The sequence below is a fragment of the Variovorax nivicola genome (assembly GCF_051216475.1).
Taxonomy (GTDB): domain Bacteria; phylum Pseudomonadota; class Gammaproteobacteria; order Burkholderiales; family Burkholderiaceae_C; genus Variovorax.
Genome location: NZ_JBPJZK010000013.1, coordinates 57,672 through 113,785, shown reverse-complemented (window position 1 = coordinate 113,785; position 56,114 = coordinate 57,672). Strand labels below are relative to the sequence as shown.

The 56,114-nt window shown below is 68.3% G+C and carries 49 protein-coding genes and 1 pseudogene (2 of these 50 cut by a window edge); 31 read left to right on the top strand and 19 right to left on the bottom strand.

Features of this window, described 5'->3' with window-relative positions; all coding sequences use genetic code 11:
• Nucleotides 1–590 carry the 5' portion of a PhaM family polyhydroxyalkanoate granule multifunctional regulatory protein gene (locus ACSFBF_RS32660; RefSeq protein ID WP_435474337.1) on the bottom strand. 166 nt of this gene lie to the left of the window's left edge, so 590 of the gene's 756 nt are visible here — the first part of the coding sequence; it begins with the start codon at nt 588–590; its stop codon lies off the left edge, out of view.
• 104 nt (nt 591–694) lie between these two features.
• Nucleotides 695–2,140: an aminotransferase-like domain-containing protein gene (locus ACSFBF_RS32655; RefSeq protein ID WP_435474335.1), complete on the bottom strand. Its 1,446-nt coding sequence runs from the start codon at nt 2,138–2,140 to the stop codon at nt 695–697.
• 113 nt (nt 2,141–2,253) lie between these two features.
• Here ACSFBF_RS32655 and ACSFBF_RS32650 point away from each other — a divergent pair, with 113 nt between their 5' ends.
• From ACSFBF_RS32650 to ACSFBF_RS32605, 10 genes are read left to right on the top strand one after another with little or no spacing between them, the layout of a single operon-like run.
• Entirely contained in the window at nt 2,254–2,853 is a 600-nt protein-coding gene (locus ACSFBF_RS32650; RefSeq protein WP_435474333.1) for a LysE family translocator, read from the top strand.
• An 8-nt stretch (nt 2,854–2,861) separates the two neighbouring features.
• Nucleotides 2,862–3,800: a DMT family transporter gene (locus tag ACSFBF_RS32645; protein ID WP_435474331.1), complete on the top strand. Its 939-nt coding sequence runs from the start codon at nt 2,862–2,864 to the stop codon at nt 3,798–3,800.
• A 60-nt stretch (nt 3,801–3,860) separates the two neighbouring features.
• Nucleotides 3,861–5,063 carry an aminotransferase-like domain-containing protein gene (locus tag ACSFBF_RS32640; RefSeq protein ID WP_435474329.1) on the top strand — a complete coding sequence of 401 codons (1,203 nt, stop codon included), beginning with the start codon at nt 3,861–3,863 and terminating at the stop codon, nt 5,061–5,063.
• Nucleotides 5,064–5,085: 22 nt separating this feature from the next.
• A complete protein-coding gene (locus ACSFBF_RS32635; protein WP_435474327.1) occupies nt 5,086–5,724 on the top strand; it encodes a LysE family translocator in 639 nt (212 codons plus the stop codon).
• Nucleotides 5,725–5,736: 12 nt separating this feature from the next.
• Nucleotides 5,737–6,582, top strand: coding sequence for a PhzF family phenazine biosynthesis protein (locus ACSFBF_RS32630; RefSeq protein ID WP_435474325.1), 846 nt, complete (start codon nt 5,737–5,739; stop codon nt 6,580–6,582).
• Between the two features lie 49 nt (nt 6,583–6,631).
• A complete protein-coding gene (locus ACSFBF_RS32625) occupies nt 6,632–7,273 on the top strand; it encodes a glutathione S-transferase (protein ID WP_435474323.1) in 642 nt (213 codons plus the stop codon).
• Between the two features lie 5 nt (nt 7,274–7,278).
• Complete coding sequence (locus ACSFBF_RS32620) at nt 7,279–8,202, top strand: PhzF family phenazine biosynthesis protein (RefSeq protein WP_435474321.1); 924 nt, start codon at nt 7,279–7,281, stop codon at nt 8,200–8,202.
• A 17-nt stretch (nt 8,203–8,219) separates the two neighbouring features.
• The gene (locus ACSFBF_RS32615) at nt 8,220–8,912 is read left to right on the top strand and encodes a VOC family protein (protein ID WP_435474319.1); all 693 of its coding nucleotides are present in this window, start codon (nt 8,220–8,222) and stop codon (nt 8,910–8,912) included.
• A 7-nt stretch (nt 8,913–8,919) separates the two neighbouring features.
• A complete protein-coding gene (locus ACSFBF_RS32610; RefSeq protein ID WP_097200245.1) occupies nt 8,920–9,552 on the top strand; it encodes a LysE family translocator in 633 nt (210 codons plus the stop codon).
• 9 nt (nt 9,553–9,561) lie between these two features.
• Complete coding sequence (locus ACSFBF_RS32605; protein WP_435474317.1) at nt 9,562–10,533, top strand: threonine dehydratase; 972 nt, start codon at nt 9,562–9,564, stop codon at nt 10,531–10,533.
• 11 nt (nt 10,534–10,544) lie between these two features.
• On the opposite strand, the gene ACSFBF_RS32600 is transcribed toward ACSFBF_RS32605, so the two are convergent.
• The 8 genes from ACSFBF_RS32600 to ACSFBF_RS32565 form a co-directional block, all read right to left on the bottom strand.
• A complete protein-coding gene (locus ACSFBF_RS32600) occupies nt 10,545–12,161 on the bottom strand; it encodes a phospholipase D family protein (RefSeq protein ID WP_435474315.1) in 1,617 nt (538 codons plus the stop codon).
• A gap of 31 nt (nt 12,162–12,192) precedes the next feature.
• Complete coding sequence (locus ACSFBF_RS32595) at nt 12,193–14,421, bottom strand: molybdopterin cofactor-binding domain-containing protein (RefSeq protein WP_435474313.1); 2,229 nt, start codon at nt 14,419–14,421, stop codon at nt 12,193–12,195.
• A gap of 14 nt (nt 14,422–14,435) precedes the next feature.
• The gene (locus tag ACSFBF_RS32590) at nt 14,436–15,422 is read right to left on the bottom strand and encodes an FAD binding domain-containing protein (RefSeq protein WP_435474311.1); all 987 of its coding nucleotides are present in this window, start codon (nt 15,420–15,422) and stop codon (nt 14,436–14,438) included.
• Nucleotides 15,419–16,081, bottom strand: coding sequence for an aldehyde dehydrogenase iron-sulfur subunit PaoA (gene paoA, locus ACSFBF_RS32585; protein WP_435474309.1), 663 nt, complete (start codon nt 16,079–16,081; stop codon nt 15,419–15,421). The genes ACSFBF_RS32590 and paoA overlap by 4 nt, the downstream gene beginning before the upstream one ends.
• Nucleotides 16,082–16,106: 25 nt before the next feature.
• A complete protein-coding gene (locus ACSFBF_RS32580; RefSeq protein WP_435474308.1) occupies nt 16,107–16,454 on the bottom strand; it encodes a DUF4148 domain-containing protein in 348 nt (115 codons plus the stop codon).
• Between the two features lie 112 nt (nt 16,455–16,566).
• Nucleotides 16,567–17,973: a sensor histidine kinase gene (locus ACSFBF_RS32575; RefSeq protein ID WP_435474306.1), complete on the bottom strand. Its 1,407-nt coding sequence runs from the start codon at nt 17,971–17,973 to the stop codon at nt 16,567–16,569.
• Between the two features lie 8 nt (nt 17,974–17,981).
• Entirely contained in the window at nt 17,982–18,641 is a 660-nt protein-coding gene (locus tag ACSFBF_RS32570) for a response regulator (RefSeq protein WP_093057238.1), read from the bottom strand.
• Nucleotides 18,642–18,749: 108 nt separating this feature from the next.
• Entirely contained in the window at nt 18,750–19,586 is an 837-nt protein-coding gene (locus ACSFBF_RS32565) for a creatininase family protein (protein WP_435474303.1), read from the bottom strand.
• A 291-nt stretch (nt 19,587–19,877) separates the two neighbouring features.
• Between ACSFBF_RS32565 and pgaA the strand changes: the two genes are divergently transcribed.
• From pgaA to ACSFBF_RS32540, 5 genes are all read left to right on the top strand, one after another.
• Nucleotides 19,878–22,460 (top strand): poly-beta-1,6 N-acetyl-D-glucosamine export porin PgaA, encoded by a 2,583-nt coding sequence (pgaA, locus tag ACSFBF_RS32560; RefSeq protein ID WP_435474301.1) that lies wholly within the window; start codon nt 19,878–19,880, stop codon nt 22,458–22,460.
• Nucleotides 22,460–24,544 (top strand): poly-beta-1,6-N-acetyl-D-glucosamine N-deacetylase PgaB, encoded by a 2,085-nt coding sequence (pgaB, locus tag ACSFBF_RS32555; RefSeq protein ID WP_435474299.1) that lies wholly within the window; start codon nt 22,460–22,462, stop codon nt 24,542–24,544. Before pgaA ends, pgaB begins: the two co-directional genes overlap by 1 nt.
• Nucleotides 24,541–25,818 (top strand): poly-beta-1,6-N-acetyl-D-glucosamine synthase, encoded by a 1,278-nt coding sequence (gene pgaC / locus ACSFBF_RS32550; protein WP_435474297.1) that lies wholly within the window; start codon nt 24,541–24,543, stop codon nt 25,816–25,818. Before pgaB ends, pgaC begins: the two co-directional genes overlap by 4 nt.
• On the top strand, nt 25,808–26,380 hold the full coding sequence (gene pgaD / locus ACSFBF_RS32545; protein WP_435474295.1) for a poly-beta-1,6-N-acetyl-D-glucosamine biosynthesis protein PgaD: 573 nt from the start codon (nt 25,808–25,810) through the stop codon (nt 26,378–26,380). Before pgaC ends, pgaD begins: the two co-directional genes overlap by 11 nt.
• 83 nt (nt 26,381–26,463) lie before the next feature.
• Nucleotides 26,464–27,261 carry an SDR family oxidoreductase gene (locus ACSFBF_RS32540; protein ID WP_435474293.1) on the top strand — a complete coding sequence of 266 codons (798 nt, stop codon included), beginning with the start codon at nt 26,464–26,466 and terminating at the stop codon, nt 27,259–27,261.
• A gap of 265 nt (nt 27,262–27,526) precedes the next feature.
• Here the strand turns inward: ACSFBF_RS32540 and ACSFBF_RS32535 are convergent, their stop codons facing one another.
• Nucleotides 27,527–28,435, bottom strand: coding sequence for a LysR family transcriptional regulator (locus ACSFBF_RS32535; protein ID WP_435474291.1), 909 nt, complete (start codon nt 28,433–28,435; stop codon nt 27,527–27,529).
• A gap of 85 nt (nt 28,436–28,520) precedes the next feature.
• Here ACSFBF_RS32535 and ACSFBF_RS32530 point away from each other — a divergent pair, with 85 nt between their 5' ends.
• Together ACSFBF_RS32530 and ACSFBF_RS32525 are read left to right on the top strand one after the other, a co-directional pair.
• Entirely contained in the window at nt 28,521–29,531 is a 1,011-nt protein-coding gene (locus ACSFBF_RS32530; protein ID WP_435474289.1) for a zinc-binding alcohol dehydrogenase family protein, read from the top strand.
• Nucleotides 29,532–29,608: 77 nt separating this feature from the next.
• Nucleotides 29,609–30,121, top strand: a complete 513-nt coding sequence (locus tag ACSFBF_RS32525; RefSeq protein WP_435474287.1) for a GNAT family N-acetyltransferase — start codon at nt 29,609–29,611, stop codon at nt 30,119–30,121.
• 6 nt (nt 30,122–30,127) lie between these two features.
• Here the strand turns inward: ACSFBF_RS32525 and ACSFBF_RS32520 are convergent, their stop codons facing one another.
• Nucleotides 30,128–31,501 (bottom strand): PQQ-dependent sugar dehydrogenase, encoded by a 1,374-nt coding sequence (locus tag ACSFBF_RS32520; protein ID WP_435474285.1) that lies wholly within the window; start codon nt 31,499–31,501, stop codon nt 30,128–30,130.
• A gap of 130 nt (nt 31,502–31,631) precedes the next feature.
• Between ACSFBF_RS32520 and ACSFBF_RS32515 the strand changes: the two genes are divergently transcribed.
• The 4 genes from ACSFBF_RS32515 (at nt 31,632) to tcuC (ending at nt 36,921) form a co-directional block, all read left to right on the top strand.
• Entirely contained in the window at nt 31,632–32,405 is a 774-nt protein-coding gene (locus tag ACSFBF_RS32515) for an alanyl-tRNA editing protein (RefSeq protein ID WP_435474283.1), read from the top strand.
• Nucleotides 32,406–32,448: 43 nt separating this feature from the next.
• Nucleotides 32,449–34,683 carry a protein-disulfide reductase DsbD family protein gene (locus ACSFBF_RS32510; RefSeq protein ID WP_435474281.1) on the top strand — a complete coding sequence of 745 codons (2,235 nt, stop codon included), beginning with the start codon at nt 32,449–32,451 and terminating at the stop codon, nt 34,681–34,683.
• Nucleotides 34,684–34,777: 94 nt separating this feature from the next.
• Entirely contained in the window at nt 34,778–35,470 is a 693-nt protein-coding gene (locus ACSFBF_RS32505; protein ID WP_435474278.1) for a thioredoxin family protein, read from the top strand.
• A 113-nt stretch (nt 35,471–35,583) separates the two neighbouring features.
• Nucleotides 35,584–36,921: an MFS transporter gene (tcuC, locus tag ACSFBF_RS32500; protein ID WP_435474276.1), complete on the top strand. Its 1,338-nt coding sequence runs from the start codon at nt 35,584–35,586 to the stop codon at nt 36,919–36,921.
• A 13-nt stretch (nt 36,922–36,934) separates the two neighbouring features.
• Here tcuC and ACSFBF_RS32495 read toward each other — a convergent pair whose 3' ends face one another.
• Entirely contained in the window at nt 36,935–37,654 is a 720-nt protein-coding gene (locus ACSFBF_RS32495) for an SDR family oxidoreductase (protein ID WP_435474274.1), read from the bottom strand.
• A gap of 80 nt (nt 37,655–37,734) precedes the next feature.
• Between ACSFBF_RS32495 and ACSFBF_RS32490 the strand changes: the two genes are divergently transcribed.
• The 3 genes from ACSFBF_RS32490 (at nt 37,735) to priA (ending at nt 42,378) form a co-directional block, all read left to right on the top strand.
• Nucleotides 37,735–38,670 (top strand): LysR family transcriptional regulator, encoded by a 936-nt coding sequence (locus ACSFBF_RS32490; protein WP_435474272.1) that lies wholly within the window; start codon nt 37,735–37,737, stop codon nt 38,668–38,670.
• 33 nt (nt 38,671–38,703) lie between these two features.
• Nucleotides 38,704–39,813: a uroporphyrinogen decarboxylase gene (hemE, locus tag ACSFBF_RS32485; RefSeq protein ID WP_435474270.1), complete on the top strand. Its 1,110-nt coding sequence runs from the start codon at nt 38,704–38,706 to the stop codon at nt 39,811–39,813.
• Nucleotides 39,814–40,266: 453 nt separating this feature from the next.
• Nucleotides 40,267–42,378, top strand: coding sequence for a replication restart helicase PriA (gene priA / locus ACSFBF_RS32480; protein ID WP_475544598.1), 2,112 nt, complete (start codon nt 40,267–40,269; stop codon nt 42,376–42,378).
• Between the two features lie 39 nt (nt 42,379–42,417).
• Here priA and ACSFBF_RS32475 read toward each other — a convergent pair whose 3' ends face one another.
• Entirely contained in the window at nt 42,418–42,627 is a 210-nt protein-coding gene (locus tag ACSFBF_RS32475) for a hypothetical protein (RefSeq protein WP_093079274.1), read from the bottom strand.
• 240 nt (nt 42,628–42,867) lie between these two features.
• On the opposite strand from ACSFBF_RS32475, the gene ACSFBF_RS32470 reads away from it, so the two are divergent.
• Nucleotides 42,868–43,548: a hypothetical protein gene (locus ACSFBF_RS32470; protein WP_435474265.1), complete on the top strand. Its 681-nt coding sequence runs from the start codon at nt 42,868–42,870 to the stop codon at nt 43,546–43,548.
• On the opposite strand, the gene ACSFBF_RS32465 is transcribed toward ACSFBF_RS32470, so the two are convergent.
• Nucleotides 43,537–44,562 (bottom strand): AEC family transporter, encoded by a 1,026-nt coding sequence (locus ACSFBF_RS32465; RefSeq protein ID WP_354337291.1) that lies wholly within the window; start codon nt 44,560–44,562, stop codon nt 43,537–43,539. The genes ACSFBF_RS32470 and ACSFBF_RS32465 overlap by 12 nt on opposite strands.
• A gap of 147 nt (nt 44,563–44,709) precedes the next feature.
• Between ACSFBF_RS32465 and ACSFBF_RS32460 the strand changes: the two genes are divergently transcribed.
• From ACSFBF_RS32460 to nadE (ACSFBF_RS32445), 4 genes are read left to right on the top strand one after another with little or no spacing between them, the layout of a single operon-like run.
• On the top strand, nt 44,710–46,815 hold the full coding sequence (locus tag ACSFBF_RS32460; protein ID WP_093057218.1) for an ATP-dependent helicase: 2,106 nt from the start codon (nt 44,710–44,712) through the stop codon (nt 46,813–46,815).
• A complete protein-coding gene (locus ACSFBF_RS32455) occupies nt 46,812–47,273 on the top strand; it encodes a hypothetical protein (protein WP_435474263.1) in 462 nt (153 codons plus the stop codon). The genes ACSFBF_RS32460 and ACSFBF_RS32455 overlap by 4 nt, the downstream gene beginning before the upstream one ends.
• The gene (locus ACSFBF_RS32450) at nt 47,270–48,445 is read left to right on the top strand and encodes a phospholipase A (protein ID WP_435474261.1); all 1,176 of its coding nucleotides are present in this window, start codon (nt 47,270–47,272) and stop codon (nt 48,443–48,445) included. Before ACSFBF_RS32455 ends, ACSFBF_RS32450 begins: the two co-directional genes overlap by 4 nt.
• A gap of 25 nt (nt 48,446–48,470) precedes the next feature.
• A complete protein-coding gene (gene nadE / locus ACSFBF_RS32445; RefSeq protein WP_435474259.1) occupies nt 48,471–49,310 on the top strand; it encodes an ammonia-dependent NAD(+) synthetase in 840 nt (279 codons plus the stop codon).
• A gap of 32 nt (nt 49,311–49,342) precedes the next feature.
• Here nadE (ACSFBF_RS32445) and ACSFBF_RS32440 read toward each other — a convergent pair whose 3' ends face one another.
• Nucleotides 49,343–51,313 carry an NACHT domain-containing protein gene (locus tag ACSFBF_RS32440; protein ID WP_435474257.1) on the bottom strand — a complete coding sequence of 657 codons (1,971 nt, stop codon included), beginning with the start codon at nt 51,311–51,313 and terminating at the stop codon, nt 49,343–49,345.
• Nucleotides 51,314–51,653: 340 nt separating this feature from the next.
• On the opposite strand from ACSFBF_RS32440, the pseudogene nadE (ACSFBF_RS32435) reads away from it, so the two are divergent.
• Nucleotides 51,654–51,974, top strand: a pseudogene (gene nadE / locus ACSFBF_RS32435) (NAD(+) synthase); the annotation flags it as partial.
• Nucleotides 51,975–52,253: 279 nt separating this feature from the next.
• Nucleotides 52,254–53,654, top strand: coding sequence for a coniferyl aldehyde dehydrogenase (locus tag ACSFBF_RS32430; protein ID WP_435474255.1), 1,401 nt, complete (start codon nt 52,254–52,256; stop codon nt 53,652–53,654).
• 17 nt (nt 53,655–53,671) lie between these two features.
• Here ACSFBF_RS32430 and ACSFBF_RS32425 read toward each other — a convergent pair whose 3' ends face one another.
• The 3 genes in view from ACSFBF_RS32425 to ACSFBF_RS32415 are tightly spaced (at most 10 nt apart) and all read right to left on the bottom strand, a layout consistent with a single transcriptional unit that may run on beyond the window.
• Nucleotides 53,672–53,905 (bottom strand): hypothetical protein, encoded by a 234-nt coding sequence (locus tag ACSFBF_RS32425; RefSeq protein WP_435474253.1) that lies wholly within the window; start codon nt 53,903–53,905, stop codon nt 53,672–53,674.
• The gene (locus ACSFBF_RS32420; RefSeq protein WP_435474251.1) at nt 53,902–54,927 is read right to left on the bottom strand and encodes a tetratricopeptide repeat protein; all 1,026 of its coding nucleotides are present in this window, start codon (nt 54,925–54,927) and stop codon (nt 53,902–53,904) included. The genes ACSFBF_RS32425 and ACSFBF_RS32420 overlap by 4 nt, the downstream gene beginning before the upstream one ends.
• Nucleotides 54,928–54,937: 10 nt before the next feature.
• Nucleotides 54,938–56,114, bottom strand: partial view of an HlyD family type I secretion periplasmic adaptor subunit gene (locus tag ACSFBF_RS32415; protein WP_435474249.1) — the 3' portion only. The gene runs 143 nt beyond the window's last position; only the last 1,177 of its 1,320 coding nucleotides appear in the window; its start codon lies beyond the right edge, outside the window; it ends in the stop codon at nt 54,938–54,940.

The following is a 56,114-nucleotide window of genomic DNA, read 5'->3' as shown; positions in this document are numbered from 1 at the left end:
AGCTGGGCCGCGTCCTGCAGCGCCGAACTGGCGATCTGCTGGAACTGTTCGGTGAGCGAGCCCCACCACTGCATGGGATCGACCACGCCGGCGCCATCGGCCGCCGCGGCCTTCGCCTTGGCCGAAGCCGGCCTGCTGCGCGACTTCGTCGGTGCCGGAGCTTCCTCTTCGGGCACCTCGTCCTCTTCCTCAAATTCCTCGACCTCTTCGGGCTCGGGCTCCGGAGCTGCCGCAGCGGGTGCAGGCTTCATGGCAGCCGCCTGCTTGGTGAACGCGCTGGCGATGTCTTCCATCCGCACGTTCATGCCGCGCAGCGTCGACAGCGTCATCTTCTGCACTTCGAGCGCCTGGATCGTGGCCTTGAGGGCATGGCCGTTCTGTTCGAGCCAGTACTGCACCGTCTTGAGCTCCTGGATGCGCTTGTCGACTTCTTCCACGCTCAGCGTGGGCGCCACCCAGCTCGCGAGGCTCGGAATCCCCGGCACCGAACCGGCGCCAGCACCCGATGCGGCGCCACCGGCGAGGTTCTTCAGAAAGTCGAATCCGGGGACGAACTGGCTGAAGTCGAAGGGCTTGCTGGCGTTGCTCATGCGGGTGGTCTCCTGGGTGGGTTTTCTTGTGTTCCCAGCTTACTCCAAGCCTCCGGCCTTTTAACCCGGTTTTGGCCCGGCCCGCGCCAGGCTTTTACCTGCCGTCAGAGCTCGCTTCGGACCTTGCTGAACACCTTCCAGAAAGTGGCGTCCTGCGACGTGGCGAAGTTGATCCGCATCATCGTGCTCGGCGGCCGGCGCGCGTGGAACAGCGAGCCCGGCGCCAGCAGATAGCCCTGGTCGAGCATGCGCTGCGTGAGCGCGTCGGTGTCGACGCCCGTGTCGACCCAGCCGAACAGCCCCGCCGGCTCCGAGGCGAAGGTGCAGCCGTGCGACATCGCCAGCTTCACGGCCCGCCCCCGCGCCCCGTCGAGCCGGATGCGCACGCGCTCCGAGTGCCGGCGCAGCTGCCCCTGGTCGATGCACCACGACAACGCCCGCTCGAACAGCGTGGGTGAGGTCAGCGTGGCCAGCAGCTTGGTTTCGAGCAGCCGCTCCTTCAGCGCTGGGGGCGCGGCCAGGAAGCCGATGCGCCAGTTGGGCGCCAGGATCTTGGCGAAGCCGCTCACGTAGATGGTGCGCTGCAACCCGTCGAGCGCGCTGAGCCGCGTGGCGTGCTCGGGCGCGAGGTGGCTGTAGGTGTCGTCCTCGACGATGTGGAAGTCGTATTCGTTGGCCAGCTTCAGCACGCGGTGCGCGCTGCCCGGCGTGAGGCTGTAGCCGGTCGGGTTGTGCAGCACGCTCACGCTGACGAAGAGCTTGGGTTGGTGCAGCGCGCAGTATTGCGCCATCACCTCCAGGTCGGGCCCGTCGGCGCGCCGCGGCACCGGCAGGATGCGCATGCCCAGCGCCTCCAGCCGTGCGAACTCCAGCGCCCAGCCCGGCTCCTCGACCATCACCGGGTCGCCCGCGCGCAGCAGCGTGCGGCTCACGATGTCCAGCGCGTGGGTGGCGCCGATGGTGGTCACGATCTGGTCGGGCGAGGCCGGCACGTTAATGCCCACCAGCTTCTGCGAGAGGCTGCGCCGCAGGCTCATGTCGCCGGCCGGTTCTCCGTACTGGAGCGACAGCTCCTGCAGGGCGGCTGTACTGGTCATGCGCCGCACGGCTGTGGGCATGAAGGTCGACGACATCCAGTCCGGCGGGAACACGCCCATGCCCGGCTGCGGCTTGTCGCTCGGGCGGTGGAACATGCTGCGTATCAGCGAGCTGGCGTCGGCCGGAATGCGCGAGGCCATCATCTGCACCGCCATCGCCGCCGGCATGCCGCTCGCGCCACCGGCGTCCGCGCCGTGATTCGGACGGCCGTCCTGTACCGGCGCGGAATCCCGCACGTAGAAGCCGCGCTGCCGGCGGGCTTCGATCAGCCCCTGCGCCAGCAACTGGTCGTACGCGGCAACGACGGTGTACGGGCTCACGCCCTGCTGCCGCGCGCATTCGCGCACCGAGGGCAGGCGGGCGCCGGGCGGCAGCAGGCGGGTGCGGATGCGCTCGGCCAGGCGGTCGGCCAATTGCCCCGTCAGCGACTGTGTGGAGGTGCGTGTCAGCATGCGTTTTTCAGGCTGTAGCGACTTCTGTGTCGAAGGAGTGACCAATACAGATTGCCCGATTGTTCGACCAACTGTACTGGAACTGTAATGGTCTCAAGTTTAGAGTGTGTGTCATGAACTGGCAAGAATTCACCGCGCTGCTGGTGCTGGCCACGGCGATGAGCTTCTCGCCCGGTCCCAACACCACGCTCTCCACCGCCCTGGCGGCCAACGGCGGCCTGCCGCGCGCCATGCGCTTCGTGGTCGCGGTGCCCGTCGGCTGGACCCTGCTGCTGGCGCTGTGCGCCGCCGGCATCGGCGCGCTGGTGGTGGCAATGCCTTCGCTGCGCCTGGCCATCAAGGCGCTGGGCATCGGCTACCTGCTGTGGCTCGCTTACAAGCTCAGCGGCAGCGCCACGCTCGGCAAGGCCGACGGCGCCAAGCTGTCGGTCGGCTTCGGCCAGGGCGTGATGCTGCAGTTCGTGAACATCAAGGCCTGGCTGCTGGCGCTCACGCTGGTGGCCGGCTGGATCGCCGGGCAGCCCGATGCGCTGCGCCGCTTCGCCATCGTGGCACCGGTGATGCTGACCTATGCCTTCGTCAGCAACTTCGCCTACGCATTGGTCGGCGCGCTGCTGCGCGATTGGCTGGCCAAGGGTTCGCGGCTGCTGTGGTTCAACCGCGCGATGGGCCTGGTACTGGTGCTGACAGCCTGGTGGATGGTGAGCGTATGAAGCTCGCCATGAAAGACGAAACGCTGGGCATGTGGCTCGGCGTTGTCGGCGTGGCCATGTTCGCCGTCACGCTGCCGATGACGCGCCTGGCCACCGGCACGCAAGACGCACCGCAGCTGTCGCCGTGGTTCGTCACGCTCGGGCGCGCGGCGCTGGCAGGCGTGCTGTCGGCCATCTTCCTGCTGGTAACGCGTTCGCCGCGGCCTGCTGCGCACCAGTGGAAGCCGCTGGCCTTCGCGGTGCTGGGCAATGCCATCGGCTTTCCGCTGTTGCTGGCCTATGCGCTGCGCGTGGTCACGGCCAGCCATGCGGCGGTGGTGACTGCCCTGCTGCCGCTGGTCACGGCCGCCGTCGCGGCCTTGGTGCTGCACCAGCGAGCGCGGCTCGGCTTCTGGCTCTGCGCCGTCGCGGGCAGCCTGCTGGTGGTGGCGTTTTCGGTGCTGCGCGCGAGCCAGAGCGGGCACGGTTTCGGCTTCGAGTGGGCCGATCTGCTGCTGGTCGGCGCGGTCATCGCCGCCTCCATCGGCTACATCTACGGCGCGCAGGTCACGCCGTCGCTTGGCGCCGAGCGCGTGATCTGCTGGGTCTGCGTGATGGCGCTGCCCTTCACGCTGCCGGCCGCGCTGGCACTGTGGCCGCAGCAGCCCGTCGCCACGTCGGCTTGGCTGGGCTTCGTCTACGTCGGCACGTTCTCGATGTGGATCGGCTTCTTCGCCTGGTATCGCGGCCTGGCCCTGGGCGGTGCGCTGCGCGTGAGCCAGACGCAGCTGCTGCAGCCCTTTCTCTCGATCCTCGCGTCGATCCCGCTGCTGGGCGAGCCGCTCGACATGGTCACGCTGGGCTTTGCCGTCGCGGTGGTGGCCACGGTGGTCATCAGCAAGCGCCTCTCGCAGCCGCAAGACAACAAGGCCCGCGTCGTATACCGTGGCGACATCCAGCCGGATTGAGCGCCGCTGCGCCTGCCCGCATTATTCGAATCTCACCTCACCGCCTGAAAGAAGAAAGCCATGAACTGGAAACTCGCCGCCCGCGCCGCCAAGATGAATCCCTCGGTGCTGCGTGAAATCCTCAAGGTCACCGAGCGCCCCGGCATCATCAGCCTGGCCGGCGGCCTGCCCTCGCCCAAGACCTTCCCGATCCAGGCCTTTGCCGACGCCTGCGCCGAAGTGCTGCACAACGACGGCCAGGCCGCCTTGCAGTACGCCGCCAGCGAAGGCTACGCGCCGCTGCGCCAGGCCGTGGCCGACATGCTGCCGTGGGACGTCGATGCCTCGCAGGTGCTCATCACCACCGGCTCGCAGCAGGGCCTCGACCTCGTGGCCAAGGTGCTGATCGATCCGGGCAGCAAGGTGCTGGTCGAAACGCCCACCTACCTCGGCGCGCTGCAGGCCTTCGGCCCGATGGAGCCGCATCCCGTGGGCGTGGCCAGCGACGACGACGGCGTGATCGTCGAAGACCTCGTGGCCAAGGCCAAGGACGCACGCTTCGTCTACCTGCTGCCCAACTTCCAGAACCCCACCGGCCGCACCATGACCGAAGAGCGCCGCGCCGCCGTGTCGGCCGCCGCCGCTGCCGCCAACCTGCCCATCGTCGAGGACAACCCCTACGGCGAGCTCTGGTTCGACGAAGCCCCGCCGCTGCCGCTGGCCGCGCGCAACCCCGAAGGCGTGATCTACCTGGGCTCGTTCTCGAAGGTGCTGGCCCCCGGCCTGCGCCTGGGCTTCCTGGTGGCGCCCAAGTCCATCTACCCGAAGCTGCTGCAGGCCAAGCAGGCGGTCGACCTGCACACGCCGATCTTCACGCAGCGCATGGTTTCGGCCGTGATGAAGGACAAGTTCCTCGACCGCCACGTGCCCACCATCCGCGCCCTCTACAAGCGCCAGCGCGACGCGATGATCGCCGCGCTCACGCGCGAGATGGCCGGCCTGGACGTGAAGTTCAACGCCCCCAAGGGCGGCATGTTCCTGTGGGCGCGCCTGCCCGAGGGCATCGACACCGTGACGCTGCTGCCCAAGGCGGTGGAGCGCAACGTGGCCTTCGTGCCCGGCGCGCCGTTCTATGCGGGCGAAGGCGATCCGCGCACGCTGCGCCTGTCGTTCGTGACGGCCAGCGAGGACGAGATCGACACCGCCATCGCCGCGCTGGCGCAGACGCTGCGCGAAGAACTGGTGCTGCTCGGCGACAAGAAGCTGGCCGCCGCGCAGGTCTGAAAGCACAACAAGGAGCCTTCCCGTGATCGGCCTCGCAACGCTGTCGCTCTTCCTGCTCGCGGTTCTGGCGCTGTTCCTGTCGCCCGGCCCGAACATGGCTTTCGTGCTCTCGCACGGCGTGGCCCATGGCCCGCGCGGCGGTTTTGCGGCGGCCATCGGTATCTCGGCGGCAGACCTCGTGCACACGCTGTTCGCAGCCACCGGCGTCACCGCGCTGGTGGCTGCGTGGCCGCCCTCGTTCGACGTGCTGCGCTATGCGGGCGCGCTGTACCTGGTGTGGCTGGCGGTGCAGGCGCTGCGAAGCGGTGACGGCCTTCGCATCGGCGCGCAGGCGCAGCCCGCCGGCTTCGGCCGCATCGTGCGCATGGCGCTGCTGAACAACCTCGTCAATCCGAAGGCGCTGCTGTTCTTCATGGTGTTCCTGCCGCAGTTCGTCGACCCCTCGCGCGGCAGCGTGCCGCTGCAGCTGGTGCAGCTCGGCGTGGTGCTGTCGATGGCCGCGCTGGCCTTCAACACGCTGCTGGGCGCATGCAGCGGCCAGGTCGGCCGCTGGCTGCACGACCGTCCCGGTGCGGCGCGGTTCCAGAGCGGTCTGCTGGCCGCCGTGATGCTGGGGCTGGCCGTGCGCCTGCTCTTCCTCGATCGTCCTTCACCTCGCTGAAGAGGGTTTTCCATGAACGTTCTGAAGATCGCGGCCTTCTCGGATGGCGAGGCGGGCGGCAACCCCGCCGGCGTCGTCATCGCCGATGCGCTGCCGCCCGCGGCGCAGATGCAGCGCATTGCCGCGGAAGTCGGCTTTTCGGAAACCGCGTTCGCCGCTCCCGCCGCTCCCACTGGTGCTGGCGGCTGGCGCGTGCGCTACTTTGCACCGCAGTCCGAAGTGCCCTTCTGCGGCCACGCGACGATCGCGCTGGGTGCCGCACTGGCAATGCAGCAAGGCGACGGCGTATTCCCACTGACGCTCAACAATGCGCAGATCACCGTGGAAGGCCGGCGCAACGGCAGCCTGGTCGAGGCGGCGCTGCAGTCGCCGCCCACGCGCAGCGCCGCTGCATCGCCCGAACTGCTGTCCGAAGCCCTCGCCCTGTTCGGCTATTCACGGCAAGACCTGGACCCGCGCATTCCGCCGGCCATCGCCCATGCGGGTGCCGACCATCTGGTGCTGGCCCTGGCAAGCCGAGCAGCGCTGTCGGCGATGCACTACGAGCTGGAAGCCGGCCGTACGCTGATGGCCTACGCCGGGCTCACGACCATCGTGCTGGTCTTCGCCGAGACCGCGCAGCGGCTGCACACGCGCAACCCTTTCGCGTCCGGCGGCGTGTACGAAGACCCCGCCACCGGCGCCGCCACGGCCGCGCTGGCCGGCTACCTGCGCGACATCGACTGGCCGCACGGCGGCGCCATCGACGTGGTGCAGGGCGAAGACATGGGCATGCTGTCGCGCCTGCATGCCGACATTTCACCCGCGCCGGGCAGCTCGATCCGCGTGTCGGGCACCGCGCGCATCATGCGGGCCTGAGCCTGCGGGCCCGAGTCGCCGAAGAACCAAGCAAAGAAAGAACCAAACCATGCTCAACATCTGGGGCCGCATCAGTTCGATCAACGTCCGCAAGGTGGTGTGGTGCGCGCAGGAGCTCGGGCTCGACTTCCAGCGCACCGAGGCCGGCGGCAAGTTCGGCGTGGTGCAGACGCCCGAATACCTCGCGCTCAACCCGAATGCGATGGTGCCCACCATCGACGACGGCGAAGGCGCCGAGCGCGTGACGCTCTGGGAGTCGAACGTGATCGTGCGCTACCTCTGCGCCAAGCATTCGCACGGCAACTTCTACCCGAGCGAGCTGCCCGCACGCTTCGACGCCGAGCGCTGGATGGACTGGCAGCAGACCACGCTCAACCGCACGAGCCGCGACGCCTTCATCCAGTGGGTGCGCACACCGCCGTCGGAGCGCCAGAGCGTGCTGATCGACGCATCGGTGCGTGCCAGCGAAGCGCAGTTCGCGATGCTCGATGCGCACCTCGCACGCCAGCCGTACATGGCCGGCCAGCGCTTCACCATGGCCGACATTCCCGTCGGCTGCGAGACGCACCGCTGGTTCAACCTGCCGGCTGCCGAATACCGCAGGCCGAACTGGCCGAACGTCGAGCGCTGGTATTCAGAGTTGCTTTCCCGCCCGGGCACGCGCGGCGTGCTCGACCTTCCCCTCGAATGAATCCGATGAAATCCCGCCCCTTCAAGCAAGTCGACGTCTTCACCGCCACCGCCTACTACGGCAACCCGCTCGCGGTGGTGATCGATGGCCAGGACCTCGACGACGCCGCCATGCAGCGCTTTGCGCAGTGGACCAACCTGTCCGAGACCACCTTCCTGCTGCCGCCCACCGATCCGGCCGCCGACTACCGCGTGCGCATCTTCACGCCCGGCGGCGAGCTGCCCTTTGCCGGCCACCCGACCATTGGCAGCTGCCATGCGTGGCTGCAGGCCGGCGGCAAGCCCAAGGCCGCGGGCCTGGTCGTGCAGCAGTGCGGCGCCGGGCTGGTGCCGCTGCGGCGCGAGGGCAGCCGCCTGGCCTTCGCCGCACCGCCGCTCAAACGCAGCGCCCCGAGCCCCGCCCTGCTGGCCAAGGTGGCCGGCGCGCTGGGCCTGAAGGCGCAGCAGGTCATCGCGGCGCAGGTACTCGACAACGGGCCGGTCTGGTTCGGCCTGCTGGTGAACGATGCCGACGCCGTGCTGGCGCTGCAGCCCGACCACCGCGCCCTGAAGGAGCTGGGCGTGAAGGCCGGCGTGGCGGGCGTGCCCGCGGCGCACGACACCTCGCTGCTCATCGGCCGCTCGAACCGCGAGGCACGCGCCTTCGGCAACCGGCCCGCGACCCCGAACGAAGACGGCGCGAAGATCGACCTCGAAGTGCGCGCCTTCGCCGAGCCCATCGGCGTGCAGGAAGACCCGGTCACCGGCAGCCTCAACGCGAGCCTGGCCGAGTGGCTGATCGCCGACGGCCACATGCCCGAGCGCTACCTTGCCGCGCAGGGCCAGTGCCTGGGCCGCGCAGGCCGCGTCTACATCGAGCGCGATGCCGAAGGAAAGATCTGGGTCGGCGGCGATGCCGTGACCTGCGTCGACGGCAGCGTCACGCTCTGAACGCAGCAGCACCCGCCATGCACGCGCAGCTCGACCATCTCGTGATTGCCGCCGCCTCGCTTGCCGAGGGCGTGGCCTGGTGCGAAGCAACGCTCGGCGTCACGCCGGCCCCGGGCGGCTCGCATCCGCTGATGGGCACGCACAACCGCCTGCTGAACATCGCGAGCGACGCTTTTCCGGCGGCCTACGCGGAAATCATCGCGATAGAGCCGGGCAAGCAGCCATCGCGCCCCAAGACGCACCGTTGGTTCGACCTCGACGACGCCGCGCTGCAGGCCGGGCTCGCACAGCATGGCCCGAAGCTGATTCATTTCGTCGCCCGCGTGCCCGACGCGAATGCGGCAACGCGCGCGCTCGCGCATGAAGAGCATGCGCACATCGATCGCGGCCAGTTGCTCGAAGCCTCGCGCGACACGCCCGCCGGCCGGCTCGAATGGCAGATCACCGTGCGCGACGACGGCCAGCGGCTGTTCTACGGCGCGCTGCCCACGCTGATCCAATGGGGCCCCGTGCATCCCACCGACGCCATGCCGAAATCGGGCCTCGCCATGCGCGCGCTGCGCGCCGTACACCCGCGCGCGCCCACGCTGGTTGCCGCCCTGTCGGCCATCGGCATGACCGGCATGGAGGTCGATGCCGGCCCGCCCAACCTCATCGCCGTGCTCGACACGCCGCGCGGCCCCGTCACCCTCGAATCGCAAGGACTCTGACCCGATCATGCTGAGCCTCACCGAAATCGCCTGGTTCGCCCTCGCCTCGCTGCTGCTGGCGCTCACACCGGGGCCGAACATGATCTATTGCGTCTCGCGCACGCTGGTGCAGGGCCGCCGCGCCGGGCTCATTTCGCTGGGCGGTGTGCTGCTGGCGTTCCTGGCGCACCTGTTCGCCGCGGCGCTCGGGCTCACCGCGCTGCTGCTGGCCGTGCCGCTGGCCTTCGACGCGATCCGCATCGCCGGTGCGGCTTACCTGCTGTGGCTCGCGTGGCAGGCGGTCAGGCCCGGGGGCAATGCGCCCTTCGAGGCGCGCGCACTGCCGGCCGATCCGCCGGGCAAGCTGTTCCGCATGGGCTTTCTCACGAACCTGCTGAACCCGAAGGTGGCGATGTTCTATCTCTCGTTCTTTCCGCAGTTCATTCACCCAGAGCGCGGCTCGGTGCTGTTGCAGAGCATGCAGCTGGGCATCGCGCAGATGGCGACCAGCGCCGTGGTCAACACGGTGATGATCGTCGGCGCCGCCAGCATCACGGCCGTGCTGTCGCAAAGCGCGGGTTGGCTGCGCGCGCAGCGCTATGTGATGGGCAGCGTGCTGGCCGCGCTGGCCGTTCGCGTGGCACTCACCGAACGCAAGTAAGGAAATCCCGTGAACTTCACCCGCGAAGAAATCGAAGCCGCGCAGCGCACCGTGCATGCGGCCATGCCGCCCACGCCGCAGCACGCCTGGCCGCTACTGTCGCAGCGCCTGGGCGCCACCGTGTGGGCCAAGCACGAGAACCACACGCCGGCCGGCGCATTCAAGATCCGCGGCGGCCTGACCTACTTCGAAACCCTGAAGCGCGAACAGCCCGAAGTGCGCCACGCCATCAGCGCCACGCGCGGCAACCACGGCCAGTCGGTCGGCTTCGCCACGCGGCGCCATGGGCTGGCCGCAACCATCGTGGTGCCGCACGGCAATTCGACCGAGAAGAACGCCGCGATGCGCGCGCTCGGCGTCACGCTGGTCGAGCATGGCGACGACTTCCAGGCGGCTTCCGAACACGCCGCCGTGCTGGCCGAGCGCGACGGCCTGCACCGCGTGCCCTCGTTCCACCGCGAGCTGGTGCGCGGCGTGTCGACTGCCTACGTGGAGTTCTTCAGCGCGTTGAAAGACACGCCGCCCGACGTGCTGTTCGTGCCCATCGGCCTGGGCTCCGGCTTTGCCGCCGCGGCGGCGGCACGCGCGCATTGCGGCGTGTCGACCAAGCTCATCGGCGTGGTGTCGGCGCATGCCACGGCGTACCGCGATTCCTTCCGCGCCGGCAAGCCCGTCGAGTCGCCCGTCACCACGCGGCTGGCCGACGGCATGGCCTGCCGCGTACCGGTGCCCGAATCGGTCGAAGTGATCCTGCGCGAAGCCGACGACGTCATCACCGTCACCGACGACGAGATCGCCGAGGCCATGCGCATCCTGTTCAGCGACACGCACAACGTTGCCGAGGGTGCCGGTGCAGCCGCACTGGCAGCCGCGCTCCAGCAGCAGGAACGCTGGCGCGGCAAGACGGTGGGTGTGTGCGTGAGCGGGGGCAATGTCGATACCGGCATGTTCGCCGGCGTGCTCGGGCGCAACGCGTCCTAGCACCCTCTTCCCTACAGCATCGACTCGGGAATCACCAGCGACTGCAGATAGAGCTTCGCGCGCGTCGCCAGGTCCGCGCCTGGCTCCTCGTCGGTCACCTTCACCGGCTGGTCGCCGTCCACGCGCCACCATTCCAGCTCGCTGTCGCTGCCCGGCTTGAGCCGCACCTGGAAGGCCGAGTGCTGCATGAGTTCGCCGAAGAAGGCGCGCGCCTCCTCGGCCAGCGCGGGGCAGTCGATGCGCAGGCCGAACTCGGTGTTCAGCGCGTCCGAGCGCGGGTCCATGTTGACCGAGCCCAGGAAGAGGGTCTTCCGGTCGATCACGAGCGCCTTGGTGTGCAGCCGCACCTGCGTGCCTGCTCCGATGCTGCCGACGAACAGCGCCCGGCCCGCATTCGGGTGGATCTCGTAGATCTGCATGCCGTCGCCCAGCAGCCGGGCACGGTAGCGGCGATAGCCGGTGTGCACCACCGGCTCGTCGGTGGCGGCCAGCGAGTTGGTGATGAGCGTCTGGCGGATGCCCCGCGCCGCGTTGCGGCGCATGCCTTCGAGCGCCGCCGGGCCGGGCACGAAGTACGGCGACGAGGTGATGATCTCGGACTGCGCCTGCTGCGCCGCCTCGCCCAGCAGGCGGCGGCTGGTGTCGATGAGCGCGCCGCTGGGCAGGCGCTGAGTCTCCGCCTGGCCCCAGGCCTTGGCCGGTGAATCGGCGAAGGCCTGCGCGCGGCCGAACGCGAGCTTCACATGGCCCGCCTGCAGTTCGTCGCCGAGGGTGACGCGGCCCAAGGGGTCGACAGTGCGAAACGGCACCGGTTCGGGCGTGTCGGCCCCGTCCACCCGCGCGTCGAAGCTCCGGCGCGCGGCTTCGATGTCGCCCGACGGGTGCAGCACCGAAGCCGCGGTGCGCACCTGCGGCGCGTTCCAGTACTCGTCGAAGATGCTCGCCATCTGCGGCAGCACCGCGCCCGCCACCAGCACGTCGTAGTCGAAGAAGTTGTCGTCGGTGTCGCGCATGAAATAGACGTCGCCCAGATTGCGCCCGCCGGCCACGGCCAGCACGCCGTCCGCCACGAACAGCTTGTTGTGCATGCGGCGGTTGACGCGGTCGAAGTCGAACAGGGCGAAGCCGAAGCGGGTGACCATGCCGCCGCGCGTGGGAAAGGGATTGAAGATGCGCACTTCCACGTTCGGATAGGCGCCCAGGCCCTGGAGCAGCGGCCCGATGTCTTCCGTGTAGAGGTCGTCCACCAGCAGCCGCACGCGCACGCCGCGCTGGGCCGCGTTGCGCAGCTCCCGCAGCACCAGCCGGCCGGTCGCGTCGTCGTGCAGGTGGTAGTACTGCAGGTCGAGCGAGCGTTGCGCGCCGCGCAGCAGCACGAGGCGCGTGTCCATGCTGGCAAGGCCCAGCATCAGGCGGAAGCCGCTGGCCCCGGGCTCGGCGCCCTCCATCGACGCGGTGGCGATCCGGTCGAGCGGCGTGGCGGGGCCCTGCACGGGCAGCGAGGTACTGGCGGTGCGCGGCCCTTCGTCGGGGAGCGTCGCGCATCCGGCGAGCGACAGGGCGATGCAGGCCGCAGCGGCCAGCAGGAGCTTGCGCATCAGCGCGGCGAAGGAGGCAGTGGCAGGCATGGCGAAGGGCGGTGCATGGCAACGCCGCCATTCAAGCACGCAACGGCAGCCCGGGCAGCAGCTTGTCGAGCGTGATCGGGTAGTTCCGCACGCGCACGCCGGTGGCGTTGTAGATCGCGTTCGCCACCGCCGCGGCCGAGCCGCAGGTGCCGAGCTCGCCGATGCCCTTCGACTTGATCGGGCTCGCGAGATCGTCGGCGTCCTGCAGGTACACGGCGTCGATGTCCGGAATGTCGGCATGCACTGGCACCAGGTACTCGGCCATGTCGTGGTTCACGAAGTAGCCGTGGTGCACATCGACCACCGCTTCTTCCGTGAGCGCCGCGCCCACGCCGAACACCATGCCGCCGATGGCCTGGCTGCGCGCGGTCTTCATGTTGAGGATGCGGCCCGCCGCGAACACGCCGAGCATGCGGCGCACGCGCGTCTCGCCGGTGTCGATGTCCACGCCCACCTCGCAGAAGTGGGCGCCGAACGCGGCCTGCGCATAGCGGCGGTGCAGGTCGCCGGGCTCGACGGTGCCGACCACACTGAGGCCTTCCGCGCCGGCCAGCTCGCCGAGCTCGTGCGAGCGCCGCCCGAAGGCGATGCGGCCGCGTTCGAAGCGCGCCTTCTGCGCGTCGAAGCCGGCACGCTCGGCGAGCAGGCGGCACAGTTGCTGGCAGCCGTCGAAGACCGAGGCGCCGGCGCTCGACGCGCCTATCGAGGCAATCGAGCCCGCGCCCATGGGAAACGCGGTGTCGCCCAATCGCACACCTATGCGGTCCATCGGAATGCCCGTCATCTCGGCCGCGATCTGCGCCAGCACGGTGTAGGTGCCGGTGCCGATGTCGGTCATCGAGGTCTCGATCAGCAGCCGGCCCTGCGCATCGAGGCTCAGCTTCGCGCTCGACGGCCGCACCGAGTGGTGGTGAATGGCGCTGGCCACGCCCATGCCGACCAGCCAGCGGCCGTCGCGCACCCGCCCCGGCACGGGGTTTCTCTTCGCCCAGCCGAAACGCTGCGCGCCTTCTCGCAGGCACTCGACCAGCTTGCGCCCCGAGTAAGGGCGCGAAGGTCCGCGTTCAGGGTCGTGCTGGCTGTCGTTGAGGATGCGCAGTTGCACCGGGTCGATGCGCAGCTTCTCGGCAAGCTCGTCGAGCGCCACCTCGAAGGCCATCTGGCCGCTGGCGGTGGCCGGCGCGCGCATGGCCGCGGCCTCGGGCAGGTCGAGCGCCGCCAGGCGGTGCGCCGTCATGCGGTTGGGGGCGGCATAGAGCAGGCGCGTCTGGCGCGATGCGCCCTCGTAGTAGTTGCGGCCCGGCAGGTTGCTGGTCCAGGTCTCGTGGCCGATGGCGGTGAGCCGGCCGTCGGGCGTGGCGCCGAGCCGCACGCGTTGGATGGTCGCTGCGCGGCGCGTCGTGTGGTTGAGCAGTTGCTCGCGCGCCAGCGCCGTCTTCACCGGCCGCCGCAGTTCGCGCGCCGCGAAGGCCGATAGCACCGCGTCCGCATGCGTGCGCAGCTTGGAGCCGAAGCCGCCGCCGACGAAGGCCGAGACCACGCGCACCTGCGCGACCGGCACGTCCAGCATGGCAGCCACGTCGCCTGCGGCCCAGTTCGGCATCTGGTGCGAGGTGTAGAGCGTGAGCCGGTCGCCGTCCCAGCGCGCGGTAGTGGCCTGCGGTTCCATCATCGCGGGATGCTGGTCGGGCGTGGTGTAGGTCGCATCGAGCGTGACGGGCGCGGCGTCGAAGGCGCCCTGGAAGTCGCCCACCGCCGTATCGGCCGCGCTCTCGCTGCCGGCGCTGGGGTCTTCGCCGGGCTTGGGGGCGCTCGCCTTCGCGGCCGCGAGATCGAAGCGGCCTGCGCTGCGCTCGTAGTCGATGCGGATCATGAACGCGGCCGCACGCGCCTGCTCGAAGGTCTGCGCCACCACGAAGGCCACCGCCTGGCCGTGCTGCTGCACCTCAGGCCCCGAAAGCTGCGAGACCACGTTGGCACGCCCCTTCGGCACCATGCGCGGAACGTTGGCGTAGGTGTAGACCAGCAGCACGCCCGGCGCGCGCTGCGCCTCGGCGGTGTCGATGCGCGTGATGCGGCCCTTGGCGATGCCGGCGAGCACCACCCAGCCGTAGACGGCGTCGGGCACTTCGTCGTGGCACTCGTAGCTGTAGTGGGCGCGGCCGCTGACCTTGAGCGGCCCGTCGATGCGGTCCAGCGGGCGGCCAAGCACGCGTTCGCGGTCCAAGGCACTCGGCCCGGCGGCTTCGGTGAATTGCATGGTGCCAGCTCCCTTCAGGTGGTTTCGATCGCCTGCGCCAACGTGGCGTGCAGGGTGCGGCGCAGCAGCGGAATCTTGAAATCGTTGTGCCCGTGGCCGCGCGCATCGGCCAGCAGCAGGTCGGCGACGGCATCGCGCGCCCGCGCGCCACCGTCGGTGCCGATCAGCCGCCGTTCGGCTTCCTCGTTGCGCCACGGCTTCGCGGCCAGGCCGCCGAAGGCCAGGCGCGCGCCGGTCACCGTGCGGCCCTCGCACACCACCACGGCCGCGACGGAGACCAGCGCGAAGGCGTAGGAAGCGCGGTCGCGCACCTTGCGGTAGAGCTGCACGCCGCCGAGCGGCGCTGGCAGGGTCACGCCGGTGATCAGCTCGTCCGGCGCCAGCGCGGTCTCGACCTCGGGCGTGCTGCCGGGCAGGCGATGCAGTTCGGCGATGGGAATGCGGCGCGTGGCACCGCTGGCTGACACGGTCTCCACCTGCGCGTCGAGCGCGCGCAGCGCCACCGCCATGTCGGACGAATGCACCGAGATGCACTGCGCGCTCGCGCCGAGGATCGCGTGGATGCGGTTGAAGCCTTCCATGGCCGCGCAGCCGCTGCCCGGCGTGCGCTTGTTGCAGGGCTTGGTCGTGTCGTAGAAGTAGAAGCAGCGCGTGCGCTGCAGCAAGTTGCCCGCGGTGGTCGCCTTGTTGCGCAGCTGCGCGCTGGCGCCGGACAGCAACGCGCGCGACAGCAGCGGATGGCCGCGACGCACGCGCGGGTCGGCGGCGAGGTCGCTGTTGCGCACCAGCGCGCCAATCTTCAGCCCGCCGTCGGGCATGGCCTCGATGCGATCGAGCCCCAGGCGGTTGACGTCGATCAGGTGCGTGGGCTGCTCGATGTCGAGCTTCATCAGGTCCAGCAGGTTGGTGCCGCCCGCTATGAAGCGCGCGCCCGGGTGCTGCTGCATTGCCAGCGCCGCGGCGGCCGGCGTGGCGGCGCGCTCGAAGGTGAAGGCTCTCATGTCCGTGCTCCCGCCACCTCGCGGATGGCCGCGATGATGTTCGGATAGCCCGCACAGCGACAGATGTTGCCGCTCATGCGCTCGCGCATTTCCTCGTCGCTGAAGACCGGGCGCGCCACGAGATCCCGCGTGACATGGCTCGGCATGCCGCCGCGCATCTCGCCGAGCATGCCGACCGCCGAACAGATCTGGCCCGGCGTGCAGTAGCCGCACTGGTAGCCGTCGTGCTTGACGAAGGCGGCCTGCATCGGGTGCAGCTTCTTCGGCTCGCCCAGGCCCTCGATGGTCGTCACCTCGTCGCCCTCGTGCAGCACCGCCAGCGTGAGGCAGCTGTTGATGCGCCGCCCATTGACCAGCACCGTGCAGGCGCCGCACTGGCCGTGGTCGCAGCCCTTCTTGGAACCCGTGAGGTGCAGCTGCTCGCGCAGCAGGTCGAGCAGCGTGACCCTCGGATCGATGGACAGGGTATGCAGTTGGCCGTTGATGCGCAGCGCGACATCGGCCAGCGGCAAGGCCGCGGCGTCGGTCGTCGCAGGCGCTGGCGCTGGTGCCTGCTGTGCCTGGCCCGCATGCGGCAGCGTGGCGGTGGCCACGCCGGCCGCGCTCGTGATCAGCACGGTGCGGCGGGTGTAGCCGTCTTTTTGTTGTTCGGCTTCCATCGTGGGTTCCTTGCGCGCCTGGGCGTCAGAAGCGGCTGGCCGGTGCCTCGCCGATCGCGGAGCGCACCGGCGGCATCGTGGAGATGACGACGCTGTTGACGCGCGAGCCGCTGGTCACGTTCTGGTCGGGCGCATGGGCCGTCGTCACCGCGACCTGGCGCATGGCCTCGCGCGAGATGGTGGAGGTGAAGGGATCGGGCCCGCGCGAGCCGCGCGTCACGTTCTGGTCGGGGGCGTGGGCCGTGGCAACGGCCTGGGTCGCCACGTCGTCGCGCGCGAGCAGGCCGGCGCCCTGGTGCACGCCGTCGTAGCTTTCTGCATGGGCCGCACCGGCCAGGGTAAGGATGGCCAGGAGGCCGAGGGTCTTTCGCATGTGAACTCCTTTTGAAGACTGGGTTGGCGCCTTGCGGCGCGACCGCTTTCGCGGCTGGAGTCACTGTAGGAAGCCCGCTTTATGCGACCTTTAAGCGAGAGTTACCTGAGCGTTAAGCCGCGCGGCCCACCCCGTGATCGCGCAGGTGATCGCGCAGGTGGACGCGCGCCTGCAGCCCCGCAGGCCGGCCCTGTGCGTCATGGCGGTTGGCCAGCACGATGCGCAGGCCGTTGCGCAGCGCGGCCATGCGCGCGATGGCAAGGCCCAGGCCGCTGCCTTCGGTCGAGTTGCCCGGCACCCGGAAGAAGCGGTCGAAGGCGCGCTCGATCAGCTCGGGCGGAATGCCCGGCCCGTTGTCCAGCACATCGACCACCGGCCGCCCCTCCACCTCGTGCAGCCGCACGTCGACCACACCGCCCTCGGGCGAATGGCGCAGCGCGTTGTCGATCAGGTTGTCGAAGACGCTGCGCAGCTCGGCCGGGGGCGCGGTCACCGTCGCGGAGGTCTCGCCCTCGAAGCCGATGTCGATACGGCGGCGGTCGGCCACGACCATCAGCTGGGCCACGCTGTCGCGCAACACCGAGGCCACGTCGAGCGACACCGGCGCCTCGGGCTCGGTGCTGCTTTCCTGGCGCGACAAGCGCAGCAGCTGTTCGATCAGGTGCTGGGCGCGCGTCACGCCGCCCTTGAGGTGCACGTAGTGCTCGGCGACGGCCTCGGTGGGCACTTCGGCGCGCATGTTGTCCAGCTGCAGGCCGATGGCGGCAATGGGCGTGCGCAGTTCGTGCGCAGCGTCCTGCACGAATCGGCGCTGCGCGGCAAAGGCCTGGCGCAGCCGCCCGAGCAGGCTGTTGAAGGCTTCCACCAGCGGCGCGATCTCGTCGGGCACGCGCGACACCGACAGCTCCGAGAGGCTGCGCTCGTCCTGCGCCGCGACGTCGAGCGCCACGCTGCGCAGCTTGCGCGACGATGTCCACACCACCAGCCACAGCACGGCCAGCGACATGGGCAGCAGCAGCGCGATGGATGCCGTCGAAGACAGCGCGCGCTTGGCCACCAGCCGGCGCACGAAGCCGCCGTTCTGGATCACCTGCACCTGGAAGCGGCCCGGGTCGGCCACTGGCGCGGTGGAGTACACGCGCCACATGCCGTCGTCGCCGGAGGCCGTGCGCACGGTGCTCAGCCCCTCCGACGGCTGGCGGGCCATGGCCAGCGCGGGCCACGAGCTGGCCAGCAGCTCGCCCCGCCCGTTCCAGATCTGGATCACGAAGGCGCCGCGGTCGAAGATGCTGCGTTCGTCGGCCGGCCTGAGCTCGGGCACGATCACGTTGCCGGCGTAGGAGTCGGCCAGCATCTGCATCTGGTCGTCCTTGAAGGTGACGATGAGCCTGTCGTAGCTGACGTAGGTGAACCACGCGACGCCGGCCGCCGCGAGAAGATGCACCACCACCAGCCACATCAGCAGCTTGTTGCGCAGCGAACTCGGCGAGTACCAGGGCCGGCCCGGCGCGGCGGTCATTGGAGAACTCATGAATCCACCACGCGCCAGCCCAGGCCTCGCACGTTGCGGATGGTGTCGGCGCCGAGCTTGCGCCGCATGTTGTGGATGATCACGTCGACCGCGTTGCTCATCACCTCCTCGCCCCATCCGTAGATGCGGTTCTCCAGCTGCTCGCGCGACAGGATGGCACCGGGGCGCTCGAGCATGGCGTGCATCAGCGCGAACTCGCGGGCCGAGAGCGTTTCGCGCGTGCCCTGGTAGAGCACCTCGCGCGTGGTGAGGTCGAGCTGCACCTTGCCGCTGCCGATGATGGAGTTGGAGGCGCCATGGCGGCGCCGCACCACCGCGCGCATGCGCGCCAGCAGTTCGGGCAGCTCGAAGGGCTTGAGCAGGTAGTCGTCGGCGCCGAGGTCGAGCCCCTCCACGCGCTGGCCGAGGCCGTCGCGCGCGGTGAGGATCAGGATCGGCGTGTCGTTCTTGAGGCCGCGCGCGTGGCGCAGCACCTCGATGCCGTCCATTCCGGGCAGGCCCAGGTCCAGCAGCACGCAGGTGTAGTCGCCGTCGGCCAGTGCGCTGCGCGCGAGCAGGCCGTCGCGCACCCAGTCCACCGCCCAGCCCGATCGCTCGAGGCCGCGCAGCAGGCTCTTCCCGATCATTTCGTCGTCTTCGACAAGTAACACGCGCACGCCGTCTCCCATTGTTTGGTTGATGCGCCGCGAAGTTAGCGCAGAACCGTTAGGTCAACGTTAACGCGACATGGGCACCGAAGCGAGCCCCTGCCGTGCCTTATCAGGTCAGGGCAGCGGGCCGGTGTTGGCCGTGCCCAGCGGCAGCCGCGACACCTCCGCCAGCAGCAGCGCCAGTTGCTGCGCTGCCGCATCGATCACCGCCTGGCCATGCTCTGCCGTGGCAGCGGCCGCGTTGCCGGCGGCGCCATGGGCGTTGTAGTCCTCCATCGCCCAGCCGAGCTTGGCGCTCTTGCCGTTGCCCAGGATGGCGTAGTCGGCCGCGCGCTGCTCGGAGGTGGAGCGAAAGTCCTGCGCCTGGCCCATGCGCACGAGTTGCGGCGTCAGCGCCAGCATCATCGAAGTCTCGATCTCGCCCGCGTGCACGCCGAAGCGGTGCTCCTGCGCGCTGAACTGCGTGCCCGCGTCGCCCAGCGGCAGGTTGAACCAGCTCACGCTGTAGACGATGAGCCCGTGCGCCGCGCGCAGCTCGCGCGCCACGATGTCCATCGCGCCCACATGGCCGCCGTGCGCATTGAACAGCACCAGCTTCTTCACGCCCGCGCGCGCCACGCCCGCGCCGATCTCGTTCCACAGGCGGATCAAAGTCTCGGCCGACAGCGTGAGCGTGCCCGCGAAGCGCGCGTGCTCGGGGCTCAGGCCGATCTGCTGGGTCGGCAGGAACAGCACCGGCAGTTCGGCCGGCAACAGGGGCAGCGACGCGGCGACGATGCCGTCTGCCAGCACCGTGTCCACGCCCAGCGGCAGGTGCGGCCCGTGCTGCTCGGTCGCGCCCAGCGGCAGCACTGCGACGGTGGTTGCCGCATCGAGCGCGGCGAAGTCGCGCGTGGTGAGGTGGGACCAGAAGCGGGGAAGCGGCAAAGGGGCCTGGGTAGCAGCGTTCATCGTGCGATCTTAGGCCGGTCGCGAGCCGGCATCGATGGCTTCCAGACCACAAAAGTAAACGACGGGGACGCCAAAAACGCGAATCTGTTCACACATACAACCAGTTCGTGGCACTTTGGTTTGCCATTGCTATTGATCCTCTCTAGAGTGATTCCCAAGTGAGTTTTCAAGGTTGCCGGCTTGTCACATACGCCGGCAGCCCGGTTTTCGCTGCGGCGTCGGTCGCCGGAAACCGCAGTCCGAATTCAAGGGAGCAGAGTGTTCATCCAGAAAAAAGCTGGAGGCACGGTCATGGCCGGGCGCAAAGCTGCGCTCGCCTGCTCGTTGTCTCATCGCCTTGCATATGCATCACAAGGATTTCCACCTCTAGCAGTCTGCGCACTGGCCCTCGTCACGCCCGCAGTGCTCGCGCAGCCGCCTGCCGCTATCGCCGCCGCGACCTACGACGCCCGGCAGCACGATGCGCTGATCGTCGCGCGGCGCGAAGGCCGCGTTACCGCGGCCCAGGCGCTCCAGCAATTGAAGGCCTGGCTCGCGGCGCCGATCGGCGACGACGCCCGCCAGCGCGTGGCTTCCGATGCCATCGCGATCGCCGCCGCCGACGGCCAGTTCGCCGAAGCCGTGGCGCTGGGCCGCCAGCTCGCACCGTCGAAGCTGGGCGACTACGCCCTGGGCCCGCTCGCGCTGGCCGCACGGCGCACCCATGAGCTCGCCCTGCAGGGCGAGGCCGTGGCCGTCTGGCGCGCCCGGCAACCCGGGGCGCGCGAGCCGCGCCTGCACGAAGCCTGGTGGCGCATCGACAGCGGCGACGTCGCGGGCGCGCAGGCGCTGTACCGCGCGCTGTCGCAGCCAGCGCCCACGCAGATCGAAGACCGCGTAGCGCTGCTGGAGCTGCGTGCCGCCCTGGCGCGCGCCGCGAAAGACCCGCTGCAGGCGCTCGCTGCCTACACCGAGGCCGGCGCGCTGCGGCCTGAACGCCGCGACATCCGCCGCGAGGCCGACTTCCTGCTCGCGAGCGCCGGCGCCGCATCGAGCGCCTTCAAAGACGCAGAGGCGGCGGAGCGCGCCGCGCCGGGCAGCTTCTCGCCGCTGGCGCTCTCGACCCTGCAGCAGGAAGCGCTGGCGCAGCGGCTGCACTGGGCGATCCAGGCGCGCGACCAGCGCCTGGGCGCGGAGCGCCTCGTCGCGCTCGACCGCGTGCTCGCCGACCAGGAGGCCGCGCTCGCGCGGGCCGATGCCGCGGCCCTGAAGGCGGACGCCAGCGACGCCGATGCATGGCGCACCGTGCGCGTGCGCCTGCTGTCCGACCGCCTGCTGGCGCTGGTCGAAAGCGGCCGCCCGGCCGACGCCATCGCGCTCTACGACACGACGCGTGCCACCGGCACGCAGCTGCCCTTCTACGGCCTCGGGGCCGCGGCGCGCGCCCTTGCGCAGGAGCGCCGCTCGGCCGAGGCCGTGCCGATCTACGAGGCGGCCGTGGCACGCGGCGGCGCCGACCTGCAGACGCCCGACCCGCTCTACTTCGGCCTGCTCTACGCCTACCAGGACACAGGCCGCTTCGAGGACGCCGAGGCACTGCTGCAGCGGCTGGAGCACGGCACGCCCGCCCTGCTGCGCCTCACGCCCGAAGCCGGCCGCCCCAACGGCGAGTACACCGATGTGAGCGGCCTGTGCGGCCTGACGCAGCTCTACACCGACCAGCCGGCGCTGGCGCAGCAAAGCTTCTCGGTGCTGACGCGCGAAGCGCCGCTCAACCCGGGCTATGCCTACGGCGCGGCCCTCACCGAGCGCCTGCGCGAACACCCCGAAGCCGCGCTCGCGCGCTTCGAGGCGCTGGCGGCCGACTCGCCCTACGACACCAGCGCGCGCACCGGCCATGTCGAGGCCCTGCTCGACGCCGGCGAATTCGCAGAAGCCCGCCGGCGCGCTGAATCGCTCGCGGCCGACCTGCCCGACTCGGTGCAGGTGCGCGACATGGAACGAAGGCGCCAGGCCCTCATCGGCCCGCGGCTCGACGTGGACGCCGAAGCCTCCTCCGGCGGCGCGGCCATCGCCAGCCGCGAGTGGCGCATCGACAGCCGGCTCAGCTCCGGCCTCATCGACGACCAGTGGCGCGTGTTCTACGACCAGTCGCTGGGCCGCGGCGTCACCGACATCGGCAACGCCAACTGGGCGCGCAGCGGCCTCGGCCTGGGCTGGCAGCGCGGCCGCTGGCTGGCCGAAGGCGCGCTGCAGCACGCCAACAGCGGCCCCTACCGCAACAGCATGGCCGGCCGGCTCGACTACCGCGCGGGCGACGCGTGGCGGCTGTCGGGCACCTACGACGGCGACAGCAAGGAGCTGCCGTGGAAGGCGCGCGTGGCCGGCATTGGCGCGCGCGAAGCCGGCGCGAGCGTGGGCTATGTGGTGAACGAGTCGCGCCGCTTCGACCTGAAATGGCAGCAGCTGGACTTCAGCGACGGCAACCTGCGCAACGGCCTCGACATCGGCTGGAGCGAGCGCTGGGTCAGCACGCCGAGCTTCCAGCTCGAGACGAAGCTCAGCGCCGACGCGAGCCGTGGCCGCGCCATCGACACCGCGCCCTACTTCAACCCTTCGAGCGACAGCAGCGTGCAACTCAGCGTACGCGCGCAATGGCTCAACTGGAAGCGCGACGACCGCCAGTTCTTCCAGGCCGTGGAGCTCGGCGGCGGCAGCTACCGGCAGGCCGGCTTCGGCAGCGGCCCGATGTGGACCTTGCGCTACGAGCACCGCTGGAACCTCGGCCCCAGGCTCGCGCTGCGCTACGGCCTGAGCATTTCCAGCCATCCCTACGACGGCGTGCGCGAACGACAGCGCGGCGTCTTCCTGAACCTCTCGACGCCCCTGCCGTGATGCGAAGAACGACGAAGAACCCTTTCACCTTCCTGCGCGCGGCCCTGCCATGGCTGCTGCTGGCGCTCTGCCTGCCGGCCCTCGCACAGCCGCTGCCGAGCGCCGACCCCGACGACGGCCTGAGCTTTCGCGTGATCTCCTTCCACGACGTGCGCACCAACGTGCGTGCGAGCTTCGAGACCTCGCCCGACGAGACTGCCGTGGACGAGCGCACCTTCGCCGAAGTGTTCGCCTGGCTGCAATACAACGGCTACCACCCGGTGAGCCTGCAGCAGATCGTCGACGCGCGCGCCGGCGGCAAGCCGCTGCCGCCCAGGGCCGTGCTGCTGACCTTCGACGACGGCTACCGCAGCGCCTACACCAAGGTGTTTCCGCTGCTCAAGCGCTACAACTACCCGGCGCTGATGGCGCTGGTGACCAGCTGGCTCGACGTGCCCCAAGGCCAGCAGGTGCACTGGGGCGACAAGCCCGCGCCGCGCGAAGACTTCCTGCTGTGGAGCGAAGCCGCCGAGATGGCGCGCTCTGGCCTCGTCGAGTTCGCGAGCCACAGCGACGCGATGCACACCGGCATCCTCGCCAACCCGCAGGGCAACATGCTGCCGGCCGCGGCCACGCACCGCTACGACCCGAAGACCGGCCGCTACGAGAACGACGCCGCCTACGCGCGGCGCATCGAGACCGACCTGCGCCGCAGCCGCGAGCTCATCGAGAAGCGCACGGGCGCGAAGGTGCGCTCCATGGTGTGGCCCTATGGCGCCTACAACGACGCAGCGCTGAAAGCCTCCGAGCGCGCGGGCATGCCCATCACCTTCACGCTGGACGACGGCTCGAACACGCCCGCCGTGCCACTCACCCGCATCCGCCGTGCGCTGGCGGCCTACGACAACGAGGCGCCCGAATACGCGCAGCTGCTGCGCAGCCCCGTGGGCGGCGAAGTGCGCCCGGTCAACCGGGTGATGCACGTCGACCTCGACTACGTGTACGACCCCGACCCGGCCCAGCAGGAGCGCAACCTCTCGGCGCTGATCGACCGCGTGGCCGCCGTGCGCCCGCGCGCAGTGTTCCTGCAAGCCTATGCCGACCCCGACGGCGACGGCGTGGCCGACGCGCTGTACTTTCCCAACCGCCATCTGCCGGTGCGCGCGGACCTGTTCGGCCGCGCGGCCTGGCAACTGCGCAGCCGCACCGGCGTGAAGGTCTACGCTTGGATGCCGGTAACGGCCTTCCGGCTGCCGGCCTCGAGCCCGCTCGCCACGCGCACGGTGACGGCGCAAGGCGGCGCGATGCCGGCCGACCGCTACCACCGGCTCACGCCCTTCGACCCCGCGGTGCGCGCGCTGGTCGGCGACATCTACGAAGACCTTGGCCGCCACGCATTCTTCGAAGGCCTGCTGTTCCACGACGACGCGACCTTGTCGGACGACGAGGACGCGAGCCCCGCCGCGCTGGCCACCTATGCGCAATGGGGCCTGCCGGCAGACGTGGCCGCGATCCGAGCGAGCCCCGAGCTGATGGCGCGCTGGACCACCGCCAAGACCCGCTACCTGATCGCGTTCACGCAGGAACTCGCCGCGCGCGTGGGAGCCTGGCGGCCCGCACTGGAAACTGCGCGCAACCTCTACGCGCGCCCGGTGCTGGAGCCGCAGGCCGAGCAGTGGTTCGCGCAGAACTACGAAGCCTCGCTCGCTGCCTACGACTACGTCGCGCTGATGGCGATGCCGCGCATGGAACGCGAGACCGATGCGCACGCGTGGCTGGGCCGGCTCGCGCGTCGCGCGGCCGATACGCCGCGCGGCCTCGACGGCACCGTGTTCGAGCTGCAGGCGCGCGACTGGCGCACCGGCAAGCCCGTGCCCGACGCGGAGCTCGCGCGCCAGTGGACGCTGCTGCAGCGCGCCGGCGTGCGCCACCTGGGCTACTACCCCGACGACTTCCTCAACAACCAGCCTTCGCTGGAGACCGTGCGCCGCGCGATCTCGGTGCGCACGCTGCTGCCGCGCGCATTGCGCGCGCCTTCCGCCGCGGAAGCTCCCACTCAGCCCACACAGCCCGCGCAAGCCGCGCCAGGAGAACGGTCGCCATGACCACCACACAGTTCCTCGCGCAGACGCTGCCCACGCTGCTGTTCGGCTTCGTCTTCTACTACCCGTTCTTCATGGCCTATGTGTGGATGGCGGGCGGCCTCTCGCATGCGTGGGTGTTCGAGCGCAAGCGCGACGTCGACGTGAACCCGCTCACCCTGCTGCCCTCGCACCCGCTGGTCACGGTGGTGGTGCCCTGCTTCAACGAAGCGCCGCACCTGCGCGAGGTGATCGAGCAGCTGATGCGCACGCGCTACCCGCACTACGAAGTCATCGCCGTGAACGACGGCAGCACCGACGGCACCGGCGAGCTGCTCGACGAGATGACGAAGGAGTACAGCCGCCTGCGCGTGATCCACAACGCCAGCAACCAGGGCAAGGCCGTGGGGCTCAACACCGCCTGCCAGCTCGCGCGCGGCGAATACATCCTGGGCATCGACGGCGACGCGCTGATCGACGAGGACGCCATTGCGTGGATGCTGCAGCCGATGCTGGCGTCGGAGCGCATCGGCGCGGTCACGGGCAACCCGCGCATCCGCACCCGCACCACGCTGCTGGGGCGCATGCAGGTGGGCGAGTTCTCTTCGATCATCGGGCTCATCAAGCGATCGCAGCAGCTGGTGGGCACGCTGTTCACGGTGTCGGGCGTGATTGCCATGTTCCGCCGCCGCGCCGTGCTGGAAGTGGGCTTCTGGAGCCCCGACGTGCTCACCGAGGACATCGACATGAGCTGGAAGCTCCAGCTCGGCGGCTGGCAGCTGCGCTTCGAGCCGCGCGCGCTGTGCTGGATCCTGATGCCCGAGACCTTGCGCGGTCTCTGGAAGCAGCGCCTGCGCTGGGCCATCGGCGGCATCCAGACCATGCTGCGCTACACCTCGAAGATCCTGCGGCCGCGCCACTGGCGCATGTGGCTCATCTACTTCGAGTACATGACGAGCGTGGTCTGGGCCTATGCGATGGCCGGGGTGCTGCTCATCAGCCTGGTGCGGCCGTTCCTGCCGGCCGACTCGTCCTGGCACTCGGCATTGCTGCCGCATTGGCAGGGCACGCTGCTGGCCATGACCTGCATCCTGCAGATGCTGCTGAGCCTGTGGATCGACCGCCGCTACGACCGCGACCTGATGCGCTATTTCGCCGGAACGATCTGGTATCCGATCGCTTTCTGGACCATCACGATGGCGAGCACCGTCGTCGCCCTTCCCAACGCTCTGATACGCCGCCGCGGCAAGCGCGCGGTGTGGACGAGCCCTGACCGAGGAGTTTCCGATGCACCTTGAGACCCATGCCCACAGCCGCCCGCACGACGACAAACCGCCGCCGAGCCGCCAGCGCTCCTGGGGGCAGCCCGCGGTGGACGAACCGATCATCGATGCCGCGCGCATCTCGCTGCGTGCGTTCGGCAGCGGCCGCTCGCCGCAGCGCACGCTGGCCATGTACCTGTGGCTGCGCGTGCTGCGACCGGCCATCACCATCGGCATCTGGTTCTGCGCGGTCTGGTATGCGTGGCCCTATGTGCTGGGCGCGCGCTCGCAACCCGAGGTGCTGCACCTGCTGGGCCTGTATGCGGTAGTGATCGGCGTGATCCTGGTGTCGATGCTGGCGATGGCGCCGTGGCGCCGCCGCCAGCACCGGCGCGAGGCCCCGCCGGAGCAGGAGCAGTCGTCGCTGTTCGCGCTGGCTTCGTACATCGAAGTGCCGCCCGCGCGGCTGTCGGCCTGGCAGCGCACACAGCAGTTGCTGGTGCACCACGACAACAACGGCCACCTGCGCGACGCCACCGACACCACGCCGGGCATGCTGGAGCCCGAGCCGCTGCAGCGCGCAGCCGCGCGGCGCTGAGGGTACAGCCGCGTCCGTGCAGGGGTTTCGCGGCGGTGCTTCAATCGCCGCCTCACACCACTCATCACGGCAAGGACTCTTTCATGGACCTCCAGCTCCACGACCAGCACGTACTCATCACCGGCGGCAGCAAGGGCATCGGCCTGGCCTGCGCGCTGGGCTTCCTGCGCGAAGGCGCGCGCGTGAGCCTCGTGTCGCGCGACATCGCCAATCTGGAGCAGGGCCGCAAGACGCTGGTCGAATCGTTCGCGCAGGCCGAGGGCCGCGTGTCGATCCATGCCGCCGACCTGAAAGACCCGGCCGGCGCCGAGGCAGCGCTCGACGCGGCCGAAAAGGCGTTCGGCCCGGTCGACGTCCTCGTCAACTCGGCCGGCGCCGCCCGCCGCACCCCGCCCGACGACCTGACCGCCGCGTCATGGCACGACGCGATGGACGCGAAGTACTTCACCTACGTCCACATGATCCACCCCGTGGTGAAGCGCATGGGCCAGCGCGGCCGCGGCGCCATCGTCAACGTGATCGGCCAGGGCGGCAAAGTCGCGAGCCCCGTGCACATGGCCGGCGGCGCGGCCAATGCCGCGCTGATGCTGGTGAGCGCCGGCATGGCCGCTGCCTACGCCGGCAAAGGCGTGCGCGTGAACGCCGTGAACCCCGGCCTCACCCTGACCGAGCGGCTGCAGGAAGGCATGAAGGCCGACGCGAAGCTGCAAGGCATCGGCACCGACGAAGCGCTGGCGCGCGCCAAGGCAAGACTGCCGCTAGGCCGCATCGCGACCCCGGAGGAAATCGCCAACACGGTGGTATTCCTGGCATCGCCAAAGGCAAGCTACGTGACCGGCGCCATAGTGGCAATGGACGGCGCCGTCACCCCAATGATCTGAGGCCGAGCGAAGCAAAGGCCCGCCAGCCTCCCCCTCCCCTCTGGCTGCGCCGAGGAGCGCAGCGTTTCGCGGATCAGGGCTCGCCCTTGTCTGAGCGAAGCGAGTTTGGGCGAGACCCCGCGAAACGCGAGCACCGCAGGTTGCCCCTTCGCTACGCGAAGGGGTCGCAGACAGTGGGGTCGCCTTTTCTTTGCCTACTTTCTTTTGGCGAAGCAAAAGAAAGTAGGTCGCCCGCCGGGGCGAGTCCCGGCCCCGAGAAAAAACCTCACCCCAAACCCAGCAACCCCTCAAACTTCAAACCAAGAAAATCAACAAACGCCCTGACCCGCGCCGGCACAAAGCGCCCACTCGGCAGCAACGCATGCAGCGGATAAGGCTCAGTCTCCCAGTCAGGCAGCAGTCGCACAAGGCGGCCTTCGCGAATGTCGTTCCGCACATCAAGCGCCGACTTGAGCGTCACGCCATACCCCGCCACAGCCCATTCACGCGCCAGCGAGGCATCGTCCACGCTGCGATTGCCATTCACCCGCACCTCAGTCCACTGCCCGTTCTGCGCAAACCGCCACACACGATGCCGCCGCCCCGAGCGATTGAAAGTCAGGCAGTTGTGATGCACCAGGTCCTGCGGCACCTTCGGCGCAGGATGGCGGCGCAGATAGTCGGGCGAAGCGGTGAGCACAGGATTGGTCACGGCGAAGGGCCGCGCCACCAGCCGCGAATCGGCCAGCGCGCCGTAGCGCAGCGCCACGTCGACCTCGTCTCGCATCACGTCCAGCGGACGGTCGCCCACCGACAGCGACAGCTGCACGCCGGGGTGCAGCACCAGGAATTCGTCGAACCACGGTAATAGCGTGCTGCGCGTGAGATCCGAAGGCGAGGCCACGCGCAGCGTGCCGACCAGCTCACCGCGGTCGGCTGTGACCAGCGATTCGCCTTCGTCGAGCAGCTCGAAGGCGCGCACCGCGTAGTCGAGCAGCGTCTGGCCCTGCGGCGTGAGGCGCATGGCGCGGGTCGAGCGCTCGAACAGGCGCGCGCCGAGCTGGGTCTCCAGCCGCTTGAGCGTGGCGCTGGCTGCTGCGGGCGTGATGCCCAGCGCATGCGCCGCCGCCGTGAGCGTGCCGCCGCGCGCCGTGTGCACCAGCACCTGCAGGTCGGAGAGATTTTCAATCTTCATTTGAAAGTGTTGCTGTTTCAGGCCACCTTATCAAACCGGTCTTGCGATCCTACATTCGGAGCATCGTTACTGAAAGGTTCCCGTCATGAAAGCCGTCGGCTACTACCAGCCCCTCCCCATCGACAACCCCGAATCGCTGCAGGACATCGAGCTGCCCGCCCCCGTGGCAGGCACGCGCGACCTGCTGGTGCGCGTGAAGGCGGTGTCGGTCAACCCGGTGGACACCAAGATCCGCAAGAACGCCGCGCCCGAGGCCGGCCAGGCCAAGGTGCTGGGCTGGGACGCCGTCGGCACGGTCGAGGCCATCGGCAGCGGCGTGAAGAACTTCAAGATTGGCGACCGCGTGTACTACGCCGGCTCGATCACCCGGCCGGGCGCGAACGCCGAGCTGCACGCGGTGGACGAACGCATCGCCGCCATCGCGCCGAAGAGCCTCGACGACGCACAGGCCGCCGCGCTGCCGCTGACCACCATCACCGCGTACGAGCTGCTGTTCGACCGCCTGCGGGTGCCCAAGGACGGCGGCGAAGGCCAGACGCTGCTGATTACCGGTGGCGCGGGCGGAGTCGGCTCCATCCTCATCCAGCTCGCGCGCCAGCTCACCAAGCTGCGCATCGTCGCCACCGCCTCGCGTGCCGAAACGCGCGCATGGTGCCTGGCGCTGGGCGCGCACGTGGTCATCGATCACTCGAAGCCACTCGCGGCCGAGCTCAAGGCGGCCGGCATCGGCGAAGTCGACATGGTCGCCAGCCTCACGCAGACCGAGCAGCACTACGCGCAGATCATCGAAAGCCTCAAGCCCCAGGGCCAGCTGGCGGTGATCGACGACATGAAGGTGTTCGACGCAATGCCGCTGAAGACCAAGTGCATCTCGCTGCACTGGGAAATGATGTTCACGCGCTCGCGCTTCGAGACGCCGGACATCGCCGAGCAGGGCGCGCTGCTGGCGGAAGTGGCTGCGCTGGTCGACGCGGGCCGCATCCGCACGACGGCGAATGCGAGCTTCGGCACCATCAACGCCGCGAACCTTCAGCGTGCGCATGCGCTCATCGAGAGCGGCAAGGCGCAGGGCAAGGTGGTGCTGGCGGGGTTCTGAGTCAGCACAATCGGTCGCATGACCGATAACGCTGCCCGCCCCCGCTCATCATCGAATTCGAAACCGAACGCCTGCGGATGCGCCAATGGCGCGAGAGCGATCTCGTGCCATTTTTTTCGCTGGCCTGCGACCCGCAGGTGATGGAATTTCTGCTGCCGCTGCCCACGCGGGCCGACAGCGATGCGCTGGTCGAGCGCATCAAGATGCGCTTCGCCGAGAACGGCTGGGGCTTCTGGGCCGTAGAACACAAGGCGTCCGGCGAGTTCATGGGCTTTACCGGGCTGAACTCGCCGCTGGCCGATCTGCCGTTTTCGCCGTGCGTCGAGATCGGCTGGCGCTTCGCTCGCAAGTGGTGGGGCCTGGGGTTTGCGAGCGAGGCTGCCCGCGGTGCCATCCGGATCGGGTTCGAGCAGATCGGGCTGGACGAGATCGTCGCGTTCACTGCGTGGAACAACACTCGCTCGGCAGCGGTGATGGAGCGCATCGGCATGAAGGAAGACGTGGCCAGCGCCTTCGATCACCCGCTGGTGCCCGAAGGCCACCCGCTGCGCCGGCACAAGCTCTACCGCATCGCCCGGCCGCAGCGCTGAAAAAGGCTACTTCACCTTCGACACCCGCCACACGGCGTTGCCCACGTCGTCCGCCACGATCAGCGCGCCGCCCTTGTCGAGCGCCACGCCTACTGGCCGGCCCTGCGCCTTTTCGTCGGCCGTCAGGAAGCCGGTCAGCACGTCGACCGGTGGCCCGCTCGGCTTGCCGCCGATGAAGGGCACGAACACCACCTTGTAGCCCGACTTGGGCTTGCGGTTCCACGAGCCGTGCTCGCCGATGAAGACGCCGCTGGCGAACTGCTCGGGCATGCCGCCCGCGCGCGAGAACGCCAGGCCCAGCGGCGCAACGTGCGAGCCCAGCGCGTAGTCGGGTGCGATGGCCTTGGCCGCCATCTCGGGGTTCTGCGGTGTCACGCGCGCATCGACGATGCCGCCGTAGTAGCTCCAGGGCCAGCCGTAGAAGGCGCCGTCTTTCACCGAGGTGAGGTAGTCGGGCACGAGGTCGCTGCCGATTTCGTCGCGCTCGTTCACCACGGTCCACAGCGCCTTGGTGTCCGGGTCCCAGCCCATGCCGTTGGGGTTGCGCAGGCCGCTCGCGAACAGGCGCTTCTCGCCGGTCTTCGTATCGACCTCCCAGATGGCGGCGCGGCCTTCTTCGGCGGCAAGGCCGTTCTCGCCGATGTTGCTGTTGGAGCCGACCGTCACGTAGAGCTTGCTGCCGTCGGCATTGGCAATCACGTTCTTGGTCCAGTGGTGGTTGATGCCGGCGGGCAGCTGCGTCACCAGCGTGGGGTTGGCGCTGATGGAGGTCTGGCCCTCGGTGTACGGCACCTTCACCAGCGCATCGGCGTTGGCAATGAAGAGCTCGTTGCCGACCAGCACCATGCCGTAGGGCGACATCAGGTTGGTCATGAACACCTGCCTGACCTCGGCCAGGCCGTCGCCGTTGGCATCGCGCAGCAAGGTGATGCGGTTGGCGCTGGGCACGCCCGCGCCAGCGCGGCCCATGACCTTGCCCATGACCCAGTTGCGGATCTTGGCCATGAGGCCATCGCCGCCGTCGGTGGCGCCGCCGCCGGGCTTGGGCGGCTTGTTGCTCTCGGCCACGAGGATGTCGCCGTTCGGCAGGGTGTAGACCCAGCGCGGGTGGTCGAGGCCGCGTGCCAGCGCTGTCACCTGCAGGCCTTCGGCCGGGGTGGGCGAGGCGGTGTCGGTCCAGCCGACGGCGGGGGCGACGTTGACGGTGGGAATCAGGGTCTTGTTCGGCTCGGCCAGTTGCGGGCGGGGGCCGGTGGTCAGCTCGGGCGCGAGCTTGGCGGCCTCGCCACAGCCGGCGACCAGCAGCGCGGCGGCCAGGGCCAGAGCGGTCGTCTGCCAGGGAAACGTTGTGCGGGTGGGCGCTTGCTGCGGTTCATTCATGCGTAATCCTTATGCGGCCGGGTGCCGCATGCACCGGATCATCCACAGGCGGGCGGCCCGGGCTTTGTCGGTCGTGGGCGCTTTCTGGCGTGGGCGCACCTCATTTGCGCATCGCCGCTACCATCGCCGGATGACCGACGACCTGTTCCGTGCCGACGCCTACCTGCGCACCTGCGAGGCCCGCGTGCTGCGCATCGACGACTCCGGCATCGTGCTGGACCGCACGGTGTTCTATCCGCTGGGCGGCGGGCAGGCTGGAGACAGCGGCGTGCTGGCTTTGGCCGACGGGCGCGAACTGGTCATTGCCGACACCCGCAAGGCCAAGGATGCGGAGGGCCTGCCGACCAATGAATTCGTCCACGTGCCGGCCCCCGAGCAAGCCGAGCTGCTGGCCGCGCTGAAGCCCGGCGACACCGTCACCGCCCGCCTCGACTGGGAGCGCCGCCACCGGCTCATGCGCTTTCACACCGCCACCCACCTCCTGTGCCATCTGGTGCCGCAGCCGGTGAACGGCTGCTCCATCACCCCCGAGTACGCACGGCTCGACTTCCACATGACCGATCCGCTGGACAAGGAAGCGCTGACCGCCGGCCTGGCGAAGCTGGTCGAAGCCGCCCACCCGCTGACCGTGGGCGCCATCACCGACGAGGAACTCGACGCCAACCCCGCGCTGGTCAAGAGCATGAGCGTGCAGCCGCCACGCGGCACGGGCACGGTGCGCACCATCCGCATCGGCGGAACGGGTGAAGGCGACGCGCAGATCGACTTCCAGCCCTGCGGCGGCACGCATGTTGCAAACACTTCGGAAATCGGGGCGGTGATGGTCACCAAGATCGAGAAGAAGAGCGCCAACAGCCGGCGCGTGGTGCTGGGCTGGGCCCCAGCAGCCGCTTGGGCGGCCTGAAACGCCCGGAACTTCGCCCCCACTGAATGCTCCGACTGACGGCATGATCTTTTCGCGCATCCATTTCGCTACGCTTCTGATAGCAACAGCCGCAGCCAGCATGCCGGCTGCGGCGCAGTCGACGGCCAGCCTGCCATCCAAGCCGGGCGCGGTTGTAACCACTCCCCACGTACGCGCCGAACTGATCGCCCACGCCCCAGACGGCGTGACGCCCGGCGCCCCGGTGTGGGTCGGCCTGCAGATCACGCACCAGCCCGAGTGGCACACCTACTGGAAAAACGCCGGCGATTCGGGCCTGCCCACCGAAATGACGTGGACGCTGCCGGCCGGCGTGTCCACCGGCGAGATCGCCTGGCCCGTGCCGAAGAAGATCCCGGTCGGCAGCCTCGCCAACTACGGCTACGAGAACACCGTGCTGCTGCCGGTGCCGCTTGAGGTGTCGACGCTCTACAAGCCGCCGGTGGCGCTGGGCGGCACCCCGGCCATGGACATCCAGCTCAAGGCCTCCTGGCTGGTCTGCCGCAAGGAATGCATTCCCGAAGAGGGCACGTTCGCGCTGCCCCTGCCGCTGCAGGGCTCGACCGCGCTGCACAAGGCCGAGTTCGACGCCGCCCTGGCGGCCCAGCCCCAGCCACTGGCCAAGCCCGGCACCGTCGAAGTCGACGGCCACAACCTGAAAGTGCGACTCGAAGGCCTGCCGGCCGCCGTTCAGGGCAAGACGCTGAACTTCTTCCCCGAGACTCCCGAGGTGATCCGCACCGCGGCCGTCTCCGGCAAGGACTGGACCCAATCCTGGCAGGGCGGCACCTGGACCGCCACGATGCCGCTGGCCGACCAGCGCAGCGCCAGCCCCACGGTGATGCCTGTTGTGGTGGCGCTGGCCGAGGCCGACCGGCAGGCCGGCCAGCCGGTGGCCTGGCGCGCCGAAGCGCCGGTCACGGGCGCTTGGCCCGCTGGCGCCGCGCCGCGCGCCGAGGTGTCGCCGGCGCTGCAGGCCGCGCTCACCGCCAACGCAGCCAACAGCGCGGCGGCAACGCCGGCCGGCGAGCTGCCCGCCCCCTCCTCGACCACCTTCATGGCCGCATTGCTGGGCGCCCTGCTCGGCGGCCTGCTGCTCAACCTCATGCCCTGCGTGTTCCCGATCCTCGCGATCAAGGTGCTGGGCTTCGCGCGGCAGGCGGGCAACGCCAGCGCGCACCGCAAGGCCGGGCTGGCCTACACGGGCGGCGTGATGCTGTCCTTTCTCGCGCTGGGCGGCGGCATGCTCGCGCTGCGGGCGGCCGGCGCCGGGCTGGGCTGGGGCTTCCAGCTGCAGTCGCCGGGCGTGGTCGCGGCGCTGGCGGCGCTGTTCACGCTGATCGGGCTCAACCTCGTGGGCGTGTTCGAGTTCGGCCGCGCCGCGCCTTCGTCGGTGTGCAGCGCGCAGGCCAAGCACCCGCTGGTCAACGACTTCCTCTCCGGCGTGCTCGCGGTGGTCATCGCCTCGCCCTGCTCCGCGCCGTTCATGGGCGCGTCGCTGGGTTTCGCCATCGGCCTGCCGGCCGCCCAGGCGCTGCTGCTGTTCGTTGCGCTGGGCTTCGGGCTGGCGCTGCCTTACCTGCTGGCCGGCTTCGTGCCCGCCGTCGCGCGCCTGCTGCCCAAGCCCGGCCCGTGGATGCACACGCTGCGCCGCCTGCTCGCCTTCCCGATGTTCGCCACCGTGGCGTGGCTGGTGTGGGTGCTGGGTCAGCAAAGCGGCATCGACGGCGCGGGCACGCTGCTTGCGCTGCTGGTGTGCCTGGCCGCCATCGTCTGGGCGTTCACGCTGCGCGGGCGCACGCGGGTCGTGATCGCGACGGTGCTGATCGGCTTCACCGCCGTGCTCACCGCCACCATCGGCCGCAATGTGTTGCAGGTGGTGGAGCCGGCCAGACTGGCATCCGCACAAGGCACCGCCAGCCAGCGCTGGCAGCCATGGTCCGCCGAGCGCGTGGCCGAGCTGTCGGGCGCGGGCCAGCCGGTGTTCATCGACTTCACCGCCGCCTGGTGCGTGACCTGCCAGTACAACAAGAAGAGCACCCTGGCCGACACGCAGGTGCTGGCCGACTTCGACGCAAAGAAAGTCGCCATGCTGCGCGCCGACTGGACCCGCCGCGACCCCGCCATTACCGCAGCGCTCACCGCGCTCGGCCGCAGCGGCGTGCCGGTGTACGTGCTGCAGGCGCCGGGCAAGCCACCGATCGTGCTGACCGAAATCCTCGGTAAAGAAGAGGTTCGCGCCGCGCTGGCCGCGCTTTGACCACCGCCGTGACATGGGTTGTCACATGCACTTGAAGAAACCGTTCTAAGCTGCAGTTGTTGTTTGGAATTTTGTTTTGGAGTTCAAGCTGGCCATGTCTCTTTCGCCATCCACAGACTCGCGTTCCCGTCGTGCCGCGCGTCATGCCCGCGCCGCCCTGAGCCGGGCCTCCCGCCGTGCCGTAGTTGCCGCCGCCGTGGCGCTCGGCGCCACCTTCCTGATGGGCAGCAATGCCGCTGCAGCCCCCGCCGTGGGCCAGCAAGCGCCCGATTTCGTTGCCGTCGACACCAGCGGAGCCAAGCACAAGCTTTCGGACTTCGCCGGCAAGTTCGTGGTGCTCGAATGGACCAACCCCGGCTGCCCCTTCGTGCGCAAGCACTACGGCAGCGGCAACATGCCCGCCACGCAAAAGGCCGCAACCGACAAGGGCGTGGTGTGGCTGGCCATCAATTCCACCGAACGCGCCGCCACCGACTACCTGAAGCCCGATGCGCTCGACGCGTGGATGAAGTCGCAAAAAGGCGCGCCCACCGCCGTGCTGATGGACGAAGACGGCCTGATCGGCCAGGTCTACGGCGCGCGCACCACGCCGCACATCTTCATCATCGACCCCAAGGGCACGCTGGTGTATGCGGGCGGCATCGACAGCATCGCCTCGGCGCGGGCGGACGACATCAAGACCGCGACCAACTACGTGAACCAGGCGCTGGGCGAAGCCTTCGGCGGCAAGCCGATCTCGACCGCCGCGACGCGGCCCTACGGCTGTTCGATCAAGTACAAGACCTAGCCTCACGCCTGATGGTGTGACAGCTACCTGACCTGCGCAGTCAGGTAGCGGTCGGGGAGTCCGGCCTACCCTAGGGCGAGCACATCGCCAATACAGCCCTAGGGGACAACTAGATGAATCCTGCGCCCAACGCTGCGCAATCGGGCACGGCCGCCCACGCCTCCACAGCTTCCTCCTCCAAAGTCGCCACCGTCCTGCGCGTAACGGGCGGCAACTTCATGGAGATGTTCGACTTCTTCCTGTTCGGCTTCTACGCCACGCAGATCTCGAAGGCGTTCTTCCCCGCGGGCAATGAATTCGCCTCGCTGATGCTGACCTTCATGACCTTCGGCGCGGGCTTCCTGATGCGGCCGCTGGGCGCGATCTTTCTCGGCGCGTACGTCGACCGCGTCGGCCGCCGCAAGGGGCTGATCGTCACGCTCGCGCTGATGGCCGTCGGCACGCTGCTGATCGCCTGCGTGCCGTCTTACGCGACCATCGGCCTGGCCGCGCCGCTGCTGGTGCTGATCGGCCGGCTGCTGCAGGGCTTCTCGGCCGGCGTGGAGCTGGGCGGCGTGTCGGTGTACCTGTCGGAAATGGCGACGCCGGGCCACAAGGGCTTCTACGTGAGCTGGCAGTCGGCCAGCCAGCAGGTGGCCATCGTCGTCGCGGCGGCGCTCGGCTACTGGCTCAACGTGACCTTCACCTCGCAGGAGATCGGCGACTTCTACTGGCGCATTCCCTTCTTCGTGGGCTGCCTGATCGTGCCGGTGCTGTTCGTCATCCGCCGCTCGCTGCAGGAAACCGAGGAGTTCATGGCGCGCAAGCACCGCCCCGACGCGCGCGAGATCTTCCAGTCGATGGTCGCCAACTGGGGCCTCGTGGTCGCCGGGATGATGCTGGTGTCGATGACCACGGTGTCGTTCTATCTGATCACCGTCTACACGCCCACCTTCGGCAAGGCCGTGCTGCACCTGAGCACCACCGACGCGCTGGTCGTCACGCTGTGCGTGGCCATTTCCAACTTCATCTGGCTGCCGATCATGGGCTCGCTGTCGGACCGCGTGGGCCGCAAGCCGCTGCTGATTCTGTTCACGGTGCTGACCATCCTCACGGCATACCCGTCGCTCAAGTGGCTGGTGGGCGCGCCGAGCTTCGCGCGCATGCTCGAAGTGGAGCTGTGGCTATCGTTCCTCTATGCGAGCTACAACGGCGCGATGGTCGTGGCCCTCACCGAAGTGATGCCGGTGAACGTGCGCACCGCCGGCTTCTCGCTGGCCTACAGCCTGGCAACGGCGCTGTTCGGCGGCTTCACGCCGGCCATTGCGACCGGCCTGATCGAGATGACCGGCGACAAGGGCGCGCCGGGGCTGTGGATGACGGCGGCCGCGATCTGCGGGCTGATCGCGACGCTGGTGCTCTACCGGCGCAACGTGAGTCCGGCGGACGCACGGCGCGTGCCGGCGGTCTGATCCTTTTTCTTCTTCACACCAGCCGCAACCCGCCGTCGCACTCGATCACGGTGCCCGTGGTGTAGCCGTTCTCGATCAGGAACTGGATGGCATGCGCCACGTCCTGCGGCTGCCCCACGCGGCCAACGGGCAGCGTCTCGACCTGCTGGCGGAACAGGTCGTCCTTCATCGCGGTGGGCACGCGGTTCCACCAGGGCGTGTCGACGAGGCCGGGCGACACGGCATTCACCCGGCTCGGCTTCAGCTCGCGCGCCAGGCTGCCCACCATCGCTTCGATCGCGCCGTTGATCGCTGCCAGCCCCGAAGTGCCGGGCAGCGAATTGCGCGCGGAAATCGCCGTCACGAAGGTCAGGCTGCCGCCCTTGCGCAGCACCCGCGCGCCGGCTTGCGCCGCTTCGAGCTGCGGCCAGAACTTGGCCTCGAAGCCGCGGCGCAGCGACTGAAGATCGAGCTGCACGAATTCGCCCGTGCCCTCGCCGCCGCTGAGCGTGAGCACCAGGTGGTCGACGGGTCCGGTCTTCTCGAAGAAGGCATCGAGCGCGCCGCGGTCGCAGGCGTCGAAGGCCGCGCCGCTCACGTTCTTGCCCAGCCCGCTGATCGCCTCCTGCAGCTTGCCGTTGTCGCGCCCGGTCGCGATCACGCGGGCACCGCTTGCCGCGAGCCGCCGTACGGTTTCGAGCCCCACGCCCGACGAGCCGCCGACCACCACCACTGTCTGTTGTTCCAAAGCCATGTCGACTCCTTTGAATGCCTGATGAAGAAAGTGCCTTCAGGTTAGGGAGCGGCGCCCTATCATTCAAATCGTTTGAAACCATGGAATACATCAACGAGAGTGATTTCAGGCGGCTCGACCTGAACCTGCTGCTGGTGTTCCACGCGCTGCTGCACGAACGCAGCGTCACGCGTGCGGCGCAGCGCCTGTTCATCGGCCAGCCGGCCCTGAGCGGCGCGCTCAAGCGCCTGCGCGCGGCCCTGGGCGACGAGCTGTTCGTGCGCACCTCGCACGGCATGACGCCGACGCCGCGCGCGCTCGAACTCGCGCGCGTCATCGAGCCGCTGCTGCTGTCGCTGCAGCAGGCGCTGCACGCACAGCCGGCGTTCGACCCCGCCACGGCCAAACGCGTGTTCCGCATCGGCCTGAGCGATGCGCTCGAAGTGGCGCTGATGCCGCAGCTGATGCAGCGGCTTTCCGAAGAGGCGCCGGGCGTGCGGCTCATCGCACGCGCGGCCGACCGCACCAACGCGCCCGGCATGCTCGACGCGACCGAAATAGAACTGGCGGTGGGCGTGTTCATCGACTGCGCCGCATGGCACCGGCAGCGCACGCTGTTCGGCTGGCACTTCGTCTGCGTCTACAACGCCGCGCTCGTGAAGACGCGCGGCAAGCGGATCACGCTCCAGGAATACCTGCGCCACCCGCACCTGCTGACCTCGTTCAGCGCCGACCTGAGCGGCCTCGTCGACGATCTGCTGCGCGAGCAGGGGCATGCGCGCCAGGTGGTCTTCTCGAGCCGCAACTTCGCGACCAGCCCTTTCATCGTGCGGCAGATGCCCGCCATCACCACCGTGCCCACCTTCGCCGCCGCCACCTGGCGCGATGCGCTCGGGCTGGCCGTCAGCCCGCTGCCTTTCGAGACGCCCAGCTACGAGGTGTCGCTGCTGTGGGCGGCCGCGCACGACGGCGATCCGGGCCTGAAATGGCTGGTGTCGCTGATGGCCGAGGTGTTCGGCGGCAAGCCCGTCATCTGAAGGGCCAGGACACACCCCTGCGACAATCGCCGGATGCCTTTCGCCCCACTGCAAAACGACACTTTCCTGCGAGCCTGCTGGCGCCAGGCCACCGACCACACGCCCGTCTGGCTCATGCGCCAGGCCGGCCGCTACCTGCCGGAGTACGTTGCCACGCGCGCCAGGGCGGGCAGCTTCATGGGGCTGGCGACCAACACCGACTACGCCACTGAAGTCACGCTGCAGCCGCTGGAGCGCTACCCACTAGACGCGGCCATTTTGTTTTCCGACATCCTGACGGTGCCCGACGCCATGGGCCTGGGCCTGTCGTTCGAGGCCGGCGAGGGCCCGCGCTTCGCGCGCCCGGTGCGCGACGAAGCGGCCGTGGCCGCGCTCGAAGTGCCCGATATGGACAAGCTGCGCTACGTGTTCGATGCCGTGGCCTCGATCCGCAAGGCGCTGGACGGCCGCGTGCCGCTGATCGGCTTCTCGGGCAGCCCGTGGACGCTGGCCTGCTACATGGTGGAAGGCGCGGGCTCCAGCGACTACCGCCTCGTGAAGAGCATGCTCTACAGCCGCCCCGACCTCATGCACCGCCTGCTGGCCGTGAATGCCGACTCGGTGGCCACCTACCTCAATGCCCAGATCGACGCCGGCGCGCAGGCCGTGATGGTGTTCGACAGCTGGGGCGGCGTGCTGGCCGACGGCGCGTTCCAGGAATTCAGCCTCGCCTACACGGCCCGCGTGCTGGCCGGCCTGAAGCGCAACGGCGCAGACGGCCAGCCCGTGCCGCGCATCGTGTTCACCAAGGGCGGCGGCCTGTGGCTCGACGCCATGCGCGAACTCGACTGCGAAGTGCTCGGTGTCGACTGGACCGTGAACCTGGCCTCGGCGCGAAAGCAGATCGCCGAAGGCACGGACGGCAAGGCCAAGGCCCTGCAGGGCAACATCGACCCCAACGTGCTGTTCGCGCCGCCCGCGCAGATCGAGGCCGAGGTGGCGAAGGTGCTGCAGGCTTTCGGCAAGCCGCACGCCGACCGCAACGCCCCGGGCCCGACGCATATCTTCAACCTGGGCCACGGCATCAGCCAGTTCACGCCGCCGGACCACGTGGCGGCGCTGGTGCAGGCGGTGCACGCCCAATCGCGCGCGCTGCGCAGTTAACACTGCAGCCTTCGGGAGCGGGCCGGCGGGGCACCGAGGCGCCCCGTAAAGTTGGTACGAAGCCGTTTGTCAAGCGCAAAAACGGCATATCGGTCTGACTTATGCACAAAACACGTGTTGCACTGCGCAAGATTATCCGAGGGGCCTCCCTCTTTGCTCCTAAAGAGATAGCGACGCTAAGTTGTTGATTTATATAGGATTTGAACTTTGCTTTTTTTCCGGGCATTCCAGCCAGAGCCTTGATTTTCAAGGCCCCGCAGCGAATCGAGCCGGCTTGTCAACAAAGTTATCCACAGAAACTCTGGACGGCCTCCAAAGCTCTGAAAAATCAACGACTTAAGCGCTCTTGCTCAAAGTCTCCTTAACAAACCTTTCCAAGAAGGACCGCTCATCTCCACAGCCGGCCCACCTCTCGACGAGGCTCTCCAGACGACGAACGGCGCGCCGCCGGCACTGCCGTGGCGGCTCGACATCGCGGTGCAGACGCCCGCGCATGCCGCGCTCGGCGACCTGCTGAGCTACGCCAGCGCCGAGCCGATGCCGCCCGGCACGCTGGTGCGCGTACCGCTGGGCAAGCGCGAGGTGCTGGGCGTGGTCTGGAACGAGCCGGTTTCGCTGGTGGGCGCCGAGCCCGACATGGCGCTGAAGCCCGTGGGCGCGGCGCTCGACGCGCTGGCCCCGCTGGGCGAGGCCTGGCGCGACCTGGTGGCCTTCGCCGCGCGCTACTACCAGCGCTCGATCGGCGAGATCGCGCTGGCCGCCCTGCCGCCGCAGCTGCGCGACCTGTCGACAACCCAACTGGCCCGCCGGCTCAAGCGCAAGACGACAGCCGGGCCGGTGGCCGAGACGGCCGAATCGGCGAACCTGATCGCGCTGAGCGCGGAGCAGACGGCCGCCCTGGCGCGCATCGAAGCCGAAGCCGGTACTTTTTTGCTGGTCGGCAGCACCGGCAGCGGCAAGACCGAGGTCTACCTGCGCTGCGTGGCCGACCTGCTCGCGCGCGACCCCGAGGCGCAGGCGCTGGTGATGGTGCCCGAGATCAACCTCACGCCGCAGCTCGAAGCCCGCTTCAAGGCCCGCTTCGGCGAAGAGGCTGTCGTGTCGCTGCACAGCGGCATGACGAATCCGCAGCGGCTCGCGAGCTGGCTGGCGGCGCACAGCGGCGCGGCGCGCATCGTGCTGGGCACGCGCATGGCGGTGTTCGCGTCGATTCCGGGGCTCAAGCTCATCGTGGTCGACGAGGAGCATGACCCGAGCTACAAGCAGCAGGAAGGCGCGCGCTATTCCGCGCGCGACCTCGCCGTGTGGCGCGGCCAGCGCGAAAAAGCCAAGGTGATCCTGGGCTCGGCCACGCCCTCGCTCGAAAGCTGGCACCAGAGCCGGCCGGCCGAAGGCGAAGACCTGGGCGGACGCTATGTGCGACTGGCCATGCCTTCGCGCATTGGCGCGGGCGCGCTGCCGGCTGTGCGGCTGGTCGACATGAACCTGCAGCCGCCGAAGACGGTGATTTCGGGCGCGCTGCTCGACGCCATCGGCCAGCGCATCGCGCGCGGCGAGCAGAGCATGATCTTCTTGAACCGGCGCGGCTACGCGCCGGTGCTGGCCTGCGGCGACTGCGGCTGGAAGAGCGAATGCCCGCACTGCAGCGCCTACCGCGTGTTCCACAAGATCGACCGCACGCTGCGCTGCCACCACTGCGGCTTTACCGAGCGCGTGCCCCGCGCCTGCCCGGCCTGCGGCAACCCCGACATCGCGCCCGTGGGCCGCGGCACCGAGCGGCTCGAAGAGCACCTGGCCGAGCTGTTCGCGGCCGTGAAGCACCCCGACGGCAGCGCGGTGCCCAGACCCGTGAGGATTGCGCGCATCGACGCCGACAGCACGAAGAAACAGGGCGCGCTCGAATCGCAGCTCGCCGCCGTGCACGCGGGCGAGGTCGACGTGCTGGTCGGCACGCAGATGATCGCCAAGGGCCACGACTTTCGCCGTATCACGCTGGTGGCGGCGGTGAACCCCGATGGCGCGCTGTTCTCCAGCGACTTCCGCGCGCCCGAGCGGCTGTTCAGCCTGCTGATGCAGTCGGCAGGCCGCGCAGGCCGAGATGCCGCGTATCTCGCGGCGCAGGGCGCAAAGGCCGAGATGTGGATCCAGACGCACCATGCGCAGCACCCGCTGTTCATGGCGCTGCGCAAGCACGACTACGCCAGCTTCGCGCAGCAGCAGCTCGACGAGCGCCGCGCGGCCGGCATGCCGCCCTTCGCGTTCCAGGCGCTGCTGCGGGCCGACGCGCGTGAGCAGTCGGTGGCGCAGGGCTTCTTGAACATTGCAGCAGACCAGGCCGAGGCGCTGCCGGGCTCCGACCTCGTCACGCGCTACCCGGCGGTGCCGCTGGCGATCCAGCGCGTGGCCAATGTGGAGCGCGCGCAGATGCTGATCGAAAGCCCCTCGCGCGCCGCGCTGCAGCGGCTGCTCGCGGGCTGGCAGCCGCTATTGCACGAGTTGCGGCGCACGCCGGAGGGCAAGGGCGTGATCCGCTGGCTCGTCGACGTCGATCCGCACAGCATCTGAGCCGATGGATCGGCGACTGGTCAACCTGAGACCGCGGTTTCAGTGGTAGCCAGTGGGCTCCTTGCCCATGTCCACATAACGCAGCTCGTTGTGCCTGCGCCGCGCGATGCTCACGGGCCAGGCGAACACCACGAGGCTCAGCGCGGCGAGCGCGAGCCCGGTGGCGGTGCCGAACTTGCCGGCATGCCAGAACCAGCCTACGCCGGCGAGACAGGCCAACCACAGCAGGATGCGAAAAAGAATTGCCATTGCGCGCCCCTTCACATCTTTGACTTGCAAGCACTGTAGCAGCGCATCTGCAAACTCAAGCATTCACCTGAAGGCATAGCGATATCTATGCCTTACGGCCTGCCTCGGCTTACCCGAAAATTTGTGAAAAAAGAGTTGACGACATGCCCCGGCGCTGTTCAAGCTGTAACAGCGCGCGAACTCCTCGCGGGTTTCGCGTTCCAAACTAGCTCGCTCATCGAAGGCAAAGGGTAGGTCGCCGTGAAACCGCCGTCTTTCTCAGGTTGGGTTCTCTCGCTCGCGTCGTGCCTCGCCTGCGTTTTTGCCGCGCCCACCGTCTCGGCAGCCGAGCTCGATCTGCAGGGCAGCCGCCTGGTGGTGTCGGGCATGCTCGACGGCACCGCGATCAAGGAATTCACCGACCAGCTGGGCAGCGGAACAGTCCATACCGTGGTCTTCGAGGATTCGTTCGGTGGCACCGCCGAAGCAGCGGGCGCATACGCCGACGCCATCCGCGCGAGCGGCGTGCAGACTGAAATTCGCGGCCAGTGCATGGCCGCCTGCGCATACGCCTTCCTGGCCGGCAAGACGCACCGCTTCGGCTATGGCCTGCAGGTCAACGGCATCCTGCTGCCGGTCGCGTCGCGCCCTACGGCTGCCGAGCTGGCAATACGCTGGCGCGGCGACGAGGCCCACAAGACGCTGGCCGACTTCACGCCCACCGCCGCTCCCTCAGCGGCCAAGCCGGTGGAAGCCAGCGCATCGCCCGTCATCAAGGACAACTGGCAGCCCGACCACGGCGTGCTCTTCACCGCGAGCCCGACGCTCTTCGGCCGCATCTACAACACCTACTACTGCGACGGCACGCAGGGCCGCGACTTCTCGAAGTGCGAGCGCCTTGCCGATGCCGATCCGTACAAGCTCGGCGTCCTAACCCCGTAGCACGCTCACCGCGAGCGGAAAGCTGAAGAAGGCGATCGCCGTCGTCCACAGGATGATGCGCGCGATGCGGCCGTTGTCCGCACCGAAGCGCTCGGCCAGCATCGACACGTTGCTTGCGCTCGGCAGCGCCGCGACCAGCACGATCACCACCAGCGCCTCGTGCGACAGCGGCAGCCCGAGCGCGATGGCGCCCAGTCCCAGGCCCCACACCAGCAGCGGATGCGCGAGCAGCTTCACCGCCACCACCGGCAGCACGTCGCTCCACGGTGCCTTGGTCGCAGGGCTGCGCGCCGTGGTGCCCATGGCCTCGGCCACGGCAGCGCTGGCGCCATGCTCACGCGCCAGCAGCGCCGAACGGGCCAGCACAGCCCCGATGGTGAAGAGCGCCACTGGCGAGGCCGCATCGGCCAGCATGGCGATGGTGCGCTCAATAGGCCCCGGCAGTGGCCAGCGCGCGGCCGACAGCAGCACGCCCAGCAGGATCGACCACGGCATCGGGTTGACGACGATCCCGCGCAGCGCCTTGCGCGCCGCCAGCGTGGCGCCGTGCCGCCCCGCGCCACCCGCACCATCCAGCCGCGACAAGGCAATGCACAGCGACGAAGTCACCACCAGGTCGAACGCGATCGTGATGATCATCGGCCCCGCTGCCTGAGCCCCAAGAATGGCCACCAGCAGCGGCACGCCCATGAAGCCGGTGTTCGGAAACGCCGCCACCAATGCGCCGAAGGCCGCGTCGTTCCAGCCGATGCGCGCATTGCGCGTGAACGTCACCACGCCGGCCACCACGGCCAGCGCGCTGATGCCCCAGACCAGTGCGACGCTGCCGTCCAGCAACTGGCCGATGGGCGTGCCCGCGCCGAAGCGCAGCAGCATGCACGGCAGCGCGAAATACAGCACGAAGGTGTTGAGGCCGGGAATGGCATCCAGCGGCAGGATGCGGGCGCGAGCCGCGCCGTAACCGGCCGCGATTAACGCGAAGAAAGGGAAGGTAACAAGGAATACAGGCAGCACCGGACCATTGTCGTTGCCCACCAGCAGGCTGCATCGGCGTGTCTGGCCTACAACCCCGCGAAAGCCGGCCCCGTATCATTGCCCGCTTCGCGCCTGCCGTTTCCCACGGCGTTCTTCACGGCCTTTCTCCGGTTCTCTTTTTCTCCAATGTCTCACGGTCTCAATCCCGCGCAGCTCGAAGCTGTCAACTACATGTACGGTCCCTGCCTGGTGCTTGCCGGCGCGGGCTCGGGCAAGACGCGGGTGATCACTCACAAGATCGGCCGCCTCATCCAGTCGGGCATCGCGCCCCAGCGCATCGCGGCCATCACCTTCACCAACAAGGCGGCCGCCGAGATGCGCGAGCGCGCAAAAGACCTGATCGGCAAGGACGCGCGCAAGGTCGTGGTCTGCACCTTCCACGCGCTGGGCGTGCGCATGATGCGCGAGGACGGCGCCGTGCTCGGCCTGAAGAAGGCCTTCAGCATTCTCGACAGCGACGACGTCACCAAGATCCTGAAAGACGCCGGCGGCACCACCGACGCGGCCACCGCCCGCATCTGGCAGTGGACCATCAGCAAGTGGAAGAACATGGGCCTGAACGCCGCGCAGGCCGAGGCACAGGCCGCAGACGACAACGAGCGCATCACCGCGAAGATCATGGGCCGCTACGAAGAGCGCCTTGCGGCCTACCAGAGCGTGGACTTCGACGACCTGATCGGCATGCCGCTGAAGCTGCTCTACGAATTTCCCGAGGTGCGCGCCAAGTGGCAGGCCGCGCTCGGCCACATCCTGGTGGACGAATACCAGGACACCAACGCCACCCAGTACGAAGTGCTCAAGGCCCTGGCCGGCGAGCGCGGCCACTTCACCGCGGTGGGCGACGACGACCAGTCCATCTACGGCTGGCGCGGCGCCACGCTCGACAACCTGCGCAAGCTGCCGGTCGACTACCCCAAGCTCAAGGTCATCAAGCTGGAGCAGAACTACCGCTCCACCAGCGCCATCCTGCGCGCGGCCAACAACGTGATCGGCCCCAACCCCAAGCTGTTTCCGAAGACGCTGTTCTCCGAACTCGGCGAAGGCGAGCCGGTGCGCATCGTCGATGCCGACAGCGAAGTGCATGAGGCCGAGCGCGCGGTGGCGCGCATCGTGAGCATCCGCGCGGGCGACGCCATCACGCAGGGCAAGCAGCACAAGGAGTTCCGCGACTTCGCCATTCTTTACCGCGCCAATCACCAGGCGCGCGTGTTCGAGCAGGCGCTGCGCAAGGCGCAGATTCCGTACAAGGTCTCGGGCGGCCAGAGCTTCTTCGACCGCGCCGAAATCAAGGACCTGTGCGGCTGGTTTCGCCTGTGGGTCAACAACGACGACGACCCGGCGTTCCTGCGCGCCATCACCACGCCCAAGCGCGGCATCGGCCACACCACGCTCGCGAGCCTGGGCACCTTCGCGAGCCAGTACAAGCTGAGCCTGTTCGAGGCGCTGTTCAGCCCCTCGCTGCCCAGCGTGATGCCAAAGCGCACGCTCGAGGGCATCCACGAGTTCGGCCGCTACATCAACGACCTGGAATACCGCGCGCGCCGCACCATGGGCGCGGAAGACTCGCGCACCTTCATGCTCGACTGGCTGAAGGAGATCGACTACGAGAAGCACCTCTACGACGGCGAGGACAGCGAAGCCGCCGCGGCCTCGCGCTGGACCAACGTGCTCGAGTTTGTCGACTGGATGTCGCAACGTGCCGGCGGCACGCTCGACGACGCCTCGGGCGCCAACGACAACATCGAGACCGAACGCAAGAGCCTGCTCGAAGTGGCGCAGACCATCTCGCTGCTGTCGACCATCAGCGAGCGCGAGCAAGACCAGGACGTGGTCACGCTCTCGACGCTGCACGCCTCCAAAGGCCTCGAATGGCCGCACGTGATGCTGATCGGCGTGAGCGAGGGCCTGCTGCCCTTCAAGCTCGACGACGACAACGGCCGCCAGCAGAAGGTGAGCGAAGACACGCTGCAGCGGCTGCAGGAAGAGCGCCGCCTGATGTACGTTGGCATCACGCGCGCGCAGCGCAGCCTGGCCGTGAGCTGGACCAAGAAGCGCAAGCAGGGCCGAGAGATGGTGCCCTGCATACCCAGCCGCTTCATCGCCGAGATGGGCCTCGACAAGGAAACCATCAAGGAAGACCCGCGCGAAAAGCTCAAGGCGCTGCGCGCCGAGTTCGCGCGCAAGGCGCAAGACAGCGCGGCGAAGGCGGCAGCAGCCGCAGCGGCGCCATGAAGACGACCGCCACTGCCGCGCTGCTGGCCGGCGCCCTGCTCGCGCTGTCGGGCTGCGCCTCGGTCCGTGGCAGCGCCGACTGCCCCGCCGACGCGCGCGACCTGCCGGTGCAATCGCTCTATGGCCGCTGGGAAGCGCGCTTCGACAACCTGCCGGCCGTGGCCGCCGTGCAGCTCGGCAAGCACCCCGACTATGACGGCGTGCGCGGCACCATCACGCGCAACGGCGCCAATCCGGCGAAGGCCACGGTCGCGCAGCTCGCGGGCGACGTGGATGACGAAGGCGCGCTCTCCATCGACGAATCGCAGGACGGCCGCGCCATCAGCGGCGTGTGGTCGGGCAAGCTGCAAACCGGCTCCTGCGGGCGCGAATTCAGGGGCACGTGGCGCAACGCCGCGGACGAAAGCACGCATCCCTTCGTGCTCAGCAAGACGGTTGCCCAGGAAGGAAAGCAATGATGACGACACGACGACAACATCGTTTCAACCTCCGCACGCTCGCGGCCGTGGCCGCCTGCCTGGGAGGCGGCGCCGCGGTGCATGCGCAGGCCGTGGACAAGCCAGCAAGCCCGCTGGCCGACTCCCAGCTCACCTGGCAGCAGTGCGCCGCGCTCGGCGCCAACAACGAAGCGCGCCTGGCCTGCTTCGACCGTTGGGCGCAGCAGCAGACGCTGCCATCGGTGTCGGTGCCCGTGGCGCCGCCCGTGCTGGCGACCACGCAGCCGCCGGTGGACTCGTCGATCCCGGCCACGCGCATCGTCTCGGTCGCCACCACCGAAGGCTGCCGCGACCGCCAGTACTCGGCGCTCTCGCGCTTCTGGGAACTGGAGAACGCCACCGACTGCGGCACCTTCGGCTTCCGCGGCTACCGCCCGCTCAACGTGTCTGTCTCGGCCGCCACCAAGAAGCCTGAGACGCCGACCTCGCCCTCGGCCGGCCACACCGCCGACCCGGTCGCCTACCAGGCCAACGAGATGCGCATCGGCCTGTCGGTGCGCACCAAGCTCGCGCAGGGCATGCTCACGCAGGACGACCCGACCAAGAAAGACTCGCTGTGGTTCGCCTACAGCCAGCAGTCGACCTGGCAGCTGTTCAACGGCGCCATCTCTCGGCCCTTCCGCACCACCGACCACGAACCCGAGCTGATGTACGTCTACCCGACCGACTTCAAGCTGCCGGGCGGCTGGCGCTGGCGCTATTCGGGCCTGGGCATCGTGCACCAGTCGAACGGCCAGACCCTGCCGCTGTCGCGCAGCTGGAACCGCGTGTACCTGATGGGCGGCGCTGAGCTCGACGATCGCTTCACCATCACTGGCCGCATCTGGAAGCGCATTTCCGAGAATGCCGCCAAGGACGACAACCCCGACATCTCCGACTACTACGGCCGCGCCGAAATCACCGGCCGCTGGAACCTCAACCGCGACAACCAGCTCGCCGTGACTGTGCGCAACAACCTGCGCGACAGCGGCCGCGGCTCGGTGCGCCTCGAATGGCTCAAGGCCATCGGCGACCCGACCAAGAGCAACCTGCGCTTCCACACGCAGCTGTTCTCGGGCTATGGCGATACGCTGGTGGACTACAACCGCAAGCGCACGGTGCTGAGCATCGGCCTCAGTCTTGTGGATTTCTGATTTCTTTCACACGCAGACAAACCTCATGAGTGCAGATCTGTCCCCAGTCGACGCCACGCAGCGCGAGATCATCGCGGCGCTGCATGTCGCATCCGTCTTCGATGCCGCCCACGAGCTGGAGCGCCGCGTCGACTTCCTCGCCAGCTACCTGAAGCGCACCGGCCTGAAGACGCTGGTGCTGGGCATCAGCGGCGGCGTCGATTCGCTGACCGCCGGCTGCCTCGCGCAGCGCGCCGTCGAACGGCTGCGCGCCACGGGCTACGACGCCGCCTTCATCGCGATGCGCCTGCCCTACGGCGTGCAGAAAGACGAAGCCGAGGCGCAGGCCTCGCTCGCGGTGATGAAGCCAGACCGCACCATCACCGTCGACATCCGCCCCGCCGCCGACGGCATGCTCGCGGCGCTGAAGGCCGGCGACCTCACGTTCCGCGACGCGGCGCACGAAGACTTCGTGCTCGGCAACATCAAGGCGCGCCAGCGCATGATTGCGCAGTTCGCGGTGGCCGGCGCGCACGACGGCATCGTCATCGGCACCGACCATGCAGCCGAAGCGCTGATGGGCTTCTTCACCAAGTTCGGCGACGGCGCGGCCGACATCACGCCGCTCACGGGCCTCAACAAGCGCCGCGTGCGCGCAGTAGCACAGCTGCTGGGCGCGCCCGACGCGCTGGTCTACAAGGTGCCCACCGCCGACCTCGAATCGCTGGTGCCGGGCAAGCCCGACGAAGACGCCTTCGGCGTCACCTACGAGCAGATCGACGACTTCCTCGAAGGCAAGCCGGTGTCGGCCTCAGCCCGCCAGATCATTCTTGCGACGCATCGCAAGAGCGCCCACAAGCGCGCGCTGCCCGTCGAGCCCTTCTGACGGCGGCGGCCGCGGGGTGCGCCCAGGCTTCTTCATGATCGAAGCGGCGCAAAGATCCACGCCACGGTCCGCATTCGGTTTTCAACCACGGCTACCGAGGCGCAATCTATTGCGAGCACCGCAGCTTGAAGATAAGTCATGAGCTGCACAGAGTTCACGGCATCGGCATTTAGGTGCTGTAGATCGGACTCCGCAGCGATTAAGAGTTCTTCGGCGATCTGAGTCTTCAGGCGTAATCCGCTACGATCCACAAGCCAACTCACGGCGTCCAAGCGGCGGCGAAGCATGTCAAGCATGCGCATCACGGGTGACTTGCCGACATAGGCAATTTGTTCTTGATCACCTCGCGGACGAGTTTCCAGGCGCCATAGGGGTTCGCGCTTTTCGTACTCCGCCATAACATGTGCGACGAATCGGCGAACCGCCGGATCGTCCGCTCCTACGCGTCCCACGCTGCCACGCAGTTGCTCCATCAGAGCTGTTCCATCCGGCAGCAACCCAGCCAAAAAGACAAAGACCTCTCGCCATCTCGGATCTGTGACATGCGCGCTCACAATACGCTCCACTGTGTTGAACGGATGTCCATGAGCGATGGATCGTGCTGCGAAAAATTCCTGCAGGCTCAAGTGCGAGAAGGAATAGATCCCCGCCGCACGCTGAACAACGAGGCCGTGCTGAGACTCGATCTGCTCCAATAAACCTGTAGCCTCACCAGCGTAGTGCTTCGGCGGGTCAGGGAGCTTTTCAAACCACAAATCGATCACTGGAGCGGCCTCTCCAGCGGAAAAAATAATCTTGTTCTTGCTGTGAAACGTGGACGCCAGCTCTTGAAGCAACTGCTCCCTTCGAAAAGGGGTTAGTCCTGCATAAAACGGGTCACGTCGGATATTTCGCGATGAGTCCCATCTCTTCAGTAACGCATCGATTGCGTCACGATAGAGATCAACGTGGCGCTTTGGCAATTCACCCAACTCGTCAAATGCCAAACAGATCAACGCCAGCAATAAAGGCGTCTTTGCAAGATCGCGCAACGGTGCCACTTTAGGATCGTCCCACTCGGCAAGAAGGCCGCGCTCCTGGCCTTCTTCCATCGAATACCACTTGTGGATAAATGTCCTCTGCTGTTCCAACGTGAACTGCGCCACCTCGCAATATGTGAACTGCTGAAACGCGTAGTCCGAAGCGGCAATGCGACAGGTCACTACAAGCTGGGAGCGCGAATAACGACGCACCAGTTCGATGATCTCCAAGATGACGTTCGCGCGAACGTCGGAGGCATCTTGTACCTCATCTAGTCCGTCGACCAAGATCAACGTGTCCGCATTTCTCAGAAGCTTGTCGACGAACTGCTGGGCGTTCGGAAAGCCACAAATATCGAACTCCCTTTCGATATAGGCGCTCACTGTGAGCTTAAGTTGCACTACATCTCGCAGCGGTATGTAGATCGGTGTTTTGTTGATCTTCCCATCGCAAGAGAGGATCGCCAAATATTTGAGGAAAGTCGTCTTCCCAGCGCCAGGATGACCAAGCAGATATAGATGATCGCCGTGCCCCACTAAGTCCAGCGCATTTCTTCGCTGATAGGGCTCTTCGAACGTATAAGGATCCTTGTCTGGCTCTGCCAAGTTGAGCCCAGATCGTCGAAATGCGGACAATTGCTCATAGACGAACACGTCCGTATAAAGCTGATCGATCTGTACAGGCTTTGGATGTCCGAGTAATCGAGTGGTGTTGACATGCTTGTACAACCTGTCTCGATATCCCTGCTCAGCCCGCATCCAACCCACTTTCATCCAAAGTTTGGCTGCTTTTTCTGCCGCGAGTTTCCCTGCTACAGCAGCAGCCGCTTTACCGCTCTGCTTTGCGGCCTCATCGCCGAAGCTCTTTGCCGTTTCCTCAGCAATGACTGCCGCATGGGTGGAGATTTCTTGCGCTAGATCTCCTGAGATCAGACTGCCAATAGAGGTCCACCCCCAGTTCAGAAACTCTTGGACTATGGACATGAGAGCTACCTTTCCTGTTCGTTGGAACACCCCGCATTCCATTTTGCTTCGAATCGATAATTCGCAGTCACCTTAATCTTCGACACGATGCGCGCCGCGAGCCTGCGCGCGCAGACGCCGCCTTGGAGCAAGTGCGCTGGTGAAAGACAATCGCTAGGAAATCGCTGCTGCCATCAGCGCCGACTTTCACCATCAGGCCTCCCAGAAAGCCGAGCTTGCCGAAGTGTTCCCTGCATTGAAGGCCTGTAGTACGCGCTGGGGCACGGCAAGGCATGGATGGGCATGTGCCGCGGGTCCGTGGTTCAAGCCCACATCATCGCGGATCATGCTGCAGCCGCTGGCCGAGGCGCTGATGGGCTTCTTCACCAAGTTCGGCAACGACGCGGCCGACATCACGCCGCTCACGGGCCTCAACAAGCGCTGCGTGCGCGCGGTGGCCCAACTGCTGGGCGCGCCCGACGCGCTGGTCTACAAGGTGCCCACCGCCGACCTCGAATCGCTGGTGCCGGGCAAGCCCGACGAAGACGCCTTCGGCGTCACCTACGAGCAGATCGACGACTTCCTCGAAGGCAAGCCGGTTTCGGCCTCAGCCCGCCAGGTCATTCTTGCGACGCATCGCAAGAGCGCCCACAAGCGCGCGCTGCCCGTCGAGCCCTTCTGACGGCGGCGGCGGAGTTCGCCCGCAGCCTTCTTGCTCCTTTTTCGAAACGCGTAGCGCCCCGCCAGGGGCGCTACTTGGCGCTGGCCGAGCATGAGTCGCCCAGGGGGCTGCAGTTCAATGGCATCCTCGGGCACAGTGCCAACCAAGAGAGCGTGAACGGCCCGCCATCGCCGAAGGTCTGCTGCTGCAGTTCGGCGACCTCTTCACGCTGCGCGGCGGCAAGGTCCAGGGCCACTGGCCGGTGTATCAACAAGCGGGCTGAGGCCTTCGCAACAAACCATGACACACGACGACATGCGACAGACCTTCGACACAATGCGCACCGCGAGCCTGCGCGCGCAGACGCCGCCGTGGAGCGAGCGCGCCGATCGCCTCAAGCGCCTGCGTGCGCTGGTGAAAGACAACCGCCAGGAAATCGCCGCCGCCATCAGCGCCGACTTCCATCACCGGGCTGCACAGGAAACCGAGCTTGCCGAAGTGTTCCCCAGCATCGAGGGCCTGCAGCACGCGCTGGCGCACGGCAAGGCGTGGATGCGCGTGCGCCGCCGCTCCACGGGCCTGTGGTTCAAGCCCGCGTCGTCGCGGATCATGCCGCAGCCGCTGGGCGTGGTGGGTATCGTGGTGCCGTGGAACTACCCGCTGTACCTGGCGGTGGGGCCGATGACTGCGGCGCTGGCGGCGGGCAACCGCCTGATGGTGAAGCAGTCGGAGTTCACGCCCCGTTTCGCCGAGCTGTTCGCCACGCTGGTGCGAAAGCAGTTTGCCGAAGATGAGATCGCCGTCGTCAACGGCGACGCAGAAACCGCGCGCGCCTTCTCCAGCCTGCCTTTCGATCATTTGCTGTTCACCGGCTCGACCGCCGTCGGCCATCACGTGATGCGCGCCGCGAGCGAGCACCTCACGCCGGTAACGCTGGAGCTGGGCGGCAAGTCGCCCGCGATCATCGGGCCCGATGCCAACTTCGACAAAGCCGTCGAACGCATCATCGTCGGCAAGACGCTGAACGCGGGCCAGACCTGCATCGCGCCCGACTACGTGCTGGTGCCCGAAGGCCAGCAGCAGCGCTTTGCCGACAGCGCCCGGCGCGTGTTCGCCTCGATGTACCCGGCGCTGGCCACCAACACTGACTACACCAGCATCGTGAGCCCGCGCCACTTCGCGCGGCTGCAGGAGCTGTCGGCGCTGGCGCAGCAGCAAGGCGCCTCGGCCCTGCCCCTGTCCGACACCGCACCTGACCCTGCGACGCGCCGCTTTCCACCGGTGCTGCTGACCGGCGTGAACGACGGCATGCGCGTGATGCAGGAGGAAATCTTCGGCCCGCTGCTGCCGGTGCTGACCTACAAGGGCATCGACGAGGCCATCGCGTACGTCAACGCGCACCCTCGCCCGCTCGCTCTCTATTTGTTCGAGAAGAACCGCGCGACCATCGACCGCGTGATGGAAAACACGGTGACTGGTGGCGTGTCGATCAACGAGACCCTGCTGCACGTCGCACAGGACAACCTGCCCTTCGGCGGTGTAGGCGCCAGCGGCATGGGCGCATACCACGGCGAACACGGCTTCGAGACGTTCTCGAAGATGAAGCCGATCTTTCACCAATCAGCGCTGAACGGCCTGAGCCTGTTCAAGCCGCCTTACGGCAAGACCTTCGAACGGATGATGAAGCTGCTGGTGCGCTGAAGGATCAGCGCGCAGGGTCAGCGGGTCACGACCTTCCAGCGACCGGCCGTGATCTCGGCGGCGTAGGGCGCGGGAATGCTGGCGCCGTAGCCGTTGTCGCGGACGACGGCGTCGTAGCTGCAGATGGCTTGGCCCCTCGCGTCGTACAGGGTCCAGCGCACCTGCGTGCCATCGGGCGCTTCATGCACCACCTGCATCGAGGGCGCGCCGATGTTGGCGCCCACGTGGGCATAGCGCGCGTCCACGGTCATGGGCACATGGGCACATGGGCCGGAAAGGGCTGGTTGCCGGGCAGGTCGAACCACTCGTCATGCGCGAGCATGCTGCGCTCGGCGACCTTCCAGACGCGATGCCGCAGGAAGTGCTGGTCGGCGTAGCGCGCGGAGAACGGCCGGCTCTTCAGGTACGCGCGCATGTCGCCCGCCATGTCCCAGAAGATGCCCGCACAGGCGCCCCACATGCCGGCGAGCATCAGCTCGGTGTGCGAGTGGTAGTCGCGCATGACGTGGAACCAGCGGTCCGACGCGCACCATGCACGCACAGCCGCCTGGTCGCGCGTGGACAGCAGCGAATCGGCATCGCGGAACTGCACTCGGTCCACCCCGGGATCGTCAAGCGCCAGAAAGCGCCACATGGTGCCCGGGAGGTCGAGTCCACCTATCGAGCGCACATCGACGACCGACGCACCTTCGCGCAACAGGCGTCCGCACACATCGGCCGGCACCGAGTCGTCCACGTAGAAGCGACACGTCCACGCCGGGAAAAACTCGCGCGCGGCCCGCACGTTGAGCAGCGCCATCTCGCAGTAGCGCGGATCGCTGCCGAACAGGCTGAACGCGATGACGTTGCGATGGCGGTTCCTTTCGTCGAAGCGCCTCGGCGCGGGCGCATCGACTCTGGCAGCGGCCGCTTCGCTCGCAGCCTCCTGCAGCTTCAGCCGCAGCGACATCGAGCCGAACTTGCGCACCTCGTCCCGCTTGCCCAGCTGCCCCGCCGCCTCTGCCAGCCCGTCGTAGGCGTTCGCGGTCTTCAGCTCCTCGGCGGTTCGGCGGTAGAGGTGGTAGGCCTGCTGCGGCTGGTCCAGCCGCAGCAGGCACAGCGCGACGTCAGCCAGCGGCTGCAGGCTGTGCGTGGCCTGCCAGGCCTGCGTCGCGAACTTGTGCGCCTGCGCGTAGTCGCCCTGCGCGAAGGCCGCGCGGAACTGCGTGCCCAGCGCGTTCAGGGCCTGCTGCGTGAGCGCGGGCCTGCGGTTCGGATTCGGTGTTCTCTTCACACGCTGCTCCTCAGCGCTCGCGCAAGGCTTCGCGCGCCTTGTTCAGCGGCTTGACCAGGTAGTCGAGCACCGACTTGCTGCCGGTGTGGATGTCCACCGTGGCGATCATCCCGGGCACGATCGGGAAGCTCTGCTCGCTCCCGTTCTTCAGGTGGTCCGCGTCGGTGCGGATGTACACGCGGTAGTAGTACACGTCGCGCTTCACGTCGTCCTGGATGGTGTCGGGCGAAATGGTCGTCACCTTACCCGGCAGGCCGCCGAAGATGGCGTAGTCGTATGCCGTCACCTTCACCGTCGCGTCCTGACCCGGGTGAATGAAGGCCACGTCGCGCGGCGAGATGCGCGCCTCGACCAGCAGCTTTTCGTCGAGCGGCACGATCTCCATGAGCTTGCCGCCCGGGGGCAGCACGCCGCCCACCGTGGTCACCGCGATGTCCTTCACGATGCCGCGCACCGGCGAAGCGAAGGTCAGCCGCGTGAGCGAGTCAGAGCGCCCGCGCGTCACGGAACGCTGCGCCTCGATTTCGGCATTCGCCTTCGCGAGCTCTTCGCGCGCCTTCACGTAGTACTGGCTCTTGATGTCGGCGGCTTTGGTCTCGGCCTCGTTGATCTGGCGCTTGAGGCGCAGCACTTCCACATCGCTCGCGGCGCCGCGCGACACCAGCGGCTCGGTCAGCGCGAGCTCGCGGCGCATCAGCACCAGCGCCTGCGTCACGCCGGCGAGACTGCTCGCAAGCTGCTCGCGGCGCGAGCGATAGAGCGCGGTCTCGGTGCGCACGAGGTCGTCGTCCGACTGCACCTCGGGCGAAAACGCCAGCGGCGTGCCGCCCACCTCGGCCGCCAGGCGCGCCGACATGGCAAGCGCGGCGCGCACGCGCGAGGCGCTCTCCTGCACGGTCGACTCGGTCTTGGTCTTGTCGAGCTGCGCGAGCACCTGCCCCGCATCGACGATGTCGCCCTCGCGCACCTTCAGGTCCACCAGGATGCCGCCTTCGAGCGACTGGATCATCTGCTCCTTCGACGAGGGCACCACCTTGCCCGTGCCAGTGGACACCTCGTCGAGCTTGAAAGACCACGCCCAGGTCAGCAGCATGACCAGCGCAGCCCCGACGACCCACACGACCAGCGAGGCACGCGGCAGCGGCGGCTCGGCTGGCGAATAGCTCACTACGGGAGGCGTCTTCGGG

Coding starts and splice junctions, on each gene's coding strand:
- ACSFBF_RS32655 (WP_435474335.1), bottom strand. CDS start 2,140: ATGCTGACACGCACCTCCACACAGTCGCTGACGGGGCAATTGGCCGAC.
- ACSFBF_RS32650 (WP_435474333.1), top strand. CDS start 2,254: ATGAACTGGCAAGAATTCACCGCGCTGCTGGTGCTGGCCACGGCGATG.
- ACSFBF_RS32645 (WP_435474331.1), top strand. CDS start 2,862: ATGAAAGACGAAACGCTGGGCATGTGGCTCGGCGTTGTCGGCGTGGCC.
- ACSFBF_RS32640 (WP_435474329.1), top strand. CDS start 3,861: ATGAACTGGAAACTCGCCGCCCGCGCCGCCAAGATGAATCCCTCGGTG.
- ACSFBF_RS32630 (WP_435474325.1), top strand. CDS start 5,737: ATGAACGTTCTGAAGATCGCGGCCTTCTCGGATGGCGAGGCGGGCGGC.
- ACSFBF_RS32625 (WP_435474323.1), top strand. CDS start 6,632: ATGCTCAACATCTGGGGCCGCATCAGTTCGATCAACGTCCGCAAGGTG.
- ACSFBF_RS32620 (WP_435474321.1), top strand. CDS start 7,279: ATGAAATCCCGCCCCTTCAAGCAAGTCGACGTCTTCACCGCCACCGCC.
- ACSFBF_RS32615 (WP_435474319.1), top strand. CDS start 8,220: ATGCACGCGCAGCTCGACCATCTCGTGATTGCCGCCGCCTCGCTTGCC.
- ACSFBF_RS32610 (WP_097200245.1), top strand. CDS start 8,920: ATGCTGAGCCTCACCGAAATCGCCTGGTTCGCCCTCGCCTCGCTGCTG.
- ACSFBF_RS32600 (WP_435474315.1), bottom strand. CDS start 12,161: ATGCCTGCCACTGCCTCCTTCGCCGCGCTGATGCGCAAGCTCCTGCTG.
- ACSFBF_RS32595 (WP_435474313.1), bottom strand. CDS start 14,421: ATGCAATTCACCGAAGCCGCCGGGCCGAGTGCCTTGGACCGCGAACGC.
- ACSFBF_RS32590 (WP_435474311.1), bottom strand. CDS start 15,422: ATGAGAGCCTTCACCTTCGAGCGCGCCGCCACGCCGGCCGCCGCGGCG.
- paoA (WP_435474309.1), bottom strand. CDS start 16,081: ATGGAAGCCGAACAACAAAAAGACGGCTACACCCGCCGCACCGTGCTG.
- ACSFBF_RS32580 (WP_435474308.1), bottom strand. CDS start 16,454: ATGCGAAAGACCCTCGGCCTCCTGGCCATCCTTACCCTGGCCGGTGCG.
- ACSFBF_RS32575 (WP_435474306.1), bottom strand. CDS start 17,973: ATGACCGCCGCGCCGGGCCGGCCCTGGTACTCGCCGAGTTCGCTGCGC.
- ACSFBF_RS32565 (WP_435474303.1), bottom strand. CDS start 19,586: ATGAACGCTGCTACCCAGGCCCCTTTGCCGCTTCCCCGCTTCTGGTCC.
- pgaA (WP_435474301.1), top strand. CDS start 19,878: ATGGCCGGGCGCAAAGCTGCGCTCGCCTGCTCGTTGTCTCATCGCCTT.
- pgaB (WP_435474299.1), top strand. CDS start 22,460: ATGCGAAGAACGACGAAGAACCCTTTCACCTTCCTGCGCGCGGCCCTG.
- pgaC (WP_435474297.1), top strand. CDS start 24,541: ATGACCACCACACAGTTCCTCGCGCAGACGCTGCCCACGCTGCTGTTC.
- pgaD (WP_435474295.1), top strand. CDS start 25,808: ATGCACCTTGAGACCCATGCCCACAGCCGCCCGCACGACGACAAACCG.
- ACSFBF_RS32540 (WP_435474293.1), top strand. CDS start 26,464: ATGGACCTCCAGCTCCACGACCAGCACGTACTCATCACCGGCGGCAGC.
- ACSFBF_RS32535 (WP_435474291.1), bottom strand. CDS start 28,435: ATGAAGATTGAAAATCTCTCCGACCTGCAGGTGCTGGTGCACACGGCG.
- ACSFBF_RS32530 (WP_435474289.1), top strand. CDS start 28,521: ATGAAAGCCGTCGGCTACTACCAGCCCCTCCCCATCGACAACCCCGAA.
- ACSFBF_RS32525 (WP_435474287.1), top strand. CDS start 29,609: ATGCGCCAATGGCGCGAGAGCGATCTCGTGCCATTTTTTTCGCTGGCC.
- ACSFBF_RS32520 (WP_435474285.1), bottom strand. CDS start 31,501: ATGAATGAACCGCAGCAAGCGCCCACCCGCACAACGTTTCCCTGGCAG.
- ACSFBF_RS32515 (WP_435474283.1), top strand. CDS start 31,632: ATGACCGACGACCTGTTCCGTGCCGACGCCTACCTGCGCACCTGCGAG.
- ACSFBF_RS32510 (WP_435474281.1), top strand. CDS start 32,449: ATGATCTTTTCGCGCATCCATTTCGCTACGCTTCTGATAGCAACAGCC.
- ACSFBF_RS32505 (WP_435474278.1), top strand. CDS start 34,778: ATGTCTCTTTCGCCATCCACAGACTCGCGTTCCCGTCGTGCCGCGCGT.
- tcuC (WP_435474276.1), top strand. CDS start 35,584: ATGAATCCTGCGCCCAACGCTGCGCAATCGGGCACGGCCGCCCACGCC.
- ACSFBF_RS32495 (WP_435474274.1), bottom strand. CDS start 37,654: ATGGCTTTGGAACAACAGACAGTGGTGGTGGTCGGCGGCTCGTCGGGC.
- ACSFBF_RS32490 (WP_435474272.1), top strand. CDS start 37,735: ATGGAATACATCAACGAGAGTGATTTCAGGCGGCTCGACCTGAACCTG.
- hemE (WP_435474270.1), top strand. CDS start 38,704: ATGCCTTTCGCCCCACTGCAAAACGACACTTTCCTGCGAGCCTGCTGG.
- ACSFBF_RS32475 (WP_093079274.1), bottom strand. CDS start 42,627: ATGGCAATTCTTTTTCGCATCCTGCTGTGGTTGGCCTGTCTCGCCGGC.
- ACSFBF_RS32460 (WP_093057218.1), top strand. CDS start 44,710: ATGTCTCACGGTCTCAATCCCGCGCAGCTCGAAGCTGTCAACTACATG.
- ACSFBF_RS32455 (WP_435474263.1), top strand. CDS start 46,812: ATGAAGACGACCGCCACTGCCGCGCTGCTGGCCGGCGCCCTGCTCGCG.
- ACSFBF_RS32450 (WP_435474261.1), top strand. CDS start 47,270: ATGATGACGACACGACGACAACATCGTTTCAACCTCCGCACGCTCGCG.
- nadE (WP_435474259.1), top strand. CDS start 48,471: ATGAGTGCAGATCTGTCCCCAGTCGACGCCACGCAGCGCGAGATCATC.
- ACSFBF_RS32440 (WP_435474257.1), bottom strand. CDS start 51,313: ATGTCCATAGTCCAAGAGTTTCTGAACTGGGGGTGGACCTCTATTGGC.
- ACSFBF_RS32430 (WP_435474255.1), top strand. CDS start 52,254: ATGACACACGACGACATGCGACAGACCTTCGACACAATGCGCACCGCG.
- ACSFBF_RS32425 (WP_435474253.1), bottom strand. CDS start 53,905: ATGACCGTGGACGCGCGCTATGCCCACGTGGGCGCCAACATCGGCGCG.